Here is a 57,671-nt window from a genome sequence, read left to right on the forward strand (position 1 = left end):
TCGAAGTCGTGGTTCGCGGATATCTGGCCGGCACGACGGGCACCTCGATCCTGACCCTTTATAAGAAGGGCGAACGGCAGATGTATGGCATGAGCCTGCCTGATGGGATGAAGGACAACCAGATTTTGCCCGAACCGGTGATCACACCAACGAGTAAAGCATTCGATGGCGGTCACGACGAGCCGCTGACGCCCGCAGAGATCGTCGAGAAGAAATTGTTGACGCAGGAGCAATGGGACACGCTTTCCCGTTACGCCTTGGCGCTGTTCAAGCGTGGGCAGGAAATTGCCGCAAAGCAGGGGCTCATTCTCGTCGACACAAAATACGAGTTCGGGACGGATGAAAACGGCACGATCATCCTGGCTGACGAGATCCACACGCCGGATAGTAGCCGCTATTGGATGGCTGACAGCTACGAGGAAAGTTTCCGCAACGGAACGCGGCCGGCAAGCTTCGACAAGGATTTCGTAAGAGCCTGGGTCGCCGAACGCTGCGATCCTTATAACGACGACGTTCCCGAAATTCCGCAGGATCTCGTCCTGCAGACCTCAAAGGTCTATATTGATGCATACGAGCGCATCACCGGACAGAATTTCGTTCCCGACGATAGCGGCGAGACGCCGCTTGCAAGAGTACGCCGGAACCTGGAGCCGTTCTTCCCCGGAGTCTGACCCGTGAACAAAACGATCGAACAGGCGAGAAAGGGCGACAGGAAGAATGACCTTCCCGTGCGGCGCCGGCCTCGCCGTTCCGCCGAGGAAACCCGGCGGGACATTCTCACCAAAGCCGAAGAGCTTTTCCGCCAGCGTGGTTTCAATGCGGTGGCGATTGCGGATATCGCCGCGGCGCTCGGCATGTCGCCTGCGAATGTCTTCAAGAATTTCAGTTCCAAGAACGCGCTCGTTGATGCGATCGCTTTCGAGCAGATCGGCGCGTTCGAACGGGACATCAAGCCGCTGGATAAAAGCCACGCGCCGCTTTCGAGACTGCGCCATCTAGCCCGCACCCTGATGGAACAGCACCACCGGGATTTAAACGACAATCCCTACATATTCGAAATGATCCTGATGACGGCAAAGCAGGACATGAAGTGCGGCGACTATTACAAGTCCGTCATTGCAAACCTTCTGGCCGACATTATCCGTGACGGTGTCGCTGCGGGAATCTATGCCCCCGCCGACATTCCGCCCCTGGCGAACACCGTGCTCCACGCGCTTACAAGCGTAATCCATCCCGTCCTCCTGGCACGGGAAGACATCGGCAATTTAGCAACACGTTGCGATCAACTCGTCGATTTAATCGATGCGGGGTTGCGCAATCCGCTTGCTAAGTGACGATTCCCAATTTACGTCACCTTCTCGCAATTGCTTGCGAAGCGCATAAGCCTGCGCTTCTATGGGCGTGGCGGTCCGGACAGAATGAGCGAAAAGGGTCACTTCCAAGGCCTTCGTCTTTTGTGTCTGTTTCCGGACGCGCATCCGCCGAGCGACATTGCGCTTATGGTTGAATGCGATTGATACGCAGGGAAGAACAATGAGCCGACGTATTTTGCCCCTATTTGCTTCTCTGTGTGTAACCGCGCTTCTGGCGGGTTGCAGCGATGGCGGCGAGAGCAGCCAGAGCGCCGCCCAGAATACGGAGCGTCCGCCGTCTCCGGTCAGCGTCATCCTGATGAAGACCGGTGAATACCCCTTGACCACCGTCCTGCCCGGTCGCGCCAGCGCGTTCCAGACAGCGGAAATCCGCCCGCGCGTCACCGGCATCATCCGCGAAATTCCTTTCAAGGAAGGCAGCGAGGTCAAGCAGGGCGATGTTCTCTACCAGATCGAGGACAATACCTATATGGCGGAAGTGGCGCAGGCCAAGGCGAGCGTGGCGAAGGCGGAAGCAAGCGTTCCGAGCGCCGAGGCGAACCTTGCCCGTTACGAACGTCTGGTCAACAGCGGCGCGACGCAGATCGAATATGAAAATGCCAAGGTGACGCTGCTTCAGGCAGAGGCCGACGTGGCGCAGACCAAGGCTGCGCTGGAAACGGCGGAAATCAACCTCGATCTCACCAAGGTCCGTGCCCCCTTCGACGGCATCACCAGCGCAACAGCCTTCAGCATCGGCAACGTGGTGACGGCCAACCAGACGACGGCTTTGACGACGCTGCGCCGCATCGATCCGATCTATATCGACCTGATGGAATCCAGCACCAATCTTCTGCGTCTGAAAAAGGCGATCTCGTCGGGCCAGCTCGGCGGCGATACGAAGGAGACCGGCATCCATCTGACACTAGAGGATGGCACCGAATACAAGCATGACGGCAAGATCGACATGTCGGACATGGCGGTGAGCGAAACCACCGGCACCTTCTCCATCCGCGCCCTGTTCGAGAACCCGGACGATCTCCTGCTTCCCGGCACCTATGTCCGCGCCACGTTGACCATCGGCAAGGAAAAAGGCTTCCGCATTCCGCAGCGCGCCGCAAGCCGCAACGCCAGTGGCGAACTGACAGCGAAATTCGTGACGGCGGAGAACAAGGTGGAAACCCGCACCTTCCCGTCCAGCCAGCAGTCGGGCAACGCCTGGCTGGTGACAGAGAACGTCAAGGATGGCGACAAGCTCATCGTCGACGGCTTCCAGTGGATCGCCGATGGCGCAGCGGTTGCCCCCGTTGAAGTGACCATCGACGATCGCGGTATCGTCGTTCTGCCGCAGCAAGCTCAGCCTGCCGCCGCCCCCTCGAAATAAGCATGAGCACGAAACCCCAGATCGAGGCTCGTAAAAGGTAAGGCAGGACTGCCATGGCCCATTTCTTCATCCGGCGCCCCGTGTTTGCATGGGTTATCGCCATCGTCATTATGCTGGGCGGCGCCCTCGCGATCTGGACGCTATCCATTTCGCAATATCCCGATATTGCGCCAACGACGGTGCGTGTCAGCGCAACCTATAACGGCGCCAGTGCCGAAACCGTTGAAAAATCGGTGACGACCATCATCGAGGACGGCATGACCGGTCTCGATGACCTCACCTATATGACATCGTCGTCCTCGACGGGCAGCGCCGAAGTGACGCTGACCTTCGGCAACAGCATTCTGCCGGATATCGCCCAGGTTCAGGTGCAGAACAAGCTGCAGCTCGTCCAGTCGCAATTGCCCGATACCGTGCAGCAGCAGGGTATCCAGGTCAGCCGCTCGACATCGAGCATTCTGATGGTCGGGGCGCTGATCTCGACCGACGGCAAACGCAACTCGGCCGATCTCGGCGACGTGTTCTCCTCGCGTGTCGAGGACCAGATCAAGCGTCTTGAGGGTGTGGGCAGCATCAACGTCTTCGGTTCTGAATATGCGATGCGCATCTGGCTGGATCCGTTCAAGCTCAACAAATACCAGCTGACGACCGCCGACGTGACCAGCGCCATCCAGAGCCAGAACACCCAGGTTTCGGTCGGCTCGCTCGGCGCGGTACCGGCCGTCAAGGGCCAGCAGCTCAACGTGACGGTAACGGCGCAGAGCCAGCTCACCACCGTCGCCGATTTCGAGAAGGTCATTCTCAAAGTCGAGAAGGATGGCGCTACCGTTCGCCTCAGCGACGTGGCGCGCATCGAAATCGGCCAGGAAACCTATGGCGGTGATTCCCGTTCAAACGGCCGCCCTTCTGCCGGTTTCGCAGTCAACCTTGCCACAGGCGCCAACGCGCTCGATACGGCCGCACGCGTGAAAGCGGCCCTGACCAATGTCGAGGGTTCGTTGCCCGAGGGCGTTTCGATTGAATATCCCTATGACACGACGCCCTTTGTCAAACTCTCCATCGAGAAGGTCGTACACACGCTGATCGAAGCGATCATCCTCGTCTTCGTCGTGCTTCTGGTCTTCCTGCAGAACCTCAGAGCCACCTTCATTCCAATGATCGCCGTGCCGGTGGTTCTCTTGGGCACATTCGGCGTGCTTGCGTTGACAGGTTATTCGATCAACACGCTGACCATGTTCGCCATGGTGCTTGCCATCGGCCTTCTCGTGGACGACGCCATCGTCGTCGTCGAAAACGTCGAACGTATCATGTCGGAAGAAGGCCTGTCGCCGGTTGAGGCGACGGAAAAGTCGATGGGCGAGATCACCGGTGCTATCGTCGGTATCGCACTCGTGCTGACCGCCGTGTTCATTCCCATGGCCTTTTTCGGCGGATCGACCGGCATCATCTATCGCCAGTTCTCGATCACCATCGTGTCAGCCATGCTGCTGTCGGCTGTGGTCGCCATCGTTCTGACACCGGCGCTTTGCGCCACGATGCTGAAACCGATCGACCACCACAAGAAGCAGCGCGGACCGGGCGCCTGGTTCAACCGCGGCTTTGGCAAGACAACGGACGGCTATGTGTCCTCCATCGGCTATCTGCTGAAGCGTCCGCTGCGCGTGATGATCATTTTCGCGGTCGTTATCGGAGGCTGCGTCTGGTTCTTCAGCAAGCTGCCCAGCTCGTTCCTGCCGCAGGAAGACCAGGGTGTTCTTCTGACGATCATTCAAACCCCGACCGGTTCGAACATCGAACGGACCAACGAGGTGGTGAAACAGGTTGAAAACTACTTCCGCGAAAAAGAAGCCAACAATGTCGAATCGGTTTTCGGCGTTCTCGGCTTCAGTTTCAGCGGTTCTGGCCAGAACAACGCCATCGTCTTCACCAAGCTCAAGGATTTCGAAGAACGCACGGCGCCGGATCAACATGCCGGGGCCATCGTGCAGCGCGCCATGGGAACCTTCTTCGGTTTCCGCGATGCGCAGGTCTTCCCGCTTCTACCACCGGCCATTCAGGGCATGGGCACATCGAGCGGTTTCTCGATGTATCTCGTCGACAGCGGCCGTAATGGCACCGATGCCCTGACCGCCACGTCCAAGGAACTGATCGCGCTGGCGACCAGCAATCCGAAGGTCAGCTCGCTCAGAAGCGGCAACCAGGACAATGAAACGCAGATGAAGATCGTTCTCGATCAGGAAAAAATGGGAGCCATGGGGGTCGATCTCTCCTCCGTGAACCTCATGCTGTCGACGATCTTTGCCGGCCGGGATGTCAACGACTTCACGCTCAACGGCGAGCTGAAGCCGGTCTATGTCCAGGGTGATGCGCCCTATCGCATGCAGCCGGACGACCTCAAGTTCTGGTACGCCCGCAATACCAATGGCGAAATGGTGCCTTTCTCTTCCTTCAGCGAAGTGAAATGGATCAATGCGCCTCCGTCTCTCGCCCGCTTCAACGGCACGGGCGCCATCTCGCTCGAAGGCACCGCCGGTGCAGGCGTTGCATCCGGTGACGCCATGGACGAGATGGAACGGCTGACGGCGAGCCTGCCGGGCGGTTACACGGTGGCGTGGCAGGGCATTTCCTATCAGGAACGCCTTTCCGGCTCTCAGGCGCCGATGCTCTATGCGTTGTCGGTACTGATCGTGTTCCTCTGCCTTGCCGCTCTCTATGAAAGCTGGTCGATCCCCTTCTCGGTCATTCTGGCCGTTCCGGTGGGTGTCCTCGGCGCTTTGACTGCGGCCCATTTCTTCGGCCAGACGAATGACGTCTACTTCAAGGTGGGTCTGCTGACGACTATCGGTCTCGCGGCGAAAAACGCGATCCTGATCGTCGAGTTCGCCAAGGAGAGGCAGGAGCACGGGTTAAGTCTTGTTGAAGCGGCGCTGGAGGCAGCCAAGCTGCGCCTGCGTCCGATCATCATGACGTCGCTGGCATTCATCCTGGGTGTCGTGCCTCTCGCAATCGCAACCGGAGCGGGTTCCGCCGCGCAAAATGCAATCGGAATCGGGGTGCTGGGTGGTATGCTTTCTGCAACACTGCTCGGAATTTTCTTCGTTCCATCCTTTTTCGTCATCATTCGCCGCCTTTCGAGGCGTTAACAAAACAAAAATGGGCTGTGCCAACGGTTAATACGCTGCTAGAAATGTTGCCGATTTGGCAAATGCACGTTTCTACGGCATATCGACCGCGCAGCCCATTTGTCAGCAAGCCGCGCTCGGTAAGCCAACCAGAGAATTGGGAAAATTACATGCTGTCTATTCGCGCTACTCTTCCCCTGACAATGCTGCTGCTCTCAGGCTGCGTTGTCGGGCCCGACCACAAAACGCCGGAAATTCAATTGCCGGGAAAGTTTGCGGAAGCCGGAAAAACCAGTAATGGCGACATCAGCAGCGTTGCGTGGTGGACGGCCTTTAACGATAGCCGCCTCAATGGTTACGTTTCCACGGGCCTCAGCCAGAACCTGACCGTGATGCAGGCTATCGAGCGCATCAATCAGGCGCAGGCCCAGGTGATCGTGGACGGCGCCGGCGGCCTGCCAAGCCTGACGGCAAGCGGCAGCCACTCGACCAGCGAGACCAAGGGCAGCTATCGAGATGTTCCCGTCACGAACGTGTCGTCGGGCGGCCTCAGCGTTTCCTGGTTCCTAGACCTCTTCGGCCGTTACCGCCGCGCCACCGAAAGCGCCAATGCATCGCTCGATGCCGCTTACTCCACGGTCGACGTTCAGCGCCTGACGCTGATTTCAGCCGTCGCCGCCGCCTATATCGACGTGCGCTACTATCAGGAACGTCTGGAGATCGCTCGCCAGAACCTGGGCTCGCGCCGCGAAACGCTCGATCTGACCAAGTTGCAGCTCGAAGCCGGTGCGGCCTCGCGCCTCGATGTCGTCCAGTCCGAAGGTCTGGTCAATTCCACGCTGTCGCAAATCCCCGGCCTCGAAACCAGCTTCCGCAAGGCCGCGCATCGCATCGCGACCCTGCTCGGCATGCCGGCCTCGTCGCTCATTGCTGAACTGCAGAAGGGCGCGCGCCAGCCTGTTGCGCGGGCAGTTCCCCGCACCGGTATTCCGGCCGACCTGATACGCAACCGCCCGGACATCCGCGTCGCCGAACGTAATCTCGCCGCTGCGGTCGCCACGATCGGCGTGACCGAGGCGCAACTTTATCCAAGCATAGAGCTTGGTGGTGCGATCACCCCGAGCTACAATTTCCTCAGCGGCGGCGCGAGAGGAACGGCCAATAGCTGGTCCTTCGGTCCGAGCCTAACTCTTCCGATTCTCGACGGCGGCAGACTCCGCGCCAATGTCGACATCGCCAACTCACAGGCGCGCGAGCAATATCTCGTCTGGAAGGCAACCGTTCTCAATGCGGTGGAAGAAGTCGAAAACGCCCTGGCCGCTATCAATCGCGACCAGCGTACCGTCAACGCTCTGAGAAAGACCGTCGCCTCCTACCAGGAAGCGCTACAGCTCTCCACTGCCAGCTATCGTGACGGTGCATCGTCTCTGCTCGATGTTCTGGATGCTCAGCGCTCGGTCTCAGATGCACAGGCAAACCTTGCCACGGCGATCCAAACGACCGCGCAGGACTACGTCTCGCTCAACGTAGCGCTCGGCGGCGGTTACGCCGTTGGCCAGACCACGGCTCCGAAGAAGGCGCCCGGCCCGACCCGGACTGCGGCCAAGGCCATGTAAGACACGCCGCAAGGCAAAGAAAAAGCCCGCGTCTCGACGCGGGCTTTTTATTGTTCGTGATACAAAAAACACCGGTCGCCCGGTGCTTTTTTAACTGGCCGCCAGGCTCAGTTCTTGGCGCGCTCGACGTAGGAATTGTCTTCGGTCGCGATGACCACGCGGATACCGGCATCGATATGCGGCGGTACCATGGTGCGGATGCCGTTGGAGAGGATTGCCGGCTTGTAGGAAGAAGAAGCCGTCTGGCCCTTGACGACCGGTTCGGTTTCCATGATTTCCAGCGTGACGTGACGTGGCAGTTCGACGGCCAGCGGGTTGCCTTCGTGGATGGAAAGAACGCAGGTCATGCCTTCCTGCAGATAGGCCTTCTGGTCACCCATCGTCTCGACGTCAACCACGACCTGATCGTAGTTTTCCGGGTTCATGAAGTGGAAGCCTTCGCCATCTTCGTAAAGGAACTGGAAGTTCAGGTCTTCGACGAAAGCCCGCTCGACCTGCTCGGTGGTGCGCCAGCGTTCGGAGACCTTTACGCCGTCAACGATGCGGCGCATGTCAACCTGGGTAACCGGTGTGCCCTTGCCGGGGTGGAAGTTCTGCGCGGTGAGGACCACGTAAAGCTTGCCGTCCACGTCGAGAACATTGCCCTTGCGGACGGATGAGGCGATAACCTTGACCATATGACTTCCTTGTAACTCGATGAAATGCGTCGTAAAGGACTGCGTGGCAGCACCGGCCCCGGCAGACGTTTTGTCTTTTTTCTGGGGCGCAACTACCTTAAATCCGCACGAATTGCCAGCCTTCTACAGCAATTCGCGGAAGAGTGCCTAGCGGTTTTCCGCCCGGAAACGCTTTAAATGATGCGATCAGGCGTTTTGCGGGCCATTTATCCGCAATTGAGCGCCGCAGAGAAGACGGAAAAGAACTGAGAATGCGCGCGAGCAAAGAGACAATGTCGCCATGGTGGACGCCTGATGTCCACGCGGATCGACGTGCGTTTCTCATTGGGCGCAACGCGATCCAGTCGGCCTTTCGCGGCTATTTCGCCAGCGCCGATTTTCTTGAGGTCGATACCGCGACATTGCAGGTTTCCCCCGGCAACGAGGCACATCTGCATGCTTTCGTCACGCAAGGCCTTACGCCGGCCGGCGACGCTGCGCCGCTTTATCTGCACACCTCGCCCGAATTTGCCTGCAAGAAGCTGCTCGCTGCCGGTGAAAAACGCATCACCTGTTTTGCCCATGTTTACAGAAACCGGGAAAGAGGCCCTCTGCACCATCCGGAATTCACCATGCTGGAGTGGTATCGGGTCGGCGAAACCTATGAGAGCCTGATGAAGGACAGCGCCAATCTTCTGGCGCTGGCAGCTGAAACCGCAAAGGCGAAGAGTTTCACCTATCGTGGTCGCAGCGTCGATCCGTTTCTCGAACCTGAGCGGGTAAGCGTCGCCGAAGCCTTCGAGCGATATGCTGATGTAGACCTCTTAGCCACCATCAGCCGAAACGGCGAAACCGACAGCCGCCATCTTGCCGCGAGCCTCACCAATGCCGGCATTCGCGTGGCCGAGGACGATACCTGGGCGGATATGTTCAGCCGTGTCATCGTGGAACGGGTGGAACCGGAACTGGGTTTCGGCAGAGCGACCATTCTTGACGAATATCCGACCGCAGAAGCGGCCCTTGCCCGCAAGTCCCCCGGGGATGCGCGGGTGGCGGAGCGTTTCGAACTTTATGCCTGCGGCGTTGAACTCGCCAATGCCTTTGGTGAATTGACCGACGCGACCGAGCAGAGACGGCGTTTCGAAATGGAAATGGCCGAGAAGCAGCGCATTTACGGCGAGACCTATCCGCTGGACGAGGATTTTCTGGCCGCACTCGCCATCATGCCGCCGGCAAGCGGCATAGCACTCGGTTTCGATCGGCTGGTGATGCTGGCGACAGGCGCCCCCCGTATCGATCTCGTCATGTGGGCCCCAGTCGCGGAATATGGACGATGACAGGGCTTGAGATCATCAAGACACCCGAAGCGCTTCTCGAAGCGGGGCTGATTGAAGCCGAAGCGCTGGAGAACCTGCGCGCGGTGACGCAGCGTTACGCGCTCGCCATCACGCCATCGATTGCCGGGCTGATCGACAGCCGCGACCCGCAGGATCCCATTGCCCGGCAATTCGTACCGGACGCGGCCGAACTCCTTCACCTTCCCGAAGAGCGCGACGACCCGATTGGCGACGACGCACACAGCCCCGTCCACGGCATCGTCCACCGTTATCCCGACCGGGTTCTTTTAAAAGCGGTGCACGTCTGCCCCGTCTATTGCCGCTTCTGTTTCCGCCGGGAAATGGTCGGACCGCAGGGCAATGGCATGATGAGCCCGGCTGAGCTTGACGCCGCATTCGACTACATAAAAGCGAACCCCGCCATCTGGGAGGTCATCCTGACCGGTGGCGATCCGCTGGTGCTTTCCCCCCGGCGCTTGTCCGACCTGATGACGCGCCTGAAAGACATACCGCATGTAAAGATCGTCCGATTCCATACCCGCGTGCCGGTGGTCGATCCCGACCGTATCGACGTCGCACTGATCGATGCGCTGAAGGCCAGCGGCAAAACCACCTATGTGGCCCTGCACGCCAATCATGCCCGGGAACTCAGCGAAGCCGCAAGGCACGCCTCGGCACGCCTGATCGATGCCGGCATCGCGATGGTCAGCCAGACCGTCCTTTTGAAAGGCGTCAATGACGACCCGGCAGTTCTTGCCGAGTTGATGCGCGCCTTTGTCGAGACCCGTATCAAGCCCTATTACCTGCATCATCCCGATCTTGCGCCCGGCACCAGCCATTTCCGGCTGACGATCGACGAGGGCCAGCGAATCGTTTCGGCGTTACGCGGAAATGTCTCCGGGCTCTGCCAGCCCACCTATGTTCTCGACATTCCCGGCGGTCACGGCAAGGCCGCTATCGCCCGAAATGCGGCCGAAAAGACCCGCGATGGCTGTTACTCCGTTTCCGATTTCAACGGAAACGATCATATTTACCCACCGCCCGCCACCGGTGACAATTAAAAAAAACATAAAAAGCCCGCTGCACCGGGCTTTTCGCGGCAGCCTCGGACGAAAACAAAAATTTCACAATTCCGCCCCTCTCCTGTCATCATAAAGAAAAATATTCTACCTATAACAATCAGCATTGATTTTAGTGCTGGTCTGGATTATCAGTGTGGAACTGGAGAGCGAGTCTCCTGATTCTGGGCCAACACCAATACAGGGAGTGTGTCATGTCAAAACATATCAACATTAACGCAATCCTTGGTCTTGAGTCCTGGAATGCTGGATTTAAATCCACGTGTTCCCGCTGCTGTCGAATGTGACCTGACGGTCTCAATTTCCTGAAAATCAGTTCGACAACATGCTGTGTAAATAAGCCACAGCGGGAGTATACCTATGCAAAAGCAAGTTATTGAATTCGCTGGCGAACCCGTCGGCATCGTCATACCGGACAACGACCGGCTGAAGTTCATCGCGGTGAAGTTCCACGTTCATGATCTGGACGAACAGAAGTTCGACAGCGCCGACGACGTGCGGATTGCCATCCGCGATCTCGTACGCAACCGGAATCTGGCCGCAGTCGCCTGATGCGGGAAAACTTTCGCCCGCTCACAGAACCGTCAGAACCAGAGCGCGCCAAATATCGGACCCCGAAAAGCGGCTCGATGGCGCGCTTTTTTCTCGGTTGACAAGCCATCTACTCGCCTGACACCAGCCATTCAGGGTGTATCAAAAGCTCTGATGCACTAAGCTAAAAAAGCGCCTGAAAATCAGGATTAGAGCCGAAAGCCAAGTACGCGGTCTTCCTGACGCACCCAACTCTTCCCTCAGTCCTGTGCTCGTCACAGGAATATAGCCAGACCAAGTCCTTGGGCTGAAAGGCCTCGCCCGCCGCACAGACGCGTGTCGACTGGATTCCTGTGACAAGCACAGGAATGAGGGCCGAGCGCGTAATCGAAGGTTCGAATTGCGGCTCAGAATGCAGTAAACGTCAGCGTCGTCAGCGAGCGCACGATTCCCGGAATATTGACGATGTTCTGGTTGATGAACTTGCCGATATCCTCTTCCTGCGGCAGATAGATTTTCAGCAACAGATCATATTCACCGCTGGTTGAATAAAGCTCGGAAACCAGTTCCGTTTTATAGATGGCGTCGGCGACATCATAGGTCTTGCCGGGCTCACATTGAAGCTGAACGAAAATGGGCTTCACGGACATCTCCCGTATTTGAACTTTCGGTGCATGGCTGCTCGTGCCACGCGTCATGGCGCACTATTGGCTGAGCTGCGTCCGTCTTGCAAGGCCGGTTACCGGATTACGCCGAAAACTGGCCCGGCATGCCGTTCGCCCCGATTGCGGCCTCGGAAACGATCCATCGCCGAAAACTCTCAAGCGGTGCATAACCGGCGCGATCCGGCATGCAAGCGAGATAATAGGCTTCCTCGCTCTCCACCTCCCCCGCAACAGCCGCAACCAGGCGACCGCTTCGCAACTCTTCCTCGACCATGAAAGACGGAATGAGCGACGCCCCGACACCCGCGCTCGCCGCCTCGGCAATCGTCGTGAACTGATCGAAAAGCATGCCATGCACATTGTCGAAACGAACCTCGTGGCTGCGAAACCATTGTTCCCAGGCGTCCGGCCGGGTCGTCATGTGCAGCAACGGGACATGCAGCAGATCGTCCGGCTTTGAAAGTCCGTGTCGCTCCTTGAAGGCCGGGCTGCAGACCGGAATGACCTTTTCATGCATCAGGAAAACCAGCTCGGTGCCCGGCCAATGCGGCAATCCGAAATGGATCGCCGCATCAACAGTGTCCGTGCGGAAATCGAACAGCGATGATCGCGTCAGAAGATTGACCGAGACGCCCGGGTACCTGGCTATGAAATCGGGAAGGCGCGGCACGAGCCAGCGCGCACCGAAGCTTGGCAGGACGCCGAGATTGAGCGTGCCGCCATCCGGATTGGCGCGCAGGTTGAGTGAGGCCGTCGATATTCGCCGCAACGCCTCGCGGATTTCCCTTGCATAACCCTCCCCGGCCCTTGTCAGCCGGATCGTCTGCCGCTCGCGCAGGAATAGCGCCACGCCAAGCTGCTCTTCAAGCGCCAGGATTTGGCGGCTGACCGCCCCCTGCGTCAGCCCCAGTTCCCTCGCAGCGGCGGTGACGCTGCCCGTGCGAGACGCCGCTTCGAAAGCCGCCAGCAGCGAAAGCGACGGCAGAAAACGGCGTGGCGGCAGCACCATATTCCCTCACGGAATGAACTCTTGACGATATGTCGATATTCAACAGGCAAGACCGCTTGTAAAGTCCTATAAACAAGGGCTTGTCACATATACGAAGAACAAATGAACTGGCCCGGAACAAGGTGGAACGATGTTTAACGACCCCCGCTCGCACGGCCTCTGGGAAAAGACCGCGCCGCAACCGCCCGTAACGCCCGCCTTGCAGGGCGCAGCGGTTGCTGATGTCGTCGTTGTCGGAGGTGGCTTCACCGGCCAGTCCGCCGCCCTTCATCTTGCCGAATGTGGTGTGGATGTCGTCCTTCTCGAAGCAAGGGAAATCGGCTTCGGCGGCGCCGGCCGCAATGTGGGCCTCATCAATGGCGGCATGTGGGTCATGCCGAAAGAACTGCCCGGTGTGCTGGGTTCGACTTACGGCGAACGGCTTCTCGATCTTCTGGGCAATGCACCCCTCCTCGTTCGCGAACTGGTGGAGAAACACACAATTCCCTGCGAAATCGAAAAAAACGGCACGCTGCATTGCGCCGTCGGTGACAAAGGGCTCGCCGAAATCCGCGAGCGCTGCGAACAATGGGCTACGAGAGGCGCACCCGTCCGCATTCTTGATGCCGAGGAGACAGGGAGACGCACCGGCAGCACGGCCTATTCCGGTGCGCTTCTGGATCCACGCGCTGGGACAATACAGCCGCTCGCTTATGTTCGAGGCCTTGCCGCAGCCGCCCGGAAAGCGGGTGTACGTCTGCACACCGAAAGCCCCGTGGTAGCGACCGAACGCAGCAATGGAAAATGGGTGGTGAAGACGCCGCAAGGGTCTGTAACCGCCAGCTGGATCGTTGTGGCCACCGAAGCCTATAGCACCGGCCCATGGCAGATCGTTCGCGATGAGCAGATCTACCTGCCCTATTTCAACTTCGCGACCAGACCGCTCGGCGACGACCTGCAAAAGAGCATCCTGCCCGGCCGCGAAGGCTGCTGGGATACGAAGGAAATTCTCTCCTCCTTCCGCATGGACAAAGCGGGCCGGCTGGTCTTTGGTAGTGTCGGTGCGCTACGCGGCACCGGCGCCGCCATTCATCGTGCCTGGGCAAAACGATCGCTGAAGCGGCTTTTCCCGCAACTCGGCGATACCGAATTCGAATGTGAATGGTATGGCCAGATCGGCATGACCGACAATGCCGTGCCCCGCTTTCACAAATTCGCGGACAATGTCCTCGGCTTTTCAGGTTATAACGGACGCGGCATCGCGCCGGGTACGGCTTTCGGCAAGGTCATTGCACAGCATATTCTCGGTGAGATTGCTGAAGCCGAATTGCCCCTGCCTGTGACGGAGCCGAAAGCGCAGGCTTTCCGGACGGTGAAGGAAGCCTATTACGAGGCAGGCGCACAGATCGCCCATTTCGCCGGCGAGCGTTTTTGATCGGACTTCCAGCGCACGGCACGAACGTTCGGGCCGATGCCTCAATGCGACGTCTGCCGTTTTCGGGTGCGCTCACCGTCCCTCATCTCTATGCTTCTCACAGGATTCAGCCAGCCCGCCAAGGGCTTTTTTCCACCCCAGCGATATATCCTTGAAAATATAATGATTGCCCTATAGGCCTATCGATATATTCATAAGAATATCTCGAACCGGGGGTAATACGCCATGAGACTTTTGCGTCGCAGCTTTTTCAAAACCATTGCCGCAGCCACATCCTTCTGGATGGCGGCCTCCTTTGCGGCCGTTCCGGCCCATGCCGCCGAAAAAGTCACGGTGTTTGCCGCCGCGAGCATGAAAAACGCCCTCGGCGCCATCAACGCCGAATGGGCGAAGGACAGCGGTAACGAGGCAACCGCTTCTTATGCCGCAAGCTCCGTCCTCGCCAAGCAGATCGAGCAGGGCGCACCGGCGGATATCTTCATTTCCGCCGACCTTGCATGGATGGACTATGTTGCCGAAAAGAAGCTGATCAACGCTGACAGCCGCTCCAATCTTCTCGGCAACCGCATCGTTCTCGTCGCTCCTGCAGACAAGGCAAAGCCGGTCGAAATCAAGCAGGGCTTCGATCTTGCCGCTCTGGTGGGCGATGGTCGTCTGGCCATGGGCGCGGTTGATTCCGTACCGGCGGGCAAATATGGCAAGGCCGCTCTGGAAAAACTCGGGGTCTGGTCGTCTGTCGAACACAAGATCGCCGGCGCGGAAAGCGTGCGTGCCGCCCTGCTGCTCGTCTCGCGCGGCGAAGCCCCCTATGGCATCGTCTACCAGACCGACGCCGCCGCCGATCCGGGCGTGAAGATCGTCGGCACCTTCCCGGAAGACAGCCATCCGCCGATCATCTACCCGGTCGCCATTCTTTCGGAAGCCAAGTCCCCGGCAGCAAAAGCCTATCTTGATTTCCTGAAGTCGGCCAAGGCAACGCCCTTCTTCGAAAAGCAAGGCTTTACCGTTTTGAAATAAACTGCCTTTCGTGAGCCCAGCCTATTGGCCGCGAGAGATGACGATTGCAGGATATGGCATTGCCTTGGTGGACACTCAGCCCTGAAGAATGGACGGCAATCAGGCTCAGCCTGTGGGTGTCCTCCATCGCCATGCTCGCCAGCCTGCCTTTCGGCATTGCGGTTGCCGTGGCGCTGGCGCGCGGCCGATTCTGGGGCAAATCGCTTCTTAACGGCATCGTCCACCTGCCGCTCATCCTGCCGCCCGTCGTCACCGGCTTTCTGCTACTTGTCCTCTTCGGCCGCCGGGGCGCAATCGGGCAATTTCTCGATAGCTGGTTCGGCATCGTCTTTTCCTTCCGCTGGACCGGGGCGGCGCTCGCCTGCGCCGTGATGGCATTTCCGCTGATGGTGCGTTCCATCCGGCTCTCCATCGAAGCGGTGGACCGCAAGCTGGAGGAAGCGGCAGGAACGCTCGGGGCAAGTCCCCTCTGGGTGTTTCTCACCGTCACTTTGCCGCTCACCTTGCCCGGTATCATCGCCGGCATGATCCTCGCTTTCGCCAAGGCCATGGGCGAATTCGGCGCGACCATCACCTTCGTTTCCAATATTCCCGGTGAAACCCAAACACTCTCCGCCGCCATCTATACCTTCACGCAGGTTCCGGGCGGCGATGCTGGCGCATTGCGGCTGACCATTGTCTCCATCGTGATTTCCATGCTCGCCTTGCTTGTCTCGGAGTTTCTGGCCCGCATCATCGGCAAACGGGTGAGCATGGAATGACGCTTTCGGTCACCACCCACCATCGCCTCGGCTCCTTCGAACTCGATGCGTCATTCACCTCGCAAGGCGGCGTCACCGCGCTGTTCGGACGCTCCGGTTCCGGCAAGACCTCGATGATCCGTATCATAGCAGGCCTGCTGCGACCGGATGAGGGGCAGGTTTTGCTGGATGGGGAGGTGCTGGCCGATAGCGAAAAGCGACTGTTCGTGCCGGCCCATAAACGCCGTTTTGGTTATGTCTTTCAGGAGGCGCGGCTTTTCCCACATCTCAGCGTGGCGCAAAACCTGCACTACGGCAGCTGGTTCACCGCAGACAAAACGACGGTCGCGCAGGAAGACCATATCGTCGACATGCTCGGCATCGGCCATCTCTTGCAGCGGCGTCCAAACAAACTCTCGGGCGGCGAAAAACAGCGCGTTGCCATCGGCCGCGCACTGCTTTCTTCCCCCAGACTGCTGCTGATGGACGAACCGCTCGCCTCGCTGGACGAACAGCGGAAAGCCGAGATCATTCCTTATCTCGAACGGCTGCGCGACGAGACGAAAATCCCTGTTGTCTATGTCAGCCACTCTATTCAGGAGGTCGCCCGCCTCGCAGACCGCATCGTGGTGATGAAGGACGGCAAGGTGGAAGCGCAGGGAAAAGCGGCCGAGGTGCTGGCGAGACCGGATTTCAGCATGCATCTCGAACGTCGTGAGGCTGGCAGCATTCTTTCCGGGCACATTGAAAGTTTTGATAAGCGGCACGGACTTGCCGCCGTGAGGCTGAAGACCATGCTGCTCCATGTTCCGGCAAAAAACGGAACGGACGGCAGCCCGGCGCGGGTGCTCATACCGGCGCGTGATGTGATGCTGGCAACCGTAAAACCCGAAGGCTTGAGCGCCCTCAACATTCTCGAGGGTCGTGTCGCAACCGTCTCGGCCATTGAAGACGGCATGGTCACGGTTCAGGTGGATTGCGGCGGCGACATCATCCAGTCGCGCATCACCGATCTCTCACGCGAGAGGCTGCAGCTGGAACCCGGAAAGCCGGTGCATGCGATCATAAAGTCGGCGGCTCTTGATCCCTATTAGGGGCCGCATCAGGATTGCGATTGGCCTCCAGCCAGTCGATATCGGCGCGCAAAGCTTCGTTCATTCGCTTTTGCATGCCGCGATAGCGTTCCAGCAATTCGGCGCCGAAAGCGGTCAATGCCGCACCACCGCCCTGTTTGCCGCCGCGCTGTGATTCAATAACCGGTTGCCGGAACATATGGTTCAGCGCATCCACCAGCAGCCATGCGCGACGATAGGACATGTCCATCGCCCGCCCGGCGGCAGAGATGGAGCCGGTCTCGACAATCAGCTCCATCAATTCGATCTTGCCGTGCCCCAATCGCTCTCCGGGCGGAAAATCGATACGAAGAACAGGTTTTAGTGGAGCGAGGGCCTCACTCATCGTTCAAAGGCTCCGTCCATGAAGATCGCGATAGGCCCTTTGCGCTCCATACACCGGCAAGGCCGTCGCCTCATAGACGCCACGCGCCACCGCGCGCGCCATCACGATCGCGGCAAGATGGCAAAGTTCGGCGAAATGAATGCCGCCCTCAAGCGGCTTTTCACCGGTTGAGGCCGCGAACATCGTGTCGCCATCACTTGGCAGATGGGCGGGCAGAACGGCGCGCGCCAGCCCATCATGCGCCATGATGGAAAGGCGATGCGCCTGCGCCTTGGTGAGCGCGGCATCCGTCACCACCGCACCGATGGTCGTTGCCGTGAGATTGACCCCCTTGAGGCGCAGCGCGGTATGATCCGGCTCGAAACGATCAGGAAAACCGCAATCGCCATATTCACCCTGCGCTTCAAACGGCGCGGACCAGAAATGGCGGCTCGTTCCAACGGTTGCCGAGCCGAGCGCATTGACGGCAACGATGGCCGCCACCTTATAACCGCCGGAACTGACGGCGCTTGCCGAACCGAGCCCGCCCTTGAAGGTGGCGGTCGTCGCACCCGTTCCAGCCCCGGCTGTTCCAAGCTCGAAAGGTGTCGCACGCGCCGCCTTGAAGGCCGCATATCCCATCTCGCGATAGGGCGAATGCAGACCCCAATCCTTGTCGCCGCCATTCAGCAGATCCATCAGGATCGCCTGCGGTACGATGGGAACGCGGGTGGAACCCACCTGCAGGCCGCGTCCGATTTCGCGCAGCCCGGCCTGAACGCCGCCCGCCGCATCCAGCCCGAAGGCCGAACCACCTGACAGCACGAAGGCATCCACCGTTTCCACTGTCATAGCCGGGTCGAGCAGGCCGGTATCGCGCCCGCCCGGCGCACCACCCAAAACAGAACCGGAAGCAATGGCGGGCTTGTCGAAAACAATCGCCGTAACACCGGAGCCAAGAGCAAGATCGGTGACATTGCCGACCGAAACGCCGCCGATATCCGTCAGAAGATTGGTGAGTGCCGCCATGCTGTTTCCCTTTTCTCCCGGTATCCCGCCACCATCAGGCACTGTCAACGCAAAACGTGACGTGCCTGATGTCGACGACAAGCCGCGATCAGGAAAAAACAGCCGTTCCGATCACCGGCGTCGAGGGAACGGCCATGTCCCTCGGCTCCAGCGGCCCGGAGAGATATGCCTGATGGCCGGCTTTTATGGCGCGGGCGAAAGCCTCCGCCATGCCGACCGGATCACCCGCACCCGCCACCGCCGTGTTGAGCAGAACGGCATCGTAACCAAGCTCCATCACCGTGACCGTATGCGACGGGCGGCCGATACCGGCATCGACAATCAGCGGCACATCCGGGAAACGCGCCCGCATGGATTTCAGCGCCGTCAGATTGAGCGGTCCCATGGCGCTGCCAATCGGCGCGCACCACGGCATCAACACCTTGCAGCCCGCCTCCAGCAGCTTTTCGGCAACAACCAGATCGTCTGTCGTATATGGAAAGACCTCGAAACCATCGTCGCAGAGGATTTTCGCCGCCTCGACAAGTGCGAAGACATCGGGCTGCAGCGTGTCGTGATGACCGATGACCTCCAGCTTGATCCAGTTGGTGCGGAACACCTCGCGGGCCATCTTTGCCGTCAGCACCGCTTCCTTCACCGTGTGGCAACCGGCGGTATTGGGCAGAATTTGGCGGCCCAGCTCGCGGATAAGCTCGAAAAACTGACCGCCCTTCTTGCCGCCCGCCGTTTCCCGGCGCAGCGAAATTGTCAGAATATCTGTGTTGCTCGCCCGCACGGCGTCGGCAAGCACGGCAGGAGACGGATAGCGCGCTGTGCCGAGCAGGAGACGGGATGAGACCTCGCGGCCATAGAGCGTCAGCATGGTTTCAGCCTCCCTGCATCGGCGAGAGGATTTCGATACGGTCAAAGGCCTTCAACCTATAATCGGCGCGCTCTTCAGAATGCACCAGATCGCCATTGACCGCCGTCGCCAGCCAATCGCCTTCGTATTCGAGGCTGGCAAGCAGGCCGGCCAGCGTCTCGGCGGCGAGATCAAGCTCGTCACCATTGACAAGAAGTTTCATGATCATGTTCCTTTTGAGATAGATTTTGGCCAACGATCCGCGCCGCCTGCCGCGCCATGGTCGGCGAGAGCAGAAAGCCGTGCCGGTGCGCGCCGTTGATGACGATGGTCCTGCCGTTTTCAGTGACTTTCGGCAGATTGTCGGGATAGGCCGGACGCACGCCCGTGCCGGTTTCGATGATTTCCGCTTCCGCAAAGGCCGGATGCACGGCATAGGCGGCATTCAGGAACTCCATCATCGAGCGGGCGGAAATGGCGCCCGCATCTTCCGTCTCGATCATCGTTGCGCCCACCATGAAACGACCCGGCTCGCGCGGCACGATGTAGAGCGGAATGCGCGGATGCAGCAGCCGGACCGGACGGGACAGGGAAACTTCTGACGTGGAGAGAAAAAGCATCTCTCCCCGAACGCCGCGCAGGTTGGAAATCTCCCCCACCGCCGCAGATCCGGTGCAATCCACCACCCGATCAAACGGTCGCTCATCCAACGGGATACCCATATGGAACCGTACACCCATGGTGCAGAGCCGCTCATGCAGCGATTTCAGTGCAAGACGCGGATCGAGGTGCCCCTCGCCCGGGAAATAAAGCCCAGAACGAAATCGCCCGGCAAGATCAGGCTCCAGCGCGGCGATTTCGCCCTCATCCACCCAGCGATAGCCAGCGGTCCGCGATGCGAAACGCGAAAGCTCCACCTTGTCGCGGGCTGGCGCAACGACCAGCGTACCGTGCCGCACGACAAGGCCGGGTGTCGCTTCATCCCACCAGTCGAGCGCCGCCTGACCGAGCGTCAGAACCGCCGCTTCAGCGCTTTCACGCTCGCACCAGGGCGCCAACATGCCGCCCGCATACCAGGATGCACCGCGAGAGGGTTCGGCATTGCGCTCGCAGACCTCGACAGTAATGCCGCTCCGCGCCAGCTCGAAGGCCGCCGTCAAACCGGCGACCCCCGTTCCCTTGACCAGAATGCGCATGCTATTCGGTATTCGCAGGCGTTGCGAGCGGCATATAGAGTTCACCGCCTTCCTTGAAGCGTGCGGCCATGGCCTCCAGCCCCTCCTTCTGCGCCTCGGCGCGGATATCGTGGGAAATCCGCATCGAGCAGAATTTCGGCCCGCACATGGAGCAGAAATGCGCGACCTTGTGCGCTTCCTTCGGCAACGTCTCGTCATGGAAGGAGCGCGCCGTATCCGGGTCCAGCGACAGGTTGAACTGGTCCTCCCAACGGAACTCGAACCGCGCGCGCGACAGCGCATCGTCCCGCACCTGCGCCGCCGGATGGCCCTTGGCGAGATCGGCCGCGTGCGCGGCGATCTTATAAGTGATGACACCCACCTTCACATCGTTACGATCAGGCAGGCCGAGATGTTCCTTGGGCGTGACGTAGCAGAGCATGGCCGTGCCGAACCACCCGATCATCGCCGCCCCGATGCCGGAGGTGATATGGTCGTAACCGGGCGCAATATCGGTGGTGAGAGGTCCAAGCGTATAGAAGGGCGCCTCGCCGCAGGTCTTCAGCTGCTTGTCCATATTCTCCTTGATCTTGTGCATCGGCACATGGCCGGGGCCTTCGATCATCACCTGGCAGTCCTTGGCCCAGGCGATCTGGGTCAGCTCGCCCAGCGTTTCCAGCTCGGCAAACTGAGCCGCGTCATTGGCGTCGGCGATCGAACCGGGACGCAGGCCATCACCAAGCGAGAAGGAGACGTCATAGGCGCGGCAAATGTCGCAAATCTCGTCGAAATGCTCATAAAGGAAACTTTCCTTGTGGTGATGCAGACACCACTTGGCCATGATCGAACCGCCGCGCGAAACGATGCCGGTGACGCGGTTGACGGTGAGCGGGATGTAATGCAGCCGCACGCCGGCATGGATGGTGAAATAATCCACGCCCTGTTCCGCCTGCTCGATCAGCGTGTCGCGGAACACTTCCCAGTTCAGATTTTCGGCAATGCCGTTGACCTTCTCAAGCGCCTGATAAAGCGGCACCGTGCCGATCGGCACCGGCGAATTGCGGATGATCCATTCGCGGATATTGTGGATGTTGCGGCCGGTCGACAGGTCCATGACGGTATCCGCACCCCAGCGGATGGCCCAAACCATCTTCTCCACCTCTTCCGCCATGGAGGAGGTGACGGCGGAATTGCCGATATTAGCGTTGATCTTGACGAGAAAATTACGGCCGATGATCATCGGCTCAAGTTCCGGGTGGTTGATATTGGCCGGAATGATGGCGCGGCCCGATGCCACTTCCTGACGCACGAATTCCGCTGTGACATAGTCCGGGATATGTGCGCCGAAACTCTCGCCGTCGCGCGCCAGCTTCTCCTTCGCCGCCTCGCGCCCGAGATTTTCGCGGATGGCGATGAATTCCATTTCCGGCGTGATAATGCCCGCCCTGGCATAGGCAAGTTGCGTCACCGCCTTGCCCGCCATCGCTTTCAGCGGCTGATGACGCACGCCAAATTCAGGCGTCAGGCGCTCGCCTGTGGCAAAGCCGTTATCCTCCGGCTTGACGTGTCGCCCCTCATAAGCCTCAACATCACCGCGGGCCACGACCCAGTCATGACGCAGGCGCGGCAGACCCTTTTCAATCAAAACGGCATGGGCAGGATCGGTATAGGGGCCGGAAGAATCATAGACCGTCACCGGCGGTTCGCCCGCCGTCGGGTGGACGGCGATCTCGCGCATCGGCACGCGAATATGCGGATGTAAAATTCCGGGTTTATGGATTTTCATGGAGGCGGCATGCGGCCCGGTGGTGACGGCAAGCGGGATATTCTTGGCAGCGATATTCATCGTGAGGCTCCAAAGTTTGACAGTGGAGACCCAGTTCGAGCCGGAATGATGGAAAATACCGAATTGCCGAAACGCGACGTCATGCGCCCGCCCGACCTTCGGTCTTTGCACCGTCCCTACGCCAGTATGAACTGGATCAGGTTCAACGGGTCACTGCGCATGAAAGCAGAATCTCAGCCCCTTGACGGGACACCCCTGGTGAATGGTCCCAGCAAAAAACACCGCCCAGCATTTGTCAAGGCCGACGATCCATACTTGGCAAAGGTGCGGGAATGTCGCATGCTGCCGTTAGTTGTAATTAACCTAACGGTTTAGGCGAATATTATCGTTTGCAGCATAACGATAAGCACAAACCTACCTAATGTTGATTTCATTGGAGATACGTCGGAATGAATGCGACTATTCGTGAAATACTGGCAAAATTCGGCCAGCTTCCAACCCCCGTCGATACGATTGCAGACGAAGCCGATCTTTATGCGGCGGGCCTTTCTTCCTTTGCGTCGGTACAATTGATGCTCGGCATCGAAGAGGCATTTGACATCGAGTTCCCCGACAATCTCCTGAATCGCAAATCCTTTGCGAGCATCAGGGCGATTGAAGACACCGTTAAGCTCATTCTGGATGGTAAAGAGGCAGCCTGATGAACGTCACCGTAGCGCCGCAGGATGAAACGCTGTCCGCGCGCGCGGGCCGTGTCGCGGCAATTGCCGCCAGACATGCAGATGCGGTGGATGTCACCGGCCGCTTTCCGCAGGAAGCTGTTGATGCGCTGCGACAGGAACGTCTGCTCGGCATTCAGGTCCCCTCTTCGCTGGGCGGCGAAAGCGCTTCCTTACAGCAGATCGCCGATATCTGCGCCCGGCTCGGCCAGGCCTGTTCGGCAACCGCGATGATTTTCGCCATGCACCACATCAAGGCGTCCAGCCTGGTGGAACATGGCGAGACGAGCGCATGGCATGCCGGCTTCATGAGCCGCATCGCCAGCGAACAGCTTCTGCTCGGCTCCGCCACCACAGAAGGTGGCATCGGTGGCAATCTACGCAACTCCATCTGCGCAATCGAAGTCGAAGACGATTTCTGCCGGCTGGAAAAGGACGCCACCGTCATTTCCTATGGCAGCAATGCCGATGCCATCCTCATCACCTCGCGCGCCCACAAGGACGCCGGACCCGCCGATCAGGTGATGACGGTCTTTCTGAAAAACCAGTACACGCTCGAAAAGACCCATGTGTGGGACACGCTCGGCATGCGCGGCACCTGTTCGGATGGTTTCCTGTTCCGCGGCGAAGCGCCGGCGGCGCAGATATTTCCGAAACCCTTTGCCGAAATCGCCGCACAATCCATGCTTGCGAGCTCGCATCTCCTGTGGAGCGCCGTCTGGTACGGCATCGCCTCGGACGCCGTGCTGCGCGCCCAGTCTTTCGTCAGAGCCGCGGCGCGCAAATCGCCGGGCACCGCTCCTCCCGGCGCAATCCGCCTTGCTGAAGTTTCCACCAAGCTGCAGGTCGTGAAATCCAACATCATCGCCGGCATCAAGGCTTACGAGGACACCAAGAGTGACCCCGAAAAACTGATGTCGATGGCCTTTGCCGTCGCCATGAACAATGTGAAAATCTGCTCTTCGGAAACCATTCTCGAGATCATCGACCATGCCATGCTGGTCTGCGGCATCATGGGCTACAAAAACGGCACACCCTACAGTCTCGGCCGACACCTGCGTGATGCGCATTCCGCCCGATTGATGATTTCCAACGACCGCATTCTCGGCAATTCCGCCAATCTCCTGCTGGTTCACAAGCAGGACACCAGCCTCTTGGGATAAGACCATGGACATGCAAACATCGTTTCTCGATCGACTGTTCGAAGAAGGCCTGCTGATTGAAACCGGTGTGGACGGTCTTTATGGACGCAGCGGCCAGTTCGAGGATGTGATTGCCGCCTTCGAACGGCTTATCGACCGCACAGGCGCCGCTGACGGCGCCGAAGCGATCCGCTTCCCGCCCGGCATCAACCGCGCCTATTTCGAAAAGAGCGGTTACATGAAGAGCTTCCCGCAGCTCGCCGGCACGGTCCATTCCTTTTGCGGCTGTGAACTCGACCATGTCAGCCTGCTGAAGACGATGGACGAGGGCGGCGACTGGACCAAGGACCAGAAAGCCACCGATATTGTGCTGACGCCGGCGGCCTGCTACCCGCTCTATCCGACGATCGCCAAGCGCGGCGCGCTACCTGCCGGCGGCGGTCTCTATGACATCCAGTCCTATTGCTTCCGCCATGAGCCTTCCAAGGATCCGGCGCGCCAGCAGCTTTTCCGCATGCGCGAATATGTCTGTATGGGCACCGAGGCGAACGTCACCGAATTCCGCCAGACCTGGATGGATCGCGGCGTGGAGATGATGAAAGCGGTCGGGCTCGACGTCACCATCGATATCGCCAACGATCCCTTCTTCGGCCGCGCCGGAAAAATGCTCGCCAACAACCAGCGCGACCAGAACCTGAAATTCGAACTCTTGATCCCGGTCACATCGACGACGAACCCAACAGCCTGCATGAGCTTCAATTACCACCAGGATGCCTTCGGCCAGAAGTGGGGCCTGAACCTCGATAATGGCGATGTCGCCCATACCGCCTGCGTCGGTTTCGGCCTTGAGCGCATCGCGCTGGCGCTGTTTGCGCATCATGGCCTGGACGTGAAGAAATGGCCTGCGAAGGTCGTGGAAACGCTCTGGGGCTGATTATCAATGCGGCAGATTTTTCCCGGTCTCGACCCTAAAGACTATGTGCAGCATCCGCTCCATTCCTCCGAGAGAATGTGGCCGGAGACCAATTGCTACATCGATTTGTGGATCGAGGTGCTGGCCTCGAAGGGTCTGCCGCCAGAGGCCATGTTCGGTTTCACGCTGACGCAGGATTTCGAAGGCGACCAGTTCACCTTCTTCAAGGTGCCGCTGGAAGACCTCGAGGCGCTTTATGGCGTTCGCACCACCGAGCTTGCGATCTTCGACAGGGTGGAAAATCACATCGAGGCGCAGCTCGCACGCGGCCGCATATGCCTGATCGAGATGGACAGCTTCTATATGCCTGATACCCATGGGGTGGGCTATCGGAAAGAACACGGCAAGACCACCATCGCCATCAATCAGCTCGACCTCGAAAACCGCGAACTCGACTATTTCCACAATGCCGGCTTCTTCCACCTTGCAGGCGAAGATTTTGACGGCCTGTTCCAGCACCATCTTGCCGAGACCGACCCACCCTTCCTGCCCTATACCGAATTTGCAAAATTCGCGGATAGCAGCCCCTCGCCCGCACATATTCGCAAGACGGCCGAACGGCTCCTGAAGTTCCATTTTTCCAGACGGCCCTCCACCAATCCGGTCCGCGCTTTTGCCGGCGTTTTTCCGGCGCAGGTGGAAAAAGTCGCCGACCGACCCTTCGGTTTTTTTCACAAATACGCGTTCAATACACTGCGTCAGCTCGGCGCCAATTTCGAACTGGCGGCAAGCCACTTCGAATGGCTGGACGCGGACGGTTTTTCTGAAGCAAGAGACCACGCGCTCAAGATTTCTGAGGTTGCCAAGACCGTGCAGTTCCAGCTTGCCCGCGCCGTCACCCGCCGCAAATTTGATGCACTGGCCACCGTGCTCGATCCAGCAGCGGATGCATGGGACGGCGTAATGGAAGCGCTTTCGACTAAACTCACTGATGCCAGCGAGGCCGCGTGAGGACTTATCTTCCCGGCGAACGCGAGGAATCGCTGAGTGAAGGCTGGACGCTGACGCTGACACCGGCCAATGCCTATGAGACGCCGGCCGATATTCCCGCATCGCTCGAAAGCCTTCACGTTTCCGTTCCCGGCACCGTGGCGCAGGCTCTGGAGGCGGCCGGAAAATTCGACCGTCTCTCTCCGCGCGCCCTCAATGACAGGGATGCCTGGTACCGGCTGACAATGATTTCCGATGCCCGGGAGCGTGCCGCCCTGCGCTTCGATGGTCTCTCCACCATTGCTGAAATCTTCTTCAATGGCGAGCTGATCGCCGCGAGCCAGAGCATGTTCGAAAGGCTGGAAGTGCCGGTCGAACTCACGGGCGCGGACGAGCTTTGCATCTGCTTCCGGGCGCTTGCACCGAGACTTGAAAAAACCGGCCCCCGCGCCCGCTGGCGGCCGCAGATGATGAATACCCAGGGTTTGCGTCTGATCCGCACCACCGCACTCGGTTACATGCCCGGCTGGTGCCCGGAAATCCACGCCGCCGGCCCATGGCGGCCCATCAGTCTGATCAGACAGGAAGCTGTGCTTTGCACGCTCCGATCTTCGCTGGACGAGGCTGGAACGGGGATTGTCACCATCGCGCTGGAAACCAGCCGGCCCATAAAATCGGCACGGTTTGGCTGCGCGGGTTATAGCGCCGATCTTTCCAAGGATGAGAACGGCAAGTTTTCCGGCGAGCTCCACATACCCGATGTCGAAACATGGTGGCCGCACACCCATGGCAGGCCTGCGCTGCACGACACGCTTTTGGAACTGGACGGCGAACAACATAGGCTGGGGCGTACCGGCTTCCGGCGGGTCGAGATCGATCATGGCGAAGACGGTAAGGGTTTCGGCCTCAAGGTGAACGGTCAGCCGGTCTTCTGCCGCGGCGCGGTCTGGACAACGGCCGATATTGTGCGTCTGCCGGGAACAGGGGCTGACTACGAGCCATGGCTTAGAAAAGCCGCGGAAGCCGGCATGAACATGATCCGCATCGGCGGCACAATGGCTTATGAGACGCCGGAATTTTTCGCACTTTGCGACGAACTCGGCATCATGGTCTGGCAGGACGCCATGCTCGCCAATTTCGATTACCCGGCAAAGGACGAGAGCCTGCGCCAGCATATCGTCACGGAAATCTCGCAGTTCCTCGAAGCCACCGCGTTTTCTCCATCGCTCACCGTCTTCTGCGGCGGCAGTGAAATGTACCAGCAGGGCGCGATGCTCGGTCTGCCGGAACAGATATGGAAGGGAACGCTCACCGAGGAGGTTCTGCCGGAACTCCTTGCCGAGAAACGACCGGATGCAGCCTATGTCGCCAATTCCCCCTCCGGCGGTGCATTGCCCTTCTTTCCCAACGCCGGGGTCGGCCACTATTACGGCGTGGGCGCCTATTGCCGCCCGCTGGAAGATGCGCGCCGCGCCGATCTGCGCTTCGCCGCCGAATGCCTCGCCTTCGCCAATATTCCCGAACAGGAAACGCTGGACAAATATCTACCCGGCGTGGCCGTGCACGATCCGCGATGGAAGGCGCGCGCACCGCGGGATCGTGGGGCATCCTGGGACTTCGAGGATGTTCGCGGCCATTATGTGAACCTGCTCTACGGCGTCGAACCGGATGTTCTGCGTCGCGAAGACGGCGGCCTTTATCTCGACATGTCCCGGGCCGCCACAGCCGAGGTCATGGAGGCGACTTTCGCCGAATGGCGGCGCAGCGGCTCCTCCTGTCAGGGCGCTCTGGTCTGGACCCTGCAAGATCTCGTTCCCGGCGCAGGCTGGGGTGTCATCGATGCGACCGGCCGGCCCAAATCCGTCTGGCACGCGTTAAAAAGGGCGTTCCGCCCCATTCAGGTTAGTTTTTCCGATGAGGGCACGAACGGGCTGGATATACACCTCATCAACGAGACCGGCGGCGACCTCGAAGCCATGCTGGAACTGACCTGCCTGCGCGAAGGTGTGCAACCCGTTGTCCACGCCAAACGACCGCTCACGCTTTTACCCCGACAGAGCCAGACCATTGCCGCAACAGATTTGTTCGGCGCCTTTTTCGATACGACCTATGCCTATCGTTTCGGCCCTCCATCCCATGACGTCACCGTCGCCCGGCTTCGCGACATTGCGACAGGACATGTGATCGCCGATGCATTCCATTTCCCTCTCGGCCGTAGAAAGGCGCTGCACGCCGCAAACCTTCAGGTCGCGATCAGTGAAACGAGCGGCAACTGGTCTCTTGAAATCGGCACGGACCGACTGGCGCAATCCGTCCATGTCGAAGTGCAGGATTATTACGCCTCGGAAAACTGGTTCCATCTCGGCCCCGGCGAAACGAGAAAAATCAGCCTCCTGCCGGAGACCCCGGCGACGGAAGCTCCTCCTTCCGGAGAGGTCGTATCATTGGGTTCCAGCCGGCGATTTTCCTTCTAGGGGAAGACGGCCAGGCATTTTTACTGCAAATGCTCGAGAGCCAGCCGCTTCACCGCGTCGATATAGACTTGTCTGGCTTCCGGCGTTGAAAGATTGTGATCGGCATCGGGAATAATGGTCAGCGACACGTTCTTATAGGCCGCCAGTCCTTTGCCATTGGCGTCGAAGTAATATTGGAAGTGCTCCAGACCATCGTCGTTGTCGCTGTAGAGCAGATGAACGGCGGTATCATTCGCTTTCAATGTGTCGAACGCGCCATAGACGGCACGCCCTTCCTCGCTGCCCCTGCGGAACAGCCTCGCCGTTTTTGTTGAAAGCCTCTTGATCGTCGCCTTGACGATATTCAGCCCCGCACTTGCCACATCGACATCGCCGCTGATGAGACGCTTGAATGTCGCGCCCTGTCGAAAGCGCTGGCTGTATTCCCCGAACGAACGCGGGCGTTTGTGCAGGGCCTCATCCACCGAGCGGCCTTTGCGCCAATGGAAGACGACCGGATTGACCGCGACCACGGCGCCGATCCGCTCATCGGCGATTGCGCTGTTGAAGGCGAGATAAGCGCCGCTGCACCGTCCCGCCGCAATGAAAGGTCCCTTGCCACGCTTGCCGAGAAAATCGAGTGCGGCGGCCACGTCGTCATTTTGCGCGGTATCGTAAAGAACCTGCTCGGGCACGTTTTTGACCGGAGGGCTGTCGGCAATATTGGCGGCGTCGAAGCGAAGAGATGCCACCCCCTCGCGCGCCAATGCACGGGCCATCTGCACCGAAAGCCTGCCCCAGCCCGCATGCCGGTCATAGGCGGCGCCAAGCAGAAGAACCGAAGAAACCGCCTCCCGGCCATCCGGCCCGCAAAAAACACCGAAAAGCCGCCCGCCTTCTCCAAATTGCACCGGCTGCTCGATAAAACCGCGCCCACGCTGCGGAGCATTGACGGTGAAATCCTCCTCAGGGGTCACCGGACTCTCGGCGTGGGTCTGGGATAGGATCCAAACGACCAGCCGGTTGACCACATCGTCGGATATTTTCGAGAGCGTAGGGCTGGAGACGAGATCGTCGTAACCATAAAACTCCGCCTCCTCCACCGAACCGCCAATCGCAACGAGATGCCTGGCGAAATCGGCATCGGTTACGCGGCCTGGCCGGGAGAGCGCCAGAATGGTGTGCGCCGGAGCAGCGGTCAGATTTGAAAGATTGGCCTTCCTGATCGCATCCGCAACACCGGCGGGCATGGCCATGCCGGCAATCGATCCCGCCTCCGCCATGCGTTGCGTAGGCCGAAGACCGAGGCCGTCATCGATCATGGAGGACCACATCGCCAACTCACGCAGATAGGCGCGGCCGGAAACGACCGGCGCCAGAAGCGCCATGGAACTCACATCGGGCACATCGGCAAACGCCTGCGCAGCGATAAGGCAGCCCAGACCTTGAGCGACAACGACCACTTCGGCGCAGCCGGAAACACGCTTCAGACGGTTGAGCGCCATGCGCGCGTCTGAAATCCAGTCCGCTGCACGGCCAGCATCATCAGGATCGAAGGCGTCGCCCGCGCCCAGATAATCGAATCGCAGGCTGGCGACACCGCAAGCGGCCAACCGCTCGGCCAGCAGCCGTTGAAACTTGCGGCTGCACAGCTCCTCCATGCCCCACGGGCTGACGAAAAGAACGGCATGGCGCTGTCTGACGTCCTTGCGCGCCGGGTGGAAAATCCCGGTGAGCCCATCAAAAGAGACCGGATGCGCAACCGCCCCATTCAAGGCAATGCCGGAAAGCGACAATGCATCAAGGGACGGATCGCTGCCTGTACGCTCTGAAATATCTATCGCCATCGACCTTGCCATCATTGCGCCAGTATCTGGCTCAACCATTACGGGATCATTATATCGAAGCGTCTTACCGCCTGATCTACAATAAAAACAACAACATTAGAGAAGTCTAAAAATATAGTCGCATTTATATCCATTGCCGCCCACGCGTTGTAAAACCGAACGCCGGGATGGCGGGCAAGTCCCGGTGGGGCCGCTATTTTGCTCGAAACCGCTTGAATATACTGATAAATAGCGAGTCCCATACCTATTTGCAGGAGGAGGTTGCGCCACCCGGCCGCAGGATCGTCTAGACACCGCGCAAACCAACACCCCGGGCCACGCCCGACAGGTCATAGAAGTTTTATATGGAACAAAGCCTTACGCGTTATATCTGGTCGCACACGAGGCGGCAGCAGCTTTTCATTCTGCTGATCGTGGCTCTGTCGATGATTCCCTATTTCCTCGCCTTCGATCTGCCCAAGCAGATCGTCAACGGCCCAATTCAGGGGGATGGTTTCGAAGGGGCGAATGCGACGCAGCTTTTCATGCATCTCACGGTCGACATTCCCTATTGGGGCACCGTAACATTATTCCCGGGGCTTGAACTCGACCGCATGTCGATGCTGATGGCGCTAAGCCTGACGTTCCTTGCGCTTGTTATCGTCAACGGGCTCTTCAAATATTACATCAACACATATAAGGGCCGCCTAGGCGAACGGCTTCTGCGACGTATCCGCTTCGAGCTCATCGACAAGATTTTGCGTTTCCCGCCCTCGCATTTCAAGCGGGTCAAGGGCGCTGAAATCTCCAGCATGGTGAAGGACGAGGTGGAACCGCTCGGCGGATTTACCGGTGACGCCTTCGTGCAGCCGGCCCTTCTCGGCGGCCAGGCGCTCTCTGCGCTCTTCTTCATTCTCGTGCAGAATTTCTGGCTGGGCCTGATCGCGGCTTTCATGGCCGCCATACAGGTAGGCATCATTCCCAAAATGCGCCGCCGCCTTATCGAACTCGGACGTCAGCGGCAGCTGAGTGCGCGCCAGCTTGCCGGGCGCATCGGCGAAATGGTTGACGGTATCGGCACCATCCACGCCTATGACACGTCCAATTACGAGCGCGCGGATGCTGCGCACCGGCTCGGCGACATTTTCAAGATCCGCTACGATCTCTATCAGTGGAAGTTCCTGGTCAAGTTCATCAATAACTTCCTCGCCCAGCTCACGCCCTTCTTCTTTTATGCGCTTGGCGGTTATCTCACACTGAAGGGCAGCCTTGATGTCGGGCAGCTGGTCGCCGTCATCAATGCCTACAAGGAATTGCCGGGGCCCCTGAAAGAACTGATTGACTGGGATCAGGCGCGTCAGGACGTGCAGGTGAAATACGAGCAGGTCTTCGAGCAATTCGACGCCCCGAACATGATCGACGAAAAGGTGCAGAAACTGTCTCCCGGCGCAGTCGCGGCGATCACCGCCCCGATCGTCGTCGCCAATCTGACGCTCGAGGACGATAGCGGCAGCCGGCTTCTGGAACAGGCATCACTGAAGGTCGAACCGGGCGAGGTTATCGCCATCGTCGGCGGCTCAGGCGCCGAGGCGCTGGCGGATGCAATCGGCCGCACGCTCTGGCCGACCTCGGGCAAGATCAGCATCAATGACGTCGATATATTGGAACTGCCGGAATCGCTGACCGGAAGACGCATTTCCTACGTCTCCTCCGACAGCTATTTCTTCCACGCCAGCCTGAAGGACAATCTGCTTTACGGCCTCAAACACGCCCCCCTTGCGGACAAGAACTATGAGGGCGCCGCGTTGGAACACCGCAAGTGGGAAATCCGTGAAGCCAGGATGGCGGGCAATCTGCTGATCGATATCAACAGCGAATGGATCGACTACGCCTCAAGTCCTGCAGGTGATGGCAAGCCGGAGAATCTCATCCGGGCCATTCTGGCCGTCCTCGACAGCGTGGAACTGTCGCAGGATATTCTCGAATTTGCGCTGCGTTCGTCTATCGATCCTTTGACGGACCTGCATCTTGCCGCCCGCATGGTGGAACTCAGGCATGTCCTGCGCACCGAGCTGGAAAAGGAAAATCTGAGCGGACTCATCGCACCTTTTGAACTGGAGAGCTATAACAGCGAGGCGACGGTCGGCGAAAACCTGCTGTTCGGCACCATGCGGGACTCCTCCCAGACAATCAGAACCGTCATCGAGAGCGACTATTTCCGTTCGCTGATGCGCGAAACCGGCCTCGTCAAAACCCTGTTCGAAATGGGCTACACGATTGCCGAGAACATCGTGGAAATCTTCGCCGATCTGCCAGGAGACCACCCCTTCTTCCAGCAGCTCACCTTCATGACGCCAGACGACATTCCGGTCTATCAGCAGATGCTGCAACGACTTCAGGGAAAGGGTTTCGACGAGGCCAATGAAAGTGAAAAGCGCGCAATGCTGCGGTTGAGCTTTTTCTACATAGAACCTCGCCAGCGTTTCGGCCTGCTGTCACCGGAGATCATGGACCGGATCGTCGAAGTCCGGCACATGTTCCACGAGAACCTGCCCGACAGCCTGAAAAACGTAATCGAAATCTACGATCCGACCAAATATATGAGCGCCACCAGCCTGCTGGACAATATTCTCTTCGGCAAGGTCAGTCACCGCTATACTGACGCCTCACGGCGCATCACCCGCATCGTCGCAGATGTCATGCGCAAGCAGGGTGTCTATGAACGTGTGCTGGCCGTGGGGCTGGACTTTAACCTCGGCGCCGGCGGCAAGCGCCTTGGCCCGCTGCAACGCCAGAAACTCAACCTTGCCCGCGCATTGATCCGCAAATCCGATTATTACGTCTTCAACCGCCCCCTCCCCGGCCTCGACCCCCGACAGCAGGAAGAAATTGTCGAACGGGTCATCACACTCCTGAAACAGAACAACAATAACCCCTCGATCATGTGGGTTCTCTCGAATGCACATCTTTCACGCATGTTCGAGCGGGTGATCGTTGTTCACCAGGGCCTGATCACGGCTGACGGAAGTTACGAGACTCTCGCCGAGGAAAACGGTACATTCAAGGACATGGTCGCAACATAAGTTCAAGAATGTGACCGAGGTGGAACAAGAACAGGGTAAGTCAATGCTGTTTAAAGACGAAATTCAGATGCTGAAAAGGGTGCCGTTTTTTTCGGAAATGGAGCCGTCAAAGCTCAAGCTGCTCGCATTCGCGTCCGACCGGGTATCCTATCATGCTGGCGACGTGCTGTTTCATCAGGGAGATGTCGGCGATGCGGCTTATGTCCTCCTGACTGGCAAAGTCGATGTTCTCGTCGATTCCCCTTCGGGCAAGCTAAAAGTGGCTGAAATGACCGGTAACGCCATTGTCGGCGAAATCGCCATCCTCTGCGACAGCGTCAGAACCGCAACCGTTCGCGCCTCCACCAATGTCGAGGCCCTGCGCATCGGAAAGGAGCAGTTTTTCAAGCTCATGTCAGATTTCCCCGACATCACAATCAAGGTCATGCGCGTTCTGGCGGAACGCCTCACCCAGACGACGACCGAACTGACCAAAGCACGGGCGGCCGCCAAAACATAATCAACAATTCCTTGCTACCGTGAATGGCGATATTGGAAAAATAAATGTCGTACTATTGCAATATAAATGAAATGCTGACTGAATAAGGGGTAAAGGCAGCCGCTCCTACGAGGGCGGATATAAGAATCTATAGAGACAACGGGCTTCATGGGAGGAAGCGTGCAAGATTCCGTTGTTATTGGGGTGTGCTATGGCGTTGGATTCCGACACAACACGTCGGGAAAGTAATAGAAATTTTCGGGTAAAAATCTGGGGTGCGCGGGGAACGCTTCCTGTTTCAGGTGAAAACTTCCGAAAATACGGTGGGAATACCATCTGCATTGAGGTGAGATGCGGCGATCACGTTCTTTTGTTCGATGCGGGTTCCGGCTTGCATCCTGCTGGCCTTGCCCTGCGGGCGGAAGGCATTACTGACGTCAACCTGTTCTTCTCGCATTGTCATTACGACCACATTGTCGGCTTTCCCTATTTCAAGCCCTTTTATAACAGCTCCAACGATGTCGCCATCTGGTCTGGTCACCTCGCTGGCACCATGACCACACGGGAAATGCTCAAGGACTTCATGAGCCCGCCGTGGTTCCCCGTGCCGCTGGAAATTTGCTGCGCAAAAATCGACACGCGGGACTTCATGCCGGGTGACGCGCTCGATGTGCATCCCGGCCTTTCGATCAGGACCGGAATGCTCAATCATCCCGGCAACGCCGTCGGATACCGGTTGGACTGGGAAGGAAAGTCCCTCGCCATCATCACCGATACCGAACATGAGCCGGGCAGCATCGACGAAACTGTGCTCGATCTGATCAGGGACGTCGATCTTTTCCTTTATGATGCCATGTTCACCGATGAGGAAATGAGCCTTTATCGCGGCTATGGCCATTCGTCCTGGCAACAGGCGATCCGCCTCGCCAAGCACGCCGGCGCAAAAAATGTCGGCTTCATCCACCACGCCCCAAGCCGCAGCGACGAAGAACTGGAAAATATCGAAAAACAGGCGAAAGCCCAGTTCAGCGGCGCGTTCGCGGCCATGGATGGCCAGATCATCGAGCTCTGACGCAATCTGGCTTCGGCGAAGTTGACCTGTCCGAACGCGTTTTCGAAACGCTGATTTCGACATACCTTGCCATGCGGGCGTTCGAACACGCACAATTGACCGTTCCCGATCGATTGCTCCACGATATTGCCACGAGACGGCCTGCAATAAGGGTGCCACCACTTACGACATGATGATTCTGCGCCGAATGACCACATGATGGGATTTGCATGATCCGTTTCTTTTCGGAGACCAATTTGAGACGCGCCCGGATTTTATCCGGCCTCATCATATTTGCTTTCGTATTTTCCCACCTTTTCAATCACTCTCTCGCACTCATCTCCATCGATACCGCCGAACGGGCGCGAAAATGGTTCAGCCTGATCTGGCTCAATCCCGTCAGCAGCCTGCTTTTTTATGGTTCGGTTGTGCTGCATGTCTGTCTTGTTTTACGCTCGCTTTATTTGCGCAGAACACTGCGCATGCCGCTCCGCGAAGCACTTCAGGTCATCTTCGGTCTGTCGATCCCGTTCCTGATCATCGGCCACGCCGTCAATATCCGCGTGTCACACATGCTTTATGGCATCGACGTCGGTTATTACTCGGTCATCCGCAGGCTGTGGATCAACAACCCGATACAGGGCGCCTGGCAAAGCCTGGCCTTGATCGTGATCTGGGTCCACGGATGCATTGGCCTCTATTTCTGGCTGCGTTACCGGGACTGGTATCCGCGAATAGCCGGGCTGTTTATGACGGTGGCCGTGATGCTGCCGCTTTTGGCGCTGCTGGGCTTCAGCGATGCCGGTCGATGGCTGGCGGAAATAGACAAAAAATACGCGCTTCCGCCCGGACTTGTCGACAATACGATTCAAAAGGACGAGCTGTCGCTGCAGCGGGAAATGGAAACACGGATCCGTTTCATCACGGGCACAGCGGAGACGCTGTTCGTCGGCGCGGTGATGCTGGCCTTCGCCATGCGTGGCGTACGCAGCTTTCGGCAACGATTGACGGCGATAGAAATCCGCTATGAACATGGCGCGCAGGCGCATGTACCGGCCGGTCTCAGCATTCTGGAAGCGAGCCGCCTTGCCGGAATTCCGCATTACTCCGTCTGCGGCGGCAAAGGACGCTGCTCAACCTGCCGGGTCAAGGTTCTGAACAGCAAAGGCCCGCTACCGCCACCGGGAGACATCGAGCAAACCACATTAAGGCGCATCCATGCCGATTCCGATGTCCGGCTCGGCTGCCAGCTACGACCCGCCAGCGATATTGATATCGCGCTTCTGGTTTCGCCGCCCCAGCAGAGCGACCTGCCGGCCGATGCACAACCGGCTCGCCCCGGCCGGGAAGAAGAAATCGCCATCCTCTTTTGCGATCTGCGCAACTTCACCACGCTTTCCGAAGCGAAGCTGCCCTATGATGTCGTCTTCCTTCTCAATCGCTATTTCACCATCGTCGGCCAGGCCGTAGAGCAGGCGGGAGGCCATCTCGACAAATTCATCGGCGATGGCGCCATGGCGCTTTTCGGACTTGGCGAGGACGCGGAACATGCCTGCCGCAAAGCCATGAAGGCGGCCGCGACCATATTGCGGGATATCGCAACCCTGAACGAGGGGCTGGAGAAACAATTCGCCGTCCGCCTGGAAGTCGTCGTCGGCATTCATTCCGGTCCTAGCATCGTTGGCGTCATGGGATATGGCGCGGCCAAAACCCTCACAGCCATCGGCGATACCGTCAACGTGGCAAGCAGGCTCGAATCCAAGGCCAAGGAATTCGGCGCAGCCATCGTTGTTTCCGAACCGGCCATCATTCAGGCGGGACAGGAGATTGCCGATCTCAGAAGCGAAGAAATCGCCATCCGCGGCCGCAACTCGCAAATGAAAGTCTTCCTGCTCTCGAAAGAAGAGAGCGAGCGCTATTTATGAAAAAGCGCCGACACACTCGTTGGGCCGTCCGATCTCAAATCTTGCGATAGAGAAAATAACGGTCCGTCGGTACGCTTGCCGGCACCGGCAAAGGCTTCAGCATGGGATGATCCAGAGGCAGGCCGCTGACCGCGAGACCGCCTTTCGCCAGCATGCCCGCCGCAAGATCGGGCAACCATGTGAGGGTGACGGCATCCTTTTCCGGATAACCCGTGCCGATATCGGCATGCACGAACGCCGCTTCCTTGCCGATGAAAGCTGGAGCGGTTTGCGATATTTCACCGATCACCAGATCTTCCTGCGCCGGAACGGAGGAAGCGTGCGCACCCATGGCCCTGTCGAAAGCGACGATGCGGCGGTTGGGAAACAGCTCCCGCAGATGATTGAAAGTGCGCCCGTTGCCAAGACCAATTTCCATAAGCGCGCCTTCACCCGGCAGATCGAGATCCGCTGCGACATGGTTGAGGATATCCCGCTGCGCGGTCAGCCGGCGGATGAAACTATCGAGTCTGCTCATGTTATCAGGCCTTGATGATGTGTTTTGCAGCCATATCCCGCCGCGCGAAAACATTTCGCGTGTCAATGATAAGCGGCGCCCATTCGCTTAGAGCGGCATAATCGACGTTGTCATGGTCGGTCGCAACGAGAACGGCGTCGAAAGCGCCGATCGCCTCCCTTTCCCACGGCACGGATTTCATGCCCATCAGATGGCTATACTCCCGGGTTTTCGGGATTTCTGCAACAAAGGGGTCGAAATAGGCCGCTTCGCCGCCACGCTCCTGAATAATCTCGATGAGCTTCAGCGATGGGCTTTCGCGAATGTCAGGCACATTCTTTTTATAGGCGAGGCCGACGACCAGCACCTTCGAACGGCTGAGCGCCTTACCGGAATGAATATCGAGCGCCTCCGCGACCCGCCCGATGACATGACGCGGCATGCCGGTATTGATCTCTCCGGCCAGCTCGATGAATCGCGTCGGCAATTCATATTCGCGCGATTTCCAGGTGAGATAGAACGGGTCGATCGGTATGCAATGGCCGCCGAGACCCGGACCGGGATAAAACGGCATGAAACCGAACGGCTTGGTCTTCGCCGCATCGATCACTTCCCAGATGTCGATACCCATTGCCTCGTAGACGACCTTGAGTTCGTTGACCAGTGCGATATTGACGGCACGGAAGACGTTTTCGGTAATTTTTACCGCCTCGGCCGTAGCGTTTGTCGAGACGGGGACGATCTTTTTGACCACCGAACCGTAAAATGCGGCCATCAGCTTTCCGGCCGCCTCGCCATCGCCAGCGACAACCTTTGGAATGGTCGAGGTCTCGAAATCGCGATTGCCGGGATCTTCCCGTTCAGGTGAAAAGCCGATGAAGAAATCGACGCCGGAGACAAGCCCGGTACTTTCCAGAATGGTCTTCACCACCCCGTCAGTCGTGCCGGGATAGGTGGTCGATTCCAGAACCACGAGCTGTCCCTTGCGCAGATGGGCGGCAATATCGCGGCAGGTCTTTTCGACATAAGAAAGGTCCGGCTCGCGATATTTCGTCAGGGGCGTGGGCACGCAGATGGCGATGACATCGCATTCGGCCAGCCTGGAGAAATCCGAGGTGGCGACAAAACCTTCATCCTGTCTCACACTCGCCAGCACCTCATCGGAAACGGCCTCGATATAGCTGCGCCCGGCCTCGATCGCGGTAATTTTGCCGGGATCGATATCGAAACCGACAACCTTGAAACCGCCCCTGGCGATCGTCATGGCAAGCGGCAGACCGACATAGCCGAGGCCGATCACCCCCGCTTTGGCGCTTTTGTTTTCAATACTGGAAAGCAGGTTCCGGGAGATGTCTGGGGAAGTCAAAGCGTGTCACGCTCCGCGCATGTGCAAAAGATGTCTTTCAGTTGGGCAAGAATGACGGACCTGTCAAGGCTCGGGCCTTTCAAATTCCGGTTGACGCGCGAGCCGCTGGCAACGCACAACCATCGCCATGAAGATCGCCTTTTATGCGCCGTTCAAATCTCCCAACCATCCCGTTCCCTCCGGCGACCGGCTGATGGCTCGCCTGTTGATGAAAGCGATGACGATTGGCGGTCACGATGTTTCCGTCGCCTCGGAACTGCGCAGTTTTCTGAAACAGGCGGATGCCCCGGCAAGAGCCTTGCTCGCCGATGAGGCCGAGCGGGAAGTCGAGGTCATCATGCGGCGCTGGGAGCGGGAGGGCGTGCCGGATCTCTGGTTTTGTTACCACCCCTATTACAAGGCGCCGGACTTGCTTGGACCGGAACTGGGCAGACGTTTTAGCATCCCCTATGTCACCGCCGAAGCGTCCTACTCGCCGAAGCGAAATGGGATGGGATGGCAGGCGGTTCAGGATGGGTTGCTGGCCGCATTGAACGCCGCCGCCATCAATATCTGCTTCACAGCGCGGGATCGTGAAGGCCTCGTGCGGGCCTCGCCCGCCCTTCGCTGGGCCATGCTGCCGCCCTTTATCGACGCCGGGGCTTTTCTCAAGAACACGCCCAAGCCGACACCTGCAAGGCTCATCACCGTCGCCATGATGCGGGCGGGTGACAAGCTCGACAGCTACCGCGCCCTTTCCGAAGCGCTCGCCCTGTTGCCGCAGGATGTCGACTGGACGCTGGATATCGTCGGCGACGGACCGGAACGCACGGCCGTGCAGGCCATGTTCAGCGCGTTTCCCAATCGCCGTCTCGTCTGGCACGGGGAAAAAACCGCGACCGAGATCGCCATGCTTCTTTCAAAAGCCTCTCTCTATGTCTGGCCGGGCCATGGCGAGGCCTATGGTCTCGCCTATCTCGAGGCGCAGGCTGCCGGCCTGCCCGTTGTGGCCGAAGAAGTGGCTGGCGTCCCCGAAGTGGTAAAATCCGGCGCCACAGGATTACTGACACCAGAAAATGATAGAGCCGCCTATGCCGACGCGATTAAAACTCTGCTCGGCGACGACACACAGCGCGAAGAACTGGCGCAGGCGGCCCGGCAGTTCGTCGGGAATGAACGGTCTCTGGAAAACGCCGCAAAAGAACTGAACCATATACTGCTGCAAGCAAAGGCGCGAACATCATGAGTCTGGAAAAACTCGTTGCGGCACTCGACGAATGCGGGCGGCGCGGCATATCCGCCGATCTCTGGCTCCGGGACGACGATGCGGTGGAGCCGACGCCCGCGCTCGACACGTTGCTGGATCTTTGCAGCGGCTTTTCCGCTCCGGTCACGCTCGCGGTCATTCCCGAGATGACGACCGATAAGCTCGCACGGCATCTGGATGTGTCGGACATTGCTCAGGTCGCCGTGCATGGCTGGTCCCATACGAATTATGCCAGCGAGAAGGAAAAGAAACAGGAACTCGGATCGCATCGCGATCCCGCTGTCGTTCTCGATGAATTGCAATCCGGACTGGATAAACTCCACGACCTGCATGGCGGGCGTTTAGTGCCGATGCTCGTGCCGCCGTGGAACCGCATAGATGCCGGTATCGTGAAGGCACTCGCGGGCCTCGGATATCGCGCCCTATCCGTTTTCGGCCCGGAGAAAAGCACCCTGCCGCCCTGCCTGAACACCCATGTCGATGTGATCGACTGGCGCGGCAGCCGCGGTGTGCGCGACGACGACGTGCTCTTTGCGGAAACCGCCGCCCGCATCCTGATGACCGCCGAAAACGGCGGCACGACCGGCATCCTTACCCACCATCTCGTCCATGATGACAATGTCTGGCGCTTTCTGAGACGGCTTTTCGAGGTAACCACCGATCATCCCGCCGCCCGCTGGCGCTCTTCAAGAGACCTCATCGACGAAATCTCACCATGATTTCCAGGCGATCAGCAACCCGCTCGCCTCAGTGGAAAGTTCCCGCCTGACCGCTTCCACCGTCTCAAATGGGGCGCGATCGGGAAGGGACACGGCAACGAACCCCGCCGGCGCGAGGCTGATGCTCCCCGCCCGGGCGATGATGGTGAAGATCAAGGGACCGGTCGACCACCAGGCGGGCGCTCGTGGCATGTCTTCGATAATTCCGGGAAAGGCTTCCAGCATCCTGCTGAAAACAGGATGTCCGGCAGGCGCTGCTATGAAGGAATTGGCAAGCAGCATGCTGCCCCGCCCCGTGTCCCGCGGGGTTTTTTCGTCAAACGCCGTCAGCCCCGTCAGAGGCAGGAATGTATCGAAACTCACATCGTCCCGTGCCGGATACCAGTCGCAATCGAGATAGATACCGCCAAACCGCTCCAGCAGCATATAACGGGCCACATCCACCGCGCCCGGATAATCGCCCTTGTCCAGCATGGTTTTGAAGACGCCGTTGGAAAACACACCTTCCCGCTCAAGATCGGCCTCCCGCCAGAGCCGATACTCGTAACCATGGTTCGAAGCGTGGGCGGCCCATGCCTCAACCGAGACCGGCGGAGCTTTCTCCCCGATCCATATCTGGTGGATGAGCCTTGGTACATCTTCACGGCTTTTGACGCTGATCGCGCGACGGTCTTGCGTGGAAAACCGCGCATATTTCTCCAGCACCTGCGGCGGCGGCACCAGCGTATATTGATAACCGATCTTGGTGATCACATCGCCCTCGGCCTTGGCGAGGCGCAGCCTTGCCGCATGCAAGCGGCGCGGCAGGCCGAGCACCGTCCGCTCACCCATCAGGTGGCTGTCCTTTGCTGCAACCAGCGATAAGAGAAGCGCATTGGCTTCCGCATACTGGCCGCCATTTTGCAACTGCCGGGCTTTATCCAGCTGGGCGTCGTAATATTTCTTGTCGGACATGGACCCTCATCCAGAAACGCACGTTAACATATCGCCAAACAAAAGGCGTCAGGCAAGCCGTCGTGTTTCGGAAGCCGGCTTCGAATTTGCTAAACAATTCGATGTTTCAGAGGCATAGACAGACAACAAACCCTGCGATAACGTTGATTTAAGCCCTCCTAAGCAAATTGTCACAACGCAACGATAAAGAGACGGCAAGGAACCCTTTGGCATGAGCGCAGGCGCAGATTTGCTCCGTATTGAAAATCTGCAGGTCTCGTTTTCTCTCATGGGCGGCACCATCGATGCCGTCAGGGGCACAAGCCTTCGCATTCTTCCGGGGAAAGTCACAGCGCTCGTCGGCGAGTCCGGTTCGGGAAAATCCGTCATCGGCCAGACCATCATGGGCATCCATCCCAAGACGGCGCGTGTGAATGGACGCGTGCTATTCACCGATCCGGAAAATGCCGCGGCCGGCCCTGTCGATCTGCTACAATTGCCGAAGGACGGCCGGGAAATCCGTTCGATACGCGGAAATCGCATCGGCCTGATCTTTCAGGAGCCGATGACGTCTTTCTCGCCGCTGCACACCATCGGCAATCAGATCGACGAGGCGCTCAGGATTCACAGCATCCTGTCGCCGGCCGAACGTGCGGAAAAAATGCATGAAACGCTCGATCTTGTGGGGTTTTCCAAACCCAAGAAGGTCGTGAACATGTATCCCTTCGAGCTGTCAGGCGGCATGCGCCAGCGCGCCATGATCGCCATGGCGCTGATCTGTCGTCCCGCACTTCTGATCGCCGACGAGCCGACAACGGCGCTGGATGTGACGATACAGGCACAAATCCTCAAGCTGCTGCATGACCTCCAGAGCCGCCTGAATATGAGCATGCTGCTCATCACCCACGATCTCGGCGTGGTGGCGAACATCGCCGATGAGGTCGCCGTGATCTATCAGGGCGAGATCATGGAGGCCGGAACCGTTGACGACATTTTCAGGGCGCCGGCCCATCCCTATCTCAAGGGCCTGATGGCAGCCGTGCCCCATTTCGACATGAAGCCCGGCGAAAGGCTGAAGGCGCTGCGCGAAATCAACATCGACCACGAAAGCCTCGTCGGCAAAAAGACGGCCGCAGTCAATAAAACTCCCGGCCCGCTCCTGACCGTGAACAATATCAGCAGGACCTTCACTACCCGTAAATCGAGCTGGTTCAGCAAAGGCGCCGCTAACGCCACCAAGGCTGTCGACAGCGTCAGCTTCGAAATCCGACGTGGCGAATGTCTCGGACTGGTCGGCGAAAGCGGCAGCGGCAAAACTACAGTCAGCAAAATCCTCATGCGCGCCGTTCGCCCGGATGAAGGTTCGGTGACCTTTCACCGGCCTGAGGGCGACATCGATGTCCTCAATGCCAGGGATGGAGACCTGAAAGAGCTGCGGTCGAAGATACAGATGGTCTTTCAGGACCCGATATCCTCGCTGTCTCCGCGCATGACCGTGGGCAACATCCTGAGCGAACCGCTGGAAATCCATGGGCGGGGTGACGCGAAATACCGCGCGGAGAAAGTTCGCGGTCTCGTCAGGGCCATCGGGCTGGGAGAAAGCGCGCTCAACCGTTATCCCCACAGTTTCTCGGGCGGACAGAGGCAGCGTATCGGCATCGCCAGGGCATTGGCGCTCGGTCCCGAACTTCTCATCTGCGACGAACCCGTTTCCGCCCTCGATGTCTCCGTACAGGCGCAAATCCTCAATCTTCTGAAGGATTTGCAGCAGGATCTCGGGCTGACATATCTCTTCATTTCGCACAATCTCGCGGTGGTGGACTATATGGCCGACCGCGTGGCGGTGATGTGCGAAGGCCGCATCGTGGAACTGGCACCGCGCGAAATCCTGATGCGCTCTCCGGTCCATCCCTATACCAAATCCCTGCTGGCGGCCGTGCCTTTCCCCGATCTCGACCGTCCGCTCGATTTCCGCACCATAGGCAAGATCAGCGCGACGGGCAAATTCGACTGGGGCAAACAGTTCCGCGACGAGGGTAATGGCCACATGATTTCCGCCGATCTCGGCGAAGGCCATTTCGTGCTTGCAAACGGCAATGCCGATATCCGGGAGCTTCGCCCTTGATCACGCGCCGCACCACCCTTGCCCTCCTGGCTTCAGTCTTCCTGCCGGCCTATGCGCGGGCCGCCTATACCGACCCCGGCTATTTCAAGGAAAAACGGGAAAAGGGCGAATTGCCCGACGTGGCTGAACGCCTGCCGAAAAACCCGCGCGTCATCGACATGAAAGCGCTTGGCCGCGAGCCGGGAAAACATGGCGGCTCGGTGCGTATGCTCATTGGCGGCCAGCGCGACATTCGCCTGATGCCGATCAGCAGCTATGCCCGTCTTGTCGGTTATGACGAGAAGTTCGAGCTGCATCCGGATATTCTCGAAAGCTACGACGTTCAGGAAGAACGCATCTTCACCTTCAAGCTGCGCGAAGGCCACAAATGGTCCGACGGCAGTGATTTCACCTCCGAGGATTTCCGCTATTTCTGGGAGGACGTCGCGCTCAACAGGGAAATCCACAAGGGCGGCCCGCCGATCGAACTTCTGGTCAACGAGAAGCCGCCGCTTATCGAAGTCATCGACCGGCAGACGGTGCGCTACACCTGGGATGGCCCCAATCCGGATTTTCTGGCGAAACTCGCAGCGGCCTCACCGGCGCGGCTGTTCCTGCCCGCCGCCTATATGAAACAGTTCCACGTCAAATATCAGACGCCGGAAAAGCTCGCCAAGCTGATCAAGAAAAACAAGGCGGATGACTGGAGCGGCCTGCACATCAAGATGTCGCGGCAGGTTCGTCCGGAAAATCCCGATCTGCCGACTCTCGACGCCTGGCGCAACACCACCGCGCCGCCGGCCGAGCAATTCGTGTTCGAACGCAATCCCTATTATCACCGCGTCGACGAAAACGGCCTGCAACTGCCCTATCTCGACCGCTTCCTGCTCAACGTCACCTCATCCGATATCATCTCGGCCAAAACGGCGTCCGGCGACAGCGATCTGCAATACTTCGGCCTCGATTTCGCCGATTACACCTTCTTGAAGGATGCCGAAAAGCGCTTTCCCCTGAAGGTAAACCTCTACAAGCGCTCTCAGGGCTCACGCATCGCGCTTTTGCCCAATCTCAATTGCGCCGACACGGTCTGGCGCAGCGCTTTTCAGGACGTGCGCGTGCGCCGGGCGCTATCGCTCGCGATAAACCGGCACGAAATCAACATGGTCTGCTTTTACGGGCTGGCAAAGGAAAGCGCCGATACCGTTCTGCCGGAAAGCACGCTTTACCGGCAGGAATTCGCGGATGCCTGGAGCGCTTTCGATCGGGCGGCGGCCAACAGGCTGCTTGACGAAGCAGGTCTCGACAAGCGCGACGATGCCGGCCTTCGGCTTCTGCCGGATGGTCGTCCGGCCTATATTATCGTCGAGACGACGGGCGAAAGCACGCTCGAAACCGACGTGATGGAACTGGTGACGGATCACTGGCGACATATCGGTATTGCGGTTTCCGTCCGCCCCACCCAGCGCGATGTCTTCCGCAAGCGCGCCATGGGCGGCGAAGTGCTGATGTCGGTATGGATGGGCATGGACAACGGTGTTCCGACACCAGACATGCTGCCTTCCGGCCTCGCCCCCACCGGCGATGACCAGCTGCAATGGCCGGTCTGGGGTGTGCATTATCTTTCGGGCGGCCGCGAGGGCAAGGAGCCCGATCTGCCGGAGGCGGCGCACCTGCTCGATCTGCTGAAAAAATGGCGCAGAAGCGTCACCGAGGAAGAGCGCGAGGCCATCTGGCTGGAAATGCTGGAGATTTATACGCAGCAGGTATTTTCCATCGGCATCGTCAACGGCGCGCTGCAACCCGTCGTTCACGTCAAACGCATGCGAAACGTGCCGGAAAAAGCGATTTTCGGTTACGAGCCCACATCCTATCTCGGCGTCTATATGCCGGATAGCTTCTGGTATGACGGAGACGCCTGATATGCTGCGGTATATTTTAAAGCGCGTCCTCGTGATGATCCCCACGCTGATCCTGATCTCGATGCTGGTTTTCACCATCATCGAGCTACCGCCGGGCGATTATTTCGAAAGCTATGTCGCCGAGCTGCGCGCCATGGGCGAGACGGCGAATCTTGCCGAAATCGAGGAACTGCGTGTGCGCTACGGTTTCGACCAGCCAGCCCCGATCCGTTATTTCCGCTGGGCGACAGGCATGCTGGTTGGGGACTTCGGTTATTCCTTCGAATATCAGCTGCCGGTCAGCGATGTGGTGGGAGACCGCCTGTGGCTGACGGTGCTCGTCTCCTTCGTCACCATCATCGTCACCTGGCTTATCGCCTTCCCGATCGGCATCTACTCCGCCACCCATAAATACAGCTGGGGCGATTATGGCCTGACCTTCCTCGGCCTGCTCGGCATCGCCATTCCCAACTTCATGCTGGCGCTGATCCTGATGTATTTCGCCAATATCTGGTTCGGCATCTCCATCGGCCATCTGATGGACCGGGAATATCTGAACCAGGCTATGAGCTGGGCGAAGTTCAAATCGATCCTTGAACACATCTGGATTCCCGTCCTCATCATCGGAACAGCGGGCACCGCCGGCATGATCCGTCGTCTGCGCGCCAATCTGCTCGATGAATTGCAGAAGCAATATGTGGTCACCGCCCGCGCCAAGGGGCTGCACCCCTTCAAGGTGCTGACCAAGTATCCGCTGCGCATGGCGCTGAATTTCTTCATCTCGGACATCGGATCGATCCTGCCCGCCATCATCTCCGGCGCGGAAATTACCGCCGTCGTCCTGTCGCTCGAAACCACGGGGCCCATGCTCATCAGGGCGTTGCAGAGCCAGGACATGTATCTGGCCGGTTCGTTCCTGATGTTCCTCGCATTCCTGACGGTGATCGGCGTTCTGGTATCGGATATCGCCCTTGCCATACTTGACCCGCGAATCCGCTTCGGAGGTGGCAACGTCAAATGACTTCATCCATTCCGAACCCCGGCGAGGCGCTGCCCCATTACGTTTCAACCGCGCCCTTCGACCCTTCGCTGATCGAACCCAACACATCTGGAATGGCCGCCTTCAGCAAGGCCTCGCAGCTGCGCCTCATGTGGTGGCAGTTCCGTCAGCACAAGATCGCCGTGTGGTCCGGCGTCTTTCTGGTGGTGCTTTATCTTTCGATCCTGATCTGCGAGTTTCTGGCGCCCTATAATCTCCACACCCGCAATATTGAAAATATCTACGCCCCTCCGCAGGCCATTCACCTGTTCAATGATGGAAAATTTGTCGGCCCCTTCGTTTACGGTCGGGAAATGACGCTCGACATGGACAATCTGAGACGGATCTATCGGAACGTCCCGACGGATATCCAGCCGCTGCGTTTCTTCTGCAAAGGCGATACCTATCGCTTCTGGGGCATGTTCGAGGGCAGAACCCATCTCGTCTGCCCGGCGGAGGGTGGTGAATTGTTCCTGCTCGGCACGGATCGTCTCGGGCGTGACGTGCTGTCGCGCATCATCTATGGTGCGCGCATTTCGCTGACCATCGGCCTTCTCGGCGTCGCCATGAGCTTCGTTCTCGGCATTGTGATCGGCGGTCTGGCGGGCTATCGCGGCGGCACGTTTGACCTGATCGTCCAGCGCATCATCGAGGTTCTGCAATCCATCCCGAGCATTCCGCTGTGGCTGGCGCTTGCCGCGATCATGCCGGTGACCTGGAGCCCCATCCTCGTCTATCTCGGCATCACCATCATTCTCGGCATGCTGGACTGGACGGGCCTTGCACGCGCCGTGCGCTCGAAACTTCTGGCGCTTCGCGAAGAAGACTATGTTTTGTCTGCACAATTAATGGGTGCCGGCACGCCGCGCATCATCGGCAGACACCTCATTCCCGGCTTCATGTCACACTTGATCGCATCGGCCACTCTGACGATACCCGGCATGATTCTCGGCGAGACCGCACTGAGCTTCCTCGGCCTCGGTCTCAGACCACCGATCACAAGTTGGGGAATTCTGCTCACGGAGGCGCGCAGCGTCAGCGTCATTGCGCTATATCCATGGCTTCTCATCCCGACGATCCCGGTCGTTCTCGTCATTCTGGCCTTTAATTTCTTCGGTGACGGACTACGTGATGCTGCGGATCCCTTCAGATAAAATGGAACACCCTTTGATAAACTGCCCTTCCGCCATCGCCTTTTTTGTGAAAGGCAAAAAGAGGTGTGGCCCATGACCTCCCGTTTGAACGACGCGCGTATCCTCATGTACAGCCACGATTCCTTCGGGCTCGGGCATCTGCGGCGGTGTCGCACCATCGCGCATGCTCTGGTGGAGGATTATCGCGGCCTCAACGTCCTCATCATTTCCGGCGCGACGATTGCCGGTGCTTTCGATTACCGCGCCCGCGTCGATTTCGTGAAAATCCCTAGCGTCATCAAGCTGCGCAACGGCGAATACACGTCCATGGACAGGCATATCGATCTTCAGGAAACACTGAAGATGCGTCGCTCCATCATCTACCACACCGCCGAAAGCTTCCAGCCGGATATCTTCATCGTCGACAAGGAGCCCATGGGCCTGCGCGGCGAGGTGGAGGAAACACTCGCCTATCTCAAGGGACAGGGCAGCAAGCTCGTCATCGGCCTGCGCGACGTCATGGATGCGCCGCAGCTGCTCGAGGCGGAGTGGAAGCGCAATAATGTCATGACAAAGATCGGCCAGTTCTATGACCACGTCTGGATTTATGGCCCGCCCGATTTCCACGATCCGCTGACGGGGCTCGACGTTCCGGACACCGTTCGCGACAAGATGGATTTCGTCGGGTTTCTGCAAAGGTCCAAGACCCAGGCCGAAACCGTATCGCATCGGCCGGATGGCGATTATCTTCTCGTCACCACGGGCGGGGGCGGCGATGGCAGCGAATTGATCGACGACGTCATCAACGCGTATCGCCATGATAGCGAACTGACACACAAGGCGCTGGTGGTGCTCGGCCCCTATATGCCGGCGGATCAACGCCAGCGCTTCATGAGCAGTGTTGCCGACATTCCACATATCGAAATCATCGAATTCGACAACCGCATGGAAGATCTCGTTGCCGGCGCGCAGGCCGTCGTCTCCATGGGCGGATACAACACCGTCTGCGAGATATTGTCCTTCGACAAACCCGCCCTCGTCGTACCGCGCACGGTGCCGCGCGAAGAGCAGCTTATCCGCGCCAGCCGCGCCTCGGAGCTTGGTCTTTTCGACATGCTTCTGCCGGAAGATGCCGAAAACCCGGCAAAAATGGCGGCGGCTCTGAAAGCCCTGCCGCACCGCGCGCCGCCCTCCGTCAATGCGTGCGGGCTGAAGCTGGACGGTCTTGAAAACATATCGCGCCGGATAGCCGAATGGCTGCCACCCGAAAGCGATAAGGCGCCGATTACGCTCTCCGCGTGACCGGTTCCGCGACAAACACCGCTTCAAAAGAGACACGCGCAACGTGACCGATACAAAAAAAATCGTGGTGCTCCTCAAGGGCTATCCGCGCCTGTCCGAGACTTTCATCGCCCAGGAACTTCTGGGGCTGGAGAAGGCCGGGCTGAAGCTCGAACTCATGTCGATGCGCCGTCCGACGGATAAAAAGCGCCACCCCGTTCACGATGAAATCCGCGCGCCCGTTACCTATTTGCCGGAGTATTTGCACGAGGAACCGCTGCGCGTTCTGAGGGCGCTATGGGCCTGCCGCAAAAAGCCGGGCTTCACCAAAGCGCTTCGCCGCTTTTTCAGCGACCTGCCGCATGACCTCAGCCGCAACCGCTTCCGCCGTTTCGGGCAGGCCGCGGTGCTCGCACATGAATGGCCGGACGATGCCGAATGGCTGCACGTTCACTTCATCCACACGCCCGCCTCGGTCGCTGCTTATACCCATCTGATGACAGGCACGCCCTGGACGATCTCGGCGCACGCGAAGGACATCTGGACCTCGAACGACCGCGACCTTGCCGCCAAGCTGCAAAGCGCACGCTGGGCCGTGACCTGCACCGCCGGCGGTTTTCAGCATCTGCAGACCCTTTCCGGGGCCAAGAAGAATGTGCATCTGAGCTATCACGGGCTGGATCTTACCCGCTTCCCGCATTTCGAGACACCGCGTCCGGTAAGGGACGGATCGAACGCCGATGATCCGGTGAGGATTTTGAGCGTCGGTCGGGCGGTCAAGAAAAAGGGCATCGATATTCTCCTGCGTGCGCTCGCCTCGCTGCCGCAGGATATGCATTGGCGCTTCACCCATATCGGCGGCGGCGATGAACTGGCCGCCCTGAAGAAACTCGCAGACGAACTCGGCGTCGCCGATAAGATCGTCTGGACCGGGGCCATGGACCAGAAACAGGTGCTGGAGAACTATCGCGAAGCGGACCTCTTCGCTCTAGCCTGCCGCATCACCAGCGATGGCGACCGCGACGGCCTGCCAAATGTGCTGGTCGAGGCCGCGAGCCAGGCGCTGACCTGCATCTCCACCAATATTTCCGGGATACCGGAGTTTTTCGTCAGCGGTCAAAACGGCCTGCTGACGGAACCGGAAAATCCGGCTGCTTTCGCAGAGGCGCTGCGCATGGCCATCACCGATCCGCAATTGCGCCAGCGTCTTGGCAGCGCCGCCGAAAACCGTGTGCGCACCGCCTTCGACCATCGCACCAGCATTGTCGAGCTGAAGGCCCTGTTCGAGAAAGAGTGGGAAACAACGCCATGACCGATACGGAAAAACGCCCCTGCGTTTTCTTCTACGTCCAGCACCTTCTCGGCATCGGCCATATCGCCCGCGCCAGCCGCATTGCCAACGCCCTTCAGGCGAACGGTTTCGATGTCGTGCTGGTCACGGGCGGCACGCCTGTTCCGGGCTTTCCGGGCGAGGGTATCCGCCATGTCGAATTGCCGCCCATCGCCGTCAGCGACGGCAGCTTTGCTGGCCTGGTCGACAGTTCCGGAAAACCGGTGGACGACGACTTCAGGAGGCTTAGGACCGATATGCTGATCGGCGCCTATCACGGTGCCAAACCCGATATCGTCATCATCGAGGCTTTTCCTTTCGGCCGCAGGCAGGTACGCTTCGAATTGTTGCCGCTTCTCGATGAGATCGAGGATAGCGAACCGCGCCCGCTCGTGATGACATCACTGCGTGATATCCTGCAGGAAAAGACCAAGCCCGGCAGGGACGAAGAGACCGTGTCTCTGGTGAAGAAACATTTCGACGCGGTGCTCGTCCATGGCGATCCGGATTTCGCCCGGCTGGAAGACACCTTTCCACTTGCTGGCGAAATCAGCCAGCGCATCGTCTATACCGGCCTCGTCGCTCCCCTTCCGCCGCCGGAACCGGCGGAAAAATTCGAAATCGTAGTTTCAGCGGGCGGCGGCGCAGTCGGCGCCACACTCATACGGGCTGCTTTGGAGGCCGCCCCTCTGCTTGATGGCATCAAGAACTGGTGCCTCGTGACCGGTCCCAACATGCCGCAGGCGGACTTCGATGCAATCTCGGCGCAGGCGGCCGGCAATGTGTCCGTCTTCCGTTTCCGCAAGGATTTCGCAAGTTTGCTCGCCGGCGCGCGGCTTTCAATTTCACAGGCCGGTTACAACACCGTCTGCGATATTCTTCAGGCTAAATGCCGCTCGCTTCTCATCCCCTTCGCAGCGGGGGGCGAAACCGAACAGAGCGCCCGTGCCGAACGGTTGGCGCGGCTGGGGCTGGCGCATGTGCTGGAGGAAAAGGATATTTCGGCGCAAGCGATGGCCGATGCCATCAAGACGGCATTGTCCCTACCGGCGCCCGGCACGATCACGCTCGATCTCGATGGCGCGGCCGAAACGGCTAGAGCGCTGCGCCGCCTTTATGATGAGCGGTGAGGATCGTCTTCAACTCTCGAACCGCCGCCTCATCGGTAACCTTGCGCCCTGCGCCGGTGAAACCGAGCTTCGCCACCCTGCTGTCCGGATCATAGGATGGAACGGCGGAACAGGATGCGTGGATTTCCGTTATCGGAAAGCGATCCAGCAATGTCTGAACGCTCTGCGGACGCACCCCGGCGCCGGGCATGATGACGATCCGGCTTGCCGCCGTCTCGGACAGGTGGGCCAGAGCCTCAATCCCTTCAAGCGCCGAACGCGCCCCGCCTGAGGTGAGAATTCTTGAGAACCCCAATGCGATGGCCCCTTCCAGCGCCTCTTCCATGTCAGGCACGACATCGAAAGCTCGGTGCAGGGTCACATCCAGCCCGTCGGCATGACGACGCAGTTCTTCAAGCAAACTAACATCAAGCGAACCATCGCCACGCGACGCGCCGAGCACCACGCCGGAAAGGCCGGCGGCACGCGCCGCGTCGATATCGCGTTTCATCACATCCGCTTCGTCGCGCGTGAAGACGAAATCACCGGCGCGCGGCCTGATCATGACGCTCACCGGCAACCCGCAGGACGCCGCACGCTGCATGAAACCCGCCGATGGCGTCACACCGCCGCCGGAAAGAGCCGCGCAAAGTTCGATGCGATCGGCCCCGCCGCTGACTGCCGCTTCCAGACCGGCGACATCGTCCACGCAAATTTCGAGAATCATCGTAACCTCTTTCATTTGAGTGGCCGTTACCTGCGGCGGCCCTTTCCATCAAGCGCGTAAAGCATATAAACGCCGCCCAGCCCCACGATTGCCCCCAATATGGAAGTCCCCGAATAGCTGGAAACCAGGGTTCCAACGGCAAAAATCAACGCACCCAGACCGGCACCGAGGAAGATATTGACGGCGATCAGCGAGCTTCCGAGTCCCGGCCGGTCCGCGATCAGTTCCTGCAAGTAGGTAATTGGAATGCTGATGATCGCGGCGGCGCCCAGCGCACTGATGACCGTTTGGGCGTAGATATGCCACGGCGCTGAAGCAAGCCCCTGCAGAATGAGATAGATGGCGTAAAGCCCCGCTCCCGTCGCAAGTGTCAGCGTCTGCGGAACCTTCTTCTCGATCCAGCCCCACAGGAGAATGAAGACGATTTCCAGCGCAGCGACGATACCCGCAACAATGCCGATATCCGCCACCGTGCCCTTTGCCTGTCCGGTTATGATGAGCGAGCGCACGGAATCATTGAGATGCAGCATCGAGCAGATGAGCGCGATGGCGATGATCCGGAGCAGCACCCGCCGCGATCCGATTTCCGCAAGCGAGGCGCGCAGGCCAAACCGCGCTTCAGTATTTGCCGATGCCGGCGTGGCGGCCCGCGGCAGGCAGAAGGCGACAAGCAGAAAGCAGACAAGCGCACAGATGCCCGAAAACAGGAACGCCATCAGCATATTGCCGGAATTCACCAGAAAAACACCGACAATGCCCGGCACCAGCACCCAGGAAAGCGAGATGGTTGCCCGCATGATCGAATTCACCGCGATCATTTCACCCGTCGAAAGGTTGCGCGCATCGGCGCGCACATGGGCGAAGATCAACGAATTCATCGCTCCGAAAATCGGCAGAAGCACAAGCTTCGCGGCAACGAAGGCGGTAGCGTTGCCGGCCAGATAGACCAGCAGATAACCGCTGACGCCGAAGAGCGCGATATAGAGCATTGGCTTGCGATATTCACCCAGCCTGTCTGCGACGATGCCCATCAACACGCTGGCGCTGACATTGATGACGGCAGCAAACAGCATCAGCAGCGAATAGACGCTGTTGCTCAGCCCGATTTCGCGAATACCGATGACCGCCTGATAGGGGGCGGTCGCCGCATTCGAAAACCCGAAGAACAGGATGGTGAGCGCCCCGATACGGATCGACGGATTGTTGATGACGATGGAAAGAGCCGACGGCATGGATATTCGCCTGAGATGATCCGGCACCGCCGGATCGCTGGGTAAAGCTACCGAACCGCTGTCATCGCCAGCGGGCCGAAAGGATGGGCTGAGGGGTATAATCGAAATGCGGCTTCCATGGGTAAAAATCGCCGTCCCGGCGGCGATTGGGAAGATTTTCGATATCCTGATTGATGACCCCTTCCGTCAGCGCCATGAGGTTGGGATTGGCGATAGGCGCAAGCTCCGGCGAAAGATAACCGGACTTGACGACCAGCAACCGCACCTCCTTTGGATTAAAGCCGAGACGGGTGAAATCAGAAATCATGTGATAAGGCCTGCGCCGCGCCGCCAGAATGACCATGATGCCGCCGATGGCGACCACAGCCTGCCGCTGATCCGCAGCACCTGGATCGTCCAGTTTCACAACGCGGGCCTCGACGGTCACGGACGGGCTCTGCGGATCGAGACTGCCGCCGATCTTCAGGGAAAGGCTCGCACCTTCGCCGGCCGCAAAACAGGCTTCGACCGCCGGCCTGTCGGTGATGCCGCCCAGCAGCGCACCCTGCCAGTTGCGCGCAATCAGCGCGGCCAGAACATCGGCGCGATCGCCAACCCCACCACCGGTCGGGTTGTCGCCGGAGTCGGCAAGAATGATCGGTCGGCTGGTCGTCTTTTCCGCAATATCCATGATGGCGTCGAGCGGCTCCGTCACAGGCCCGAAACGAAAATCCTGCCGGGCATTCCAGTAGGATTGCGCAATCTCGGCCGCAACCGCCTGTGCGGCCGCTTTGTCCGTTCCCGTCACCACGGCGCAGGCCGTCGCCCGGGGTTCGTCCGCCCAGACGTAGCCAATCATGAAATTCGCATCCCATATGCCGGACCGCGCATCGTAATCAGGCAGCACGGCATAGAGGCTTTTGGCGGGCTCATCCTCCGTGGAGGTTTTTTCACCCGGCAGCAGAACAGGGATTTTCGCCCAGGTCACGCCGGGTCTTTCTCCCGACTTCAGAGCCTTGAGCAACATCGTCCATGCCCGCACCATCGTCTCGCGCACGTCGATATGCGGCGCGGTTCGGTAGCCGGCAAAGATATCCAACTGATCGATAATCGTCTGGCTGACATTGCCATGCAAATCATAGCTGGCGGAAACGATCACATCCGGCCCGACCACGGCACGGGCACTGGAAATCCAGTCCCTTTCCGCATCGTCCATGCCTTCGACATTCATCGCGCCGTGCATGGCGAGATAAAGCCCGTCCAGCGGCAACAACGCCTTCAGGCGTTCGAGGAACTCCCGCTTGAAAGCGTCATAGGCCACGCGTGACACCGGACCACCCGGCACCGCCCGCGCATGCAGAAGCGGCAACACGTCCGCCTCTCCTTCACCGAGGAAATTGAAATACTCGGCCTCCAGCAGTTCCGCGCCGCGAAAGACGCGAAAATCCTGCTCGCCCATCAGCACCGGGGAATAGGTGCTGCATTCGGTATGAATTCCACCAACGGCAATACGCATCTCGCCTACCCCTCAATAAACCGGGTTCAACGGGACGATGGCGGAGAAGCGCAGCCAGTCCTTCTGCGCTTTCGGTGTCCACGCCGCCTCGGCAATGGCCGGCAATCTGGGAAAGACCAGATGGTTGAAATAGGCGCGGTTGAGGAAATGTTCAGACCAGATGCAGGCCTGAACGCCCTTCATCCGCTCCTTCAATTCATCCGGGAAATCGCCGACCGCCTCATAAGCGTAGGTATGCGAAGGCGGAACCGTACCCGCCCAGCTGGCGCCCGGCTCCTGCCAGGCTTCATCCTGCACCATGTCGAGATAATAGGCCTGACCCGGTGTCATCACTACGTCATAACCCTGCTTTGCCAGCTCAAGCCCCACTTCCGGCTTCTGCCATGCCATCAGCAAGGTTCCCGAGGGATCGACACCGCCACCATGGGAAACCTCGTCCCAGCCGGCAAGCTGGCGGCCGCGTTCATGCAGCATCCCCTGAATACGTTTCATGAAATAGGACTGGATGCCGAAGGTGCCATCCAGCCCCTCCTTTTCCATCAGCGCCTTGGCAAGCGGCGAGGCCAGCCACGACCCATCCGCAACCTCATCGCCGCCAATATGGATCAGCCGCGACGGGAACAGCTCCACCATCTCGTCGAATATCTTGCCGAGGAATTCATAAGTCGGCTCGATGGCAGGGTTGAGCGCATTGTTCGGATATCCCTGCACAGAGCGGTAGCTGTCCGGCGCCTCCTGCCCATCCGTTAGCTCCGGATAGGCCACGAGAGCCGCCGTGCTGTGGCCCGGAATATCGACTTCCGGCACGATTTCGACGTTCAATGCCGCCGCATGCGCGACGACCATGCGCACCTCATCCTGCGTGTAATAACCCGACACCGGCTCAGCCCCGTTACCGAGCTGCGGCAGAAGCGGCGCATCCGGGCCGCGTGTGGCGCCGACGGTGGTCAGCAGCGGATAGGCCTTGATTTCGAGCCGCCATGCCTCGTCATCCGTCAGGTGCCAATGGAAGCGGTTCATGCGCAGCCATGCGAGAATATCGATAAGCCGCAGGACATCGCCTGTCGGATAGAATTGCCGCGAAACATCCAGATGGCAGCCGCGCCAGCTGTAACGCGGCGCATCGCCGATGGTGCCGGAGACCGGGAAGCGGAATTGGGGATCGACGCGCGCGCCATGCAGCAGCTGCGCCAGAACCGTCAGACCATATTGCAGACCGGCAGCGGCCGAATATTCCACAACCACCGCTTCTTTGGAAAAGCTGAGGCGATAACCTTCCGCCTCCAGCCCGCTATGCCGCTTGAAGCAAAGCGGTTTTCCCTCATGAACCGGCGCAAGGCTGAAAGGCACGTGGCCGACGGCAAAAAGCCTGCGGAACAGCGACAGCACGGTTTCCACCGCAAGAACTTCTTCGGCGCCCGCATCTTCCGCAGGGAAGAGCGCGACGGGAAAACCCTCGCCCGGTTCTGCATCGATTTCAGCGGGCCATGGCTGGATCGAAAAGGGCAGATCGAGCTTGCCCTCCGGGAGCAGCGCCGGCGCTGGCTCGCTGTGGCGTCCATCCAGCATCAGGTCACCGACATCAACGGCGCGATGTGTGCCATCGGCAAGACTGATATAGGCGGATTTCGCGCCGTCGGTGCGATGCCTTGCAGGTCGCAGCAGGCCATCGACGGTGAAGCGCCAGGATTTGCCCGGCTCCAGTACAAAGCCCGGCGGCGGTGCAAATTCATGGAAATTGGCGTTGCGGCGCAGATAGACGGCATTGCCGCATACCGGCTTGTCCACCGTCCGCGTCAGCGACGTATAGACGATGCGGAAGTCCTTCAGCGGCGCGCCGGACAGATTGACGAGGGTAAAGGTGAAGCCGCCGGATGCGGACTCTGCGAGCGGATGCCAAGAATTTTCAAGACGATATTGTGCGAGCGCCATGATGCTCCCCTGTATTGCGCATTGAACCCGTCGGAGGGCTTTGGTCAGTAATGTTCGGATTGCGAAAATGTCCGGGCCAGCGGCGCCTGCCCTGCCGTGAGACCACAATCGACCGGCAAACACACGCCGCTGATGGCGACGGCCCGCGGGCCGGCCAGAAAGGCGACGGCGTTGGCCACGTCTTCAGGTTTCACGATGCGCTGCAGCGGATACCAATGCTTTGCCTCTTCGAAGACCTGAGGATTAGCGGCGGCCCGCGCCTCCCACGCCTGCGTGCGCACGGTGCCGGGTGCCACGGCGTTGGCACGAATGCCGAATTTGCCGTATTCGACGGCGATCAGCTTGGTCAGATGGATCAGCCCGGCCTTTGCCGCGCTATAGGCCGGATGCCCGAAGACCGCCATGCCATTGACGGAGGTGATATTAACCACGGACCCCTGGGTTTTCTTCAACGCCTCTTCGAAAGCCCTGAAGCAGAGGAACGGCGCTTCCAGATTGAGCGCATTGTCCTTGCGCCATATATCGGCGGTCGTGTCATGCAAGCTGACCGCCCTTGCGGCGCCCGCATTGTTGACGAGGGTTACAACATCGCCCAGCTCCGCGACCTCGGCGGCCAGCCTTGCAAGGTCCTGTGGGTCGGTGACATCGCAGGTTTTCGCAACGAAGCGGGGATCGGAAAGCAGCGATAGCGCGCTCGAAAGGGCGCCGGGGTCGATATCCACCAACACGACCTTTGCATGGCTTTCAGCGAGCGCCGCGGCAATCGCCCGGCCAATATCACCTGCCGCGCCGGTAACGACGGCGAGCTGGTCTTTCCTGTCCTTCATCTCCTGAAACTCCCTTGAAACTTTCCGACCCGCC

At 59.1% G+C, this 57,671-nt stretch carries 48 protein-coding genes and 1 riboswitch (1 of these 49 running past the window's edge); of the genes, 30 read left to right on the forward strand and 18 right to left on the reverse strand.

All coding sequences use genetic code 11. From position 1 onward, the window contains the following. The 5 genes from AGR1_RS13100 to AGR1_RS13120 all read left to right on the forward strand — a co-directional run. Positions 1 to 671, forward strand: partial view of a phosphoribosylaminoimidazolesuccinocarboxamide synthase gene (locus tag AGR1_RS13100; protein WP_080792648.1) — the 3' portion only. 280 nt of this gene lie to the left of the window's left edge; the window shows 671 of its 951 coding nt (coding positions 281-951); the start codon falls outside the window, past its left edge; the stop codon is at positions 669 to 671. Positions 672 to 674: 3 nt separating this feature from the next. Next, positions 675 to 1,334, forward strand: a complete 660-nt coding sequence (locus AGR1_RS13105; protein WP_149147080.1) for a TetR family transcriptional regulator — start codon at positions 675 to 677, stop codon at positions 1,332 to 1,334. 199 nt (positions 1,335 to 1,533) lie between these two features. Beyond that, positions 1,534 to 2,736 carry an efflux RND transporter periplasmic adaptor subunit gene (locus AGR1_RS13110; protein ID WP_149147081.1) on the forward strand — a complete coding sequence of 401 codons (1,203 nt, stop codon included), beginning with the start codon at positions 1,534 to 1,536 and terminating at the stop codon, positions 2,734 to 2,736. 53 nt (positions 2,737 to 2,789) lie between these two features. Then, the gene (locus tag AGR1_RS13115; RefSeq protein WP_149147082.1) at positions 2,790 to 5,879 is read left to right on the forward strand and encodes an efflux RND transporter permease subunit; all 3,090 of its coding nucleotides are present in this window, start codon (positions 2,790 to 2,792) and stop codon (positions 5,877 to 5,879) included. A 149-nt stretch (positions 5,880 to 6,028) separates the two neighbouring features. Then, entirely contained in the window at positions 6,029 to 7,474 is a 1,446-nt protein-coding gene (locus AGR1_RS13120) for an efflux transporter outer membrane subunit (protein ID WP_080792641.1), read from the forward strand. 107 nt (positions 7,475 to 7,581) lie between these two features. Here AGR1_RS13120 and efp read toward each other — a convergent pair whose 3' ends face one another. Beyond that, positions 7,582 to 8,151 carry an elongation factor P gene (efp, locus tag AGR1_RS13125; protein WP_080792640.1) on the reverse strand — a complete coding sequence of 190 codons (570 nt, stop codon included), beginning with the start codon at positions 8,149 to 8,151 and terminating at the stop codon, positions 7,582 to 7,584. A gap of 251 nt (positions 8,152 to 8,402) precedes the next feature. On the opposite strand from efp, the gene epmA reads away from it, so the two are divergent. The 3 genes from epmA (at position 8,403) to AGR1_RS13140 (ending at position 11,098) form a co-directional block, all read left to right on the forward strand. Next, complete coding sequence (gene epmA, locus AGR1_RS13130; protein WP_149147083.1) at positions 8,403 to 9,467, forward strand: EF-P lysine aminoacylase EpmA; 1,065 nt, start codon at positions 8,403 to 8,405, stop codon at positions 9,465 to 9,467. Next, positions 9,464 to 10,528: a lysine-2,3-aminomutase-like protein gene (locus AGR1_RS13135; RefSeq protein WP_149147084.1), complete on the forward strand. Its 1,065-nt coding sequence runs from the start codon at positions 9,464 to 9,466 to the stop codon at positions 10,526 to 10,528. The genes epmA and AGR1_RS13135 overlap by 4 nt, the downstream gene beginning before the upstream one ends. Positions 10,529 to 10,906: 378 nt before the next feature. Beyond that, positions 10,907 to 11,098, forward strand: a complete 192-nt coding sequence (locus AGR1_RS13140) for a hypothetical protein (protein ID WP_003492264.1) — start codon at positions 10,907 to 10,909, stop codon at positions 11,096 to 11,098. Positions 11,099 to 11,484: 386 nt separating this feature from the next. On the opposite strand, the gene AGR1_RS13150 is transcribed toward AGR1_RS13140, so the two are convergent. Both AGR1_RS13150 and AGR1_RS13155 read right to left on the reverse strand, forming a co-directional pair. Next, the gene (locus tag AGR1_RS13150; protein WP_003521320.1) at positions 11,485 to 11,721 is read right to left on the reverse strand and encodes an Lrp/AsnC ligand binding domain-containing protein; all 237 of its coding nucleotides are present in this window, start codon (positions 11,719 to 11,721) and stop codon (positions 11,485 to 11,487) included. Between the two features lie 103 nt (positions 11,722 to 11,824). Then, positions 11,825 to 12,751, reverse strand: coding sequence for a LysR family transcriptional regulator (locus AGR1_RS13155; RefSeq protein ID WP_080792631.1), 927 nt, complete (start codon positions 12,749 to 12,751; stop codon positions 11,825 to 11,827). Between the two features lie 130 nt (positions 12,752 to 12,881). Here AGR1_RS13155 and AGR1_RS13160 point away from each other — a divergent pair, with 130 nt between their 5' ends. The 4 genes from AGR1_RS13160 (at position 12,882) to modC (ending at position 17,016) form a co-directional block, all read left to right on the forward strand. Beyond that, positions 12,882 to 14,165 carry an FAD-binding oxidoreductase gene (locus AGR1_RS13160; protein ID WP_149147085.1) on the forward strand — a complete coding sequence of 428 codons (1,284 nt, stop codon included), beginning with the start codon at positions 12,882 to 12,884 and terminating at the stop codon, positions 14,163 to 14,165. A 225-nt stretch (positions 14,166 to 14,390) separates the two neighbouring features. After that, positions 14,391 to 15,182 (forward strand): molybdate ABC transporter substrate-binding protein, encoded by a 792-nt coding sequence (gene modA, locus AGR1_RS13165; RefSeq protein WP_149147086.1) that lies wholly within the window; start codon positions 14,391 to 14,393, stop codon positions 15,180 to 15,182. Positions 15,183 to 15,235: 53 nt separating this feature from the next. Next, entirely contained in the window at positions 15,236 to 15,943 is a 708-nt protein-coding gene (gene modB, locus AGR1_RS13170; RefSeq protein WP_080792624.1) for a molybdate ABC transporter permease subunit, read from the forward strand. Next, positions 15,940 to 17,016, forward strand: a complete 1,077-nt coding sequence (gene modC / locus AGR1_RS13175; protein WP_080792622.1) for a molybdenum ABC transporter ATP-binding protein — start codon at positions 15,940 to 15,942, stop codon at positions 17,014 to 17,016. Before modB ends, modC begins: the two co-directional genes overlap by 4 nt. Here the strand turns inward: modC and AGR1_RS13180 are convergent. From AGR1_RS13180 to thiC, 6 genes are all read right to left on the reverse strand, one after another. Then, positions 16,985 to 17,380 (reverse strand): winged helix-turn-helix domain-containing protein, encoded by a 396-nt coding sequence (locus AGR1_RS13180; RefSeq protein WP_026363776.1) that lies wholly within the window; start codon positions 17,378 to 17,380, stop codon positions 16,985 to 16,987. The two genes, modC and AGR1_RS13180, sit on opposite strands and share 32 nt — an antisense overlap. 3 nt (positions 17,381 to 17,383) lie before the next feature. Beyond that, on the reverse strand, positions 17,384 to 18,388 hold the full coding sequence (locus AGR1_RS13185) for a P1 family peptidase (RefSeq protein ID WP_149147087.1): 1,005 nt from the start codon (positions 18,386 to 18,388) through the stop codon (positions 17,384 to 17,386). A gap of 88 nt (positions 18,389 to 18,476) precedes the next feature. Continuing rightward, positions 18,477 to 19,250 (reverse strand): thiazole synthase, encoded by a 774-nt coding sequence (locus AGR1_RS13190; protein WP_080792618.1) that lies wholly within the window; start codon positions 19,248 to 19,250, stop codon positions 18,477 to 18,479. Positions 19,251 to 19,254: 4 nt separating this feature from the next. Continuing rightward, positions 19,255 to 19,452 (reverse strand): sulfur carrier protein ThiS, encoded by a 198-nt coding sequence (gene thiS / locus AGR1_RS13195; RefSeq protein ID WP_080793396.1) that lies wholly within the window; start codon positions 19,450 to 19,452, stop codon positions 19,255 to 19,257. Beyond that, positions 19,430 to 20,425: a glycine oxidase ThiO gene (gene thiO / locus AGR1_RS13200; RefSeq protein ID WP_080792617.1), complete on the reverse strand. Its 996-nt coding sequence runs from the start codon at positions 20,423 to 20,425 to the stop codon at positions 19,430 to 19,432. The genes thiS and thiO overlap by 23 nt, the downstream gene beginning before the upstream one ends. A 1-nt stretch (position 20,426) precedes the next feature. Continuing rightward, complete coding sequence (gene thiC, locus AGR1_RS13205) at positions 20,427 to 22,250, reverse strand: phosphomethylpyrimidine synthase ThiC (RefSeq protein ID WP_080792615.1); 1,824 nt, start codon at positions 22,248 to 22,250, stop codon at positions 20,427 to 20,429. A 95-nt stretch (positions 22,251 to 22,345) separates the two neighbouring features. After that, positions 22,346 to 22,457: riboswitch (TPP riboswitch) on the reverse strand. A 182-nt stretch (positions 22,458 to 22,639) separates the two neighbouring features. Between thiC and AGR1_RS13210 the strand changes: the two genes are divergently transcribed. Genes AGR1_RS13210 through AGR1_RS13230 form a run of 5 tightly spaced genes read left to right on the forward strand, consistent with a single transcriptional unit; the run spans position 22,640 to position 28,428 of the window. Beyond that, complete coding sequence (locus AGR1_RS13210; protein ID WP_003521307.1) at positions 22,640 to 22,891, forward strand: acyl carrier protein; 252 nt, start codon at positions 22,640 to 22,642, stop codon at positions 22,889 to 22,891. Further along, on the forward strand, positions 22,891 to 24,072 hold the full coding sequence (locus AGR1_RS13215; protein ID WP_080792613.1) for an acyl-CoA dehydrogenase family protein: 1,182 nt from the start codon (positions 22,891 to 22,893) through the stop codon (positions 24,070 to 24,072). The genes AGR1_RS13210 and AGR1_RS13215 overlap by 1 nt, the downstream gene beginning before the upstream one ends. Before the next feature lie 4 nt (positions 24,073 to 24,076). Beyond that, positions 24,077 to 24,985 carry an amino acid--[acyl-carrier-protein] ligase gene (locus AGR1_RS13220; protein WP_149147088.1) on the forward strand — a complete coding sequence of 303 codons (909 nt, stop codon included), beginning with the start codon at positions 24,077 to 24,079 and terminating at the stop codon, positions 24,983 to 24,985. A gap of 6 nt (positions 24,986 to 24,991) precedes the next feature. Then, positions 24,992 to 25,975, forward strand: coding sequence for a DUF1839 family protein (locus AGR1_RS13225; RefSeq protein ID WP_149147089.1), 984 nt, complete (start codon positions 24,992 to 24,994; stop codon positions 25,973 to 25,975). Further along, positions 25,972 to 28,428, forward strand: coding sequence for a glycoside hydrolase family 2 protein (locus tag AGR1_RS13230; protein ID WP_149147090.1), 2,457 nt, complete (start codon positions 25,972 to 25,974; stop codon positions 28,426 to 28,428). The genes AGR1_RS13225 and AGR1_RS13230 overlap by 4 nt, the downstream gene beginning before the upstream one ends. Before the next feature lie 20 nt (positions 28,429 to 28,448). On the opposite strand, the gene AGR1_RS13235 is transcribed toward AGR1_RS13230, so the two are convergent. Further along, on the reverse strand, positions 28,449 to 30,254 hold the full coding sequence (locus AGR1_RS13235) for an alpha/beta hydrolase (protein ID WP_187772184.1): 1,806 nt from the start codon (positions 30,252 to 30,254) through the stop codon (positions 28,449 to 28,451). A gap of 344 nt (positions 30,255 to 30,598) precedes the next feature. On the opposite strand from AGR1_RS13235, the gene AGR1_RS13240 reads away from it, so the two are divergent. The 4 genes from AGR1_RS13240 (at position 30,599) to AGR1_RS13255 (ending at position 36,770) form a co-directional block, all read left to right on the forward strand. Beyond that, on the forward strand, positions 30,599 to 33,316 hold the full coding sequence (locus tag AGR1_RS13240; protein WP_080792595.1) for an ABC transporter ATP-binding protein: 2,718 nt from the start codon (positions 30,599 to 30,601) through the stop codon (positions 33,314 to 33,316). Between the two features lie 43 nt (positions 33,317 to 33,359). Continuing rightward, the gene (locus tag AGR1_RS13245) at positions 33,360 to 33,815 is read left to right on the forward strand and encodes a cyclic nucleotide-binding domain-containing protein (protein WP_149147092.1); all 456 of its coding nucleotides are present in this window, start codon (positions 33,360 to 33,362) and stop codon (positions 33,813 to 33,815) included. A gap of 190 nt (positions 33,816 to 34,005) precedes the next feature. Next, positions 34,006 to 34,866 (forward strand): MBL fold metallo-hydrolase, encoded by an 861-nt coding sequence (locus tag AGR1_RS13250; RefSeq protein ID WP_149147093.1) that lies wholly within the window; start codon positions 34,006 to 34,008, stop codon positions 34,864 to 34,866. A gap of 209 nt (positions 34,867 to 35,075) precedes the next feature. Then, entirely contained in the window at positions 35,076 to 36,770 is a 1,695-nt protein-coding gene (locus AGR1_RS13255; RefSeq protein ID WP_149147094.1) for an adenylate/guanylate cyclase domain-containing protein, read from the forward strand. Positions 36,771 to 36,804: 34 nt separating this feature from the next. Here the strand turns inward: AGR1_RS13255 and AGR1_RS13260 are convergent, their stop codons facing one another. Both AGR1_RS13260 and AGR1_RS13265 read right to left on the reverse strand, forming a co-directional pair. After that, the gene (locus AGR1_RS13260) at positions 36,805 to 37,287 is read right to left on the reverse strand and encodes a class I SAM-dependent methyltransferase (protein WP_080792582.1); all 483 of its coding nucleotides are present in this window, start codon (positions 37,285 to 37,287) and stop codon (positions 36,805 to 36,807) included. Between the two features lie 4 nt (positions 37,288 to 37,291). Continuing rightward, positions 37,292 to 38,632: a nucleotide sugar dehydrogenase gene (locus tag AGR1_RS13265; RefSeq protein ID WP_187772135.1), complete on the reverse strand. Its 1,341-nt coding sequence runs from the start codon at positions 38,630 to 38,632 to the stop codon at positions 37,292 to 37,294. 127 nt (positions 38,633 to 38,759) lie between these two features. Here AGR1_RS13265 and AGR1_RS13270 point away from each other — a divergent pair, with 127 nt between their 5' ends. Next, positions 38,760 to 39,857: a glycosyltransferase family 4 protein gene (locus AGR1_RS13270; protein ID WP_149147095.1), complete on the forward strand. Its 1,098-nt coding sequence runs from the start codon at positions 38,760 to 38,762 to the stop codon at positions 39,855 to 39,857. Next, positions 39,854 to 40,597, forward strand: a complete 744-nt coding sequence (locus AGR1_RS13275; protein WP_149147096.1) for a polysaccharide deacetylase family protein — start codon at positions 39,854 to 39,856, stop codon at positions 40,595 to 40,597. The genes AGR1_RS13270 and AGR1_RS13275 overlap by 4 nt, the downstream gene beginning before the upstream one ends. On the opposite strand, the gene AGR1_RS13280 is transcribed toward AGR1_RS13275, so the two are convergent. Then, a complete protein-coding gene (locus AGR1_RS13280) occupies positions 40,589 to 41,551 on the reverse strand; it encodes a glycosyltransferase (protein WP_162927491.1) in 963 nt (320 codons plus the stop codon). The genes AGR1_RS13275 and AGR1_RS13280 overlap by 9 nt on opposite strands. A gap of 211 nt (positions 41,552 to 41,762) precedes the next feature. Between AGR1_RS13280 and AGR1_RS13285 the strand changes: the two genes are divergently transcribed. The 7 genes from AGR1_RS13285 to AGR1_RS13315 all read left to right on the forward strand — a co-directional run bounded on the left by AGR1_RS13285 (position 41,763) and on the right by AGR1_RS13315 (position 51,445). Further along, positions 41,763 to 43,655: an ABC transporter ATP-binding protein gene (locus AGR1_RS13285; RefSeq protein WP_080792570.1), complete on the forward strand. Its 1,893-nt coding sequence runs from the start codon at positions 41,763 to 41,765 to the stop codon at positions 43,653 to 43,655. After that, positions 43,652 to 45,553 carry an ABC transporter substrate-binding protein gene (locus tag AGR1_RS13290; protein ID WP_149147097.1) on the forward strand — a complete coding sequence of 634 codons (1,902 nt, stop codon included), beginning with the start codon at positions 43,652 to 43,654 and terminating at the stop codon, positions 45,551 to 45,553. The genes AGR1_RS13285 and AGR1_RS13290 overlap by 4 nt, the downstream gene beginning before the upstream one ends. A gap of 1 nt (position 45,554) precedes the next feature. Then, a complete protein-coding gene (locus tag AGR1_RS13295) occupies positions 45,555 to 46,553 on the forward strand; it encodes an ABC transporter permease (RefSeq protein ID WP_080792567.1) in 999 nt (332 codons plus the stop codon). Further along, positions 46,550 to 47,725 carry an ABC transporter permease gene (locus AGR1_RS13300; RefSeq protein WP_149147098.1) on the forward strand — a complete coding sequence of 392 codons (1,176 nt, stop codon included), beginning with the start codon at positions 46,550 to 46,552 and terminating at the stop codon, positions 47,723 to 47,725. Before AGR1_RS13295 ends, AGR1_RS13300 begins: the two co-directional genes overlap by 4 nt. Before the next feature lie 72 nt (positions 47,726 to 47,797). Then, on the forward strand, positions 47,798 to 49,006 hold the full coding sequence (locus AGR1_RS13305; RefSeq protein ID WP_149147099.1) for a glycosyltransferase family protein: 1,209 nt from the start codon (positions 47,798 to 47,800) through the stop codon (positions 49,004 to 49,006). Positions 49,007 to 49,049: 43 nt separating this feature from the next. Then, positions 49,050 to 50,297, forward strand: coding sequence for a glycosyltransferase (locus AGR1_RS13310; protein ID WP_187772136.1), 1,248 nt, complete (start codon positions 49,050 to 49,052; stop codon positions 50,295 to 50,297). Next, positions 50,294 to 51,445 (forward strand): glycosyltransferase family protein, encoded by a 1,152-nt coding sequence (locus AGR1_RS13315; RefSeq protein WP_149147100.1) that lies wholly within the window; start codon positions 50,294 to 50,296, stop codon positions 51,443 to 51,445. The genes AGR1_RS13310 and AGR1_RS13315 overlap by 4 nt, the downstream gene beginning before the upstream one ends. On the opposite strand, the gene AGR1_RS13320 is transcribed toward AGR1_RS13315, so the two are convergent. The 5 genes from AGR1_RS13320 to AGR1_RS13340 form a co-directional block, all read right to left on the reverse strand. Then, positions 51,411 to 52,151, reverse strand: coding sequence for a copper homeostasis protein CutC (locus AGR1_RS13320; RefSeq protein ID WP_149147101.1), 741 nt, complete (start codon positions 52,149 to 52,151; stop codon positions 51,411 to 51,413). The genes AGR1_RS13315 and AGR1_RS13320 overlap by 35 nt on opposite strands. Positions 52,152 to 52,177: 26 nt before the next feature. Next, positions 52,178 to 53,383, reverse strand: a complete 1,206-nt coding sequence (locus tag AGR1_RS13325) for an MFS transporter (RefSeq protein ID WP_149147102.1) — start codon at positions 53,381 to 53,383, stop codon at positions 52,178 to 52,180. Between the two features lie 61 nt (positions 53,384 to 53,444). Continuing rightward, positions 53,445 to 54,878 carry a M81 family metallopeptidase gene (locus AGR1_RS13330; protein WP_149147103.1) on the reverse strand — a complete coding sequence of 478 codons (1,434 nt, stop codon included), beginning with the start codon at positions 54,876 to 54,878 and terminating at the stop codon, positions 53,445 to 53,447. A gap of 12 nt (positions 54,879 to 54,890) precedes the next feature. Next, a complete protein-coding gene (locus AGR1_RS13335) occupies positions 54,891 to 56,810 on the reverse strand; it encodes a beta-N-acetylhexosaminidase (protein WP_080792547.1) in 1,920 nt (639 codons plus the stop codon). Between the two features lie 44 nt (positions 56,811 to 56,854). Then, the gene (locus AGR1_RS13340) at positions 56,855 to 57,637 is read right to left on the reverse strand and encodes an SDR family oxidoreductase (RefSeq protein ID WP_080792545.1); all 783 of its coding nucleotides are present in this window, start codon (positions 57,635 to 57,637) and stop codon (positions 56,855 to 56,857) included. Positions 57,638 to 57,671: the final 34 nt, after the last annotated feature.

Source organism: Agrobacterium sp. B1(2019), from assembly GCF_008274755.1.
GTDB lineage: Bacteria > Pseudomonadota > Alphaproteobacteria > Rhizobiales > Rhizobiaceae > Agrobacterium > Agrobacterium salinitolerans.

Bases quoted from the DNA above. Each gene is read 5' to 3' on its own strand.
- modA (WP_149147086.1), top strand. From the start codon at position 14,391: ATGAGACTTTTGCGTCGCAGCTTTTTCAAAACCATTGCCGCAGCCACA.
- AGR1_RS13330 (WP_149147103.1), bottom strand. From the start codon at position 54,878: ATGCGTATTGCCGTTGGTGGAATTCATACCGAATGCAGCACCTATTCC.
- thiC (WP_080792615.1), bottom strand. From the start codon at position 22,250: ATGAATATCGCTGCCAAGAATATCCCGCTTGCCGTCACCACCGGGCCG.
- AGR1_RS13245 (WP_149147092.1), top strand. From the start codon at position 33,360: ATGCTGTTTAAAGACGAAATTCAGATGCTGAAAAGGGTGCCGTTTTTT.
- AGR1_RS13190 (WP_080792618.1), bottom strand. From the start codon at position 19,250: ATGCTGACGCTCTATGGCCGCGAGGTCTCATCCCGTCTCCTGCTCGGC.
- thiS (WP_080793396.1), bottom strand. From the start codon at position 19,452: ATGAAACTTCTTGTCAATGGTGACGAGCTTGATCTCGCCGCCGAGACG.
- AGR1_RS13115 (WP_149147082.1), top strand. From the start codon at position 2,790: ATGGCCCATTTCTTCATCCGGCGCCCCGTGTTTGCATGGGTTATCGCC.
- AGR1_RS13325 (WP_149147102.1), bottom strand. From the start codon at position 53,383: ATGCCGTCGGCTCTTTCCATCGTCATCAACAATCCGTCGATCCGTATC.
- AGR1_RS13280 (WP_162927491.1), bottom strand. From the start codon at position 41,551: ATGTCCGACAAGAAATATTACGACGCCCAGCTGGATAAAGCCCGGCAG.
- AGR1_RS13315 (WP_149147100.1), top strand. From the start codon at position 50,294: ATGACCGATACGGAAAAACGCCCCTGCGTTTTCTTCTACGTCCAGCAC.
- AGR1_RS13305 (WP_149147099.1), top strand. From the start codon at position 47,798: ATGACCTCCCGTTTGAACGACGCGCGTATCCTCATGTACAGCCACGAT.
- AGR1_RS13255 (WP_149147094.1), top strand. From the start codon at position 35,076: ATGATCCGTTTCTTTTCGGAGACCAATTTGAGACGCGCCCGGATTTTA.
- AGR1_RS13285 (WP_080792570.1), top strand. From the start codon at position 41,763: ATGAGCGCAGGCGCAGATTTGCTCCGTATTGAAAATCTGCAGGTCTCG.
- AGR1_RS13225 (WP_149147089.1), top strand. From the start codon at position 24,992: ATGCGGCAGATTTTTCCCGGTCTCGACCCTAAAGACTATGTGCAGCAT.
- AGR1_RS13250 (WP_149147093.1), top strand. From the start codon at position 34,006: ATGGCGTTGGATTCCGACACAACACGTCGGGAAAGTAATAGAAATTTT.
- AGR1_RS13335 (WP_080792547.1), bottom strand. From the start codon at position 56,810: ATGGCGCTCGCACAATATCGTCTTGAAAATTCTTGGCATCCGCTCGCA.
- AGR1_RS13260 (WP_080792582.1), bottom strand. From the start codon at position 37,287: ATGAGCAGACTCGATAGTTTCATCCGCCGGCTGACCGCGCAGCGGGAT.
- AGR1_RS13275 (WP_149147096.1), top strand. From the start codon at position 39,854: ATGAGTCTGGAAAAACTCGTTGCGGCACTCGACGAATGCGGGCGGCGC.
- AGR1_RS13270 (WP_149147095.1), top strand. From the start codon at position 38,760: ATGAAGATCGCCTTTTATGCGCCGTTCAAATCTCCCAACCATCCCGTT.
- AGR1_RS13160 (WP_149147085.1), top strand. From the start codon at position 12,882: ATGTTTAACGACCCCCGCTCGCACGGCCTCTGGGAAAAGACCGCGCCG.
- AGR1_RS13300 (WP_149147098.1), top strand. From the start codon at position 46,550: ATGACTTCATCCATTCCGAACCCCGGCGAGGCGCTGCCCCATTACGTT.
- AGR1_RS13140 (WP_003492264.1), top strand. From the start codon at position 10,907: ATGCAAAAGCAAGTTATTGAATTCGCTGGCGAACCCGTCGGCATCGTC.
- efp (WP_080792640.1), bottom strand. From the start codon at position 8,151: ATGGTCAAGGTTATCGCCTCATCCGTCCGCAAGGGCAATGTTCTCGAC.
- AGR1_RS13210 (WP_003521307.1), top strand. From the start codon at position 22,640: ATGAATGCGACTATTCGTGAAATACTGGCAAAATTCGGCCAGCTTCCA.
- AGR1_RS13215 (WP_080792613.1), top strand. From the start codon at position 22,891: ATGAACGTCACCGTAGCGCCGCAGGATGAAACGCTGTCCGCGCGCGCG.
- AGR1_RS13110 (WP_149147081.1), top strand. From the start codon at position 1,534: ATGAGCCGACGTATTTTGCCCCTATTTGCTTCTCTGTGTGTAACCGCG.
- AGR1_RS13180 (WP_026363776.1), bottom strand. From the start codon at position 17,380: ATGAGTGAGGCCCTCGCTCCACTAAAACCTGTTCTTCGTATCGATTTT.
- AGR1_RS13235 (WP_187772184.1), bottom strand. From the start codon at position 30,254: ATGGCGATAGATATTTCAGAGCGTACAGGCAGCGATCCGTCCCTTGAT.
- AGR1_RS13185 (WP_149147087.1), bottom strand. From the start codon at position 18,388: ATGGCGGCACTCACCAATCTTCTGACGGATATCGGCGGCGTTTCGGTC.
- AGR1_RS13120 (WP_080792641.1), top strand. From the start codon at position 6,029: ATGCTGTCTATTCGCGCTACTCTTCCCCTGACAATGCTGCTGCTCTCA.
- modC (WP_080792622.1), top strand. From the start codon at position 15,940: ATGACGCTTTCGGTCACCACCCACCATCGCCTCGGCTCCTTCGAACTC.
- AGR1_RS13240 (WP_080792595.1), top strand. From the start codon at position 30,599: ATGGAACAAAGCCTTACGCGTTATATCTGGTCGCACACGAGGCGGCAG.
- AGR1_RS13155 (WP_080792631.1), bottom strand. From the start codon at position 12,751: ATGGTGCTGCCGCCACGCCGTTTTCTGCCGTCGCTTTCGCTGCTGGCG.
- AGR1_RS13295 (WP_080792567.1), top strand. From the start codon at position 45,555: ATGCTGCGGTATATTTTAAAGCGCGTCCTCGTGATGATCCCCACGCTG.
- AGR1_RS13320 (WP_149147101.1), bottom strand. From the start codon at position 52,151: ATGATTCTCGAAATTTGCGTGGACGATGTCGCCGGTCTGGAAGCGGCA.
- AGR1_RS13340 (WP_080792545.1), bottom strand. From the start codon at position 57,637: ATGAAGGACAGGAAAGACCAGCTCGCCGTCGTTACCGGCGCGGCAGGT.
- AGR1_RS13220 (WP_149147088.1), top strand. From the start codon at position 24,077: ATGGACATGCAAACATCGTTTCTCGATCGACTGTTCGAAGAAGGCCTG.
- epmA (WP_149147083.1), top strand. From the start codon at position 8,403: ATGCGCGCGAGCAAAGAGACAATGTCGCCATGGTGGACGCCTGATGTC.
- AGR1_RS13135 (WP_149147084.1), top strand. From the start codon at position 9,464: ATGACAGGGCTTGAGATCATCAAGACACCCGAAGCGCTTCTCGAAGCG.
- thiO (WP_080792617.1), bottom strand. From the start codon at position 20,425: ATGCGCATTCTGGTCAAGGGAACGGGGGTCGCCGGTTTGACGGCGGCC.
- modB (WP_080792624.1), top strand. From the start codon at position 15,236: ATGGCATTGCCTTGGTGGACACTCAGCCCTGAAGAATGGACGGCAATC.